The 56306-nt window shown below is 71.6% G+C and carries 50 protein-coding genes and 3 pseudogenes (2 of these 53 only partly in view); 29 read left to right on the top strand and 24 right to left on the bottom strand.

Annotation, left to right across the window (positions count from 1 at the left end):
• The 3 genes in view from ACH54P_RS46905 to ACH54P_RS46895 are tightly spaced (at most 9 nt apart) and all read right to left on the bottom strand, a layout consistent with a single transcriptional unit that may run on beyond the window.
• Window positions 1-679 carry the 5' portion of a DMT family transporter gene (locus ACH54P_RS46905; RefSeq protein ID WP_489909772.1) on the bottom strand. The gene continues 233 nt to the left of window position 1, outside the view, so the window shows 679 of its 912 coding nt (coding positions 1-679); its start codon is at window positions 677-679; the stop codon falls past the left edge of the window.
• A gap of 9 nt (window positions 680-688) precedes the next feature.
• Window positions 689-1645, bottom strand: a complete 957-nt coding sequence (locus tag ACH54P_RS46900) for an N-acetylglucosamine kinase (protein ID WP_489909771.1) — start codon at window positions 1643-1645, stop codon at window positions 689-691.
• Between the two features lies 1 nt (window position 1646).
• A complete protein-coding gene (locus ACH54P_RS46895) occupies window positions 1647-2777 on the bottom strand; it encodes an SIS domain-containing protein (RefSeq protein WP_489909770.1) in 1131 nt (376 codons plus the stop codon).
• Between the two features lie 126 nt (window positions 2778-2903).
• On the opposite strand from ACH54P_RS46895, the gene ACH54P_RS46890 reads away from it, so the two are divergent.
• The 6 genes from ACH54P_RS46890 (at window position 2904) to ACH54P_RS46865 (ending at window position 9289) form a co-directional block, all read left to right on the top strand.
• Window positions 2904-3710, top strand: coding sequence for a DeoR/GlpR family DNA-binding transcription regulator (locus ACH54P_RS46890; protein ID WP_489909769.1), 807 nt, complete (start codon window positions 2904-2906; stop codon window positions 3708-3710).
• Window positions 3711-3799: 89 nt separating this feature from the next.
• Window positions 3800-4615: an endo alpha-1,4 polygalactosaminidase gene (locus ACH54P_RS46885; RefSeq protein WP_489909768.1), complete on the top strand. Its 816-nt coding sequence runs from the start codon at window positions 3800-3802 to the stop codon at window positions 4613-4615.
• A gap of 214 nt (window positions 4616-4829) precedes the next feature.
• Window positions 4830-6095, top strand: a complete 1266-nt coding sequence (locus ACH54P_RS46880; protein WP_489909767.1) for an ABC transporter substrate-binding protein — start codon at window positions 4830-4832, stop codon at window positions 6093-6095.
• Window positions 6096-6104: 9 nt separating this feature from the next.
• Window positions 6105-7034 carry a carbohydrate ABC transporter permease gene (locus tag ACH54P_RS46875; protein WP_489909766.1) on the top strand — a complete coding sequence of 310 codons (930 nt, stop codon included), beginning with the start codon at window positions 6105-6107 and terminating at the stop codon, window positions 7032-7034.
• Window positions 7031-7903, top strand: coding sequence for a carbohydrate ABC transporter permease (locus ACH54P_RS46870; RefSeq protein ID WP_489909765.1), 873 nt, complete (start codon window positions 7031-7033; stop codon window positions 7901-7903). The genes ACH54P_RS46875 and ACH54P_RS46870 overlap by 4 nt, the downstream gene beginning before the upstream one ends.
• A gap of 27 nt (window positions 7904-7930) precedes the next feature.
• Window positions 7931-9289: an alpha-glucosidase/alpha-galactosidase gene (locus tag ACH54P_RS46865; RefSeq protein ID WP_489909764.1), complete on the top strand. Its 1359-nt coding sequence runs from the start codon at window positions 7931-7933 to the stop codon at window positions 9287-9289.
• Here ACH54P_RS46865 and ACH54P_RS46860 read toward each other — a convergent pair.
• Window positions 9240-10091: an expansin EXLX1 family cellulose-binding protein gene (locus tag ACH54P_RS46860; RefSeq protein WP_489909763.1), complete on the bottom strand. Its 852-nt coding sequence runs from the start codon at window positions 10089-10091 to the stop codon at window positions 9240-9242. The genes ACH54P_RS46865 and ACH54P_RS46860 overlap by 50 nt on opposite strands.
• A gap of 177 nt (window positions 10092-10268) precedes the next feature.
• Here ACH54P_RS46860 and ACH54P_RS46855 point away from each other — a divergent pair, with 177 nt between their 5' ends.
• The 4 genes from ACH54P_RS46855 to ACH54P_RS46840 all read left to right on the top strand — a co-directional run bounded on the left by ACH54P_RS46855 (window position 10269) and on the right by ACH54P_RS46840 (window position 16770).
• A complete protein-coding gene (locus ACH54P_RS46855) occupies window positions 10269-11528 on the top strand; it encodes an FAD-dependent monooxygenase (RefSeq protein WP_489909762.1) in 1260 nt (419 codons plus the stop codon).
• Window positions 11512-12231 (top strand): TetR/AcrR family transcriptional regulator, encoded by a 720-nt coding sequence (locus tag ACH54P_RS46850; RefSeq protein WP_489909761.1) that lies wholly within the window; start codon window positions 11512-11514, stop codon window positions 12229-12231. Before ACH54P_RS46855 ends, ACH54P_RS46850 begins: the two co-directional genes overlap by 17 nt.
• A gap of 219 nt (window positions 12232-12450) precedes the next feature.
• The gene (locus tag ACH54P_RS46845) at window positions 12451-14328 is read left to right on the top strand and encodes a glycoside hydrolase family 44 protein (RefSeq protein ID WP_489909760.1); all 1878 of its coding nucleotides are present in this window, start codon (window positions 12451-12453) and stop codon (window positions 14326-14328) included.
• A 126-nt stretch (window positions 14329-14454) separates the two neighbouring features.
• Window positions 14455-16770 carry an oxygenase MpaB family protein gene (locus ACH54P_RS46840; RefSeq protein WP_489909759.1) on the top strand — a complete coding sequence of 772 codons (2316 nt, stop codon included), beginning with the start codon at window positions 14455-14457 and terminating at the stop codon, window positions 16768-16770.
• A gap of 119 nt (window positions 16771-16889) precedes the next feature.
• On the opposite strand, the gene ACH54P_RS46835 is transcribed toward ACH54P_RS46840, so the two are convergent.
• A complete protein-coding gene (locus ACH54P_RS46835) occupies window positions 16890-17954 on the bottom strand; it encodes an acyl-CoA dehydrogenase family protein (protein WP_489909758.1) in 1065 nt (354 codons plus the stop codon).
• An 89-nt stretch (window positions 17955-18043) separates the two neighbouring features.
• Between ACH54P_RS46835 and ACH54P_RS46830 the strand changes: the two genes are divergently transcribed.
• The 4 genes from ACH54P_RS46830 to trpA all read left to right on the top strand — a co-directional run bounded on the left by ACH54P_RS46830 (window position 18044) and on the right by trpA (window position 21684).
• Complete coding sequence (locus ACH54P_RS46830) at window positions 18044-18949, top strand: AraC family transcriptional regulator (RefSeq protein ID WP_489909757.1); 906 nt, start codon at window positions 18044-18046, stop codon at window positions 18947-18949.
• A gap of 451 nt (window positions 18950-19400) precedes the next feature.
• A complete protein-coding gene (trpM, locus tag ACH54P_RS46825; RefSeq protein ID WP_489909756.1) occupies window positions 19401-19577 on the top strand; it encodes a tryptophan biosynthesis modulator TrpM in 177 nt (58 codons plus the stop codon).
• An 80-nt stretch (window positions 19578-19657) separates the two neighbouring features.
• Complete coding sequence (trpB, locus tag ACH54P_RS46820; RefSeq protein WP_489909755.1) at window positions 19658-20884, top strand: tryptophan synthase subunit beta; 1227 nt, start codon at window positions 19658-19660, stop codon at window positions 20882-20884.
• Window positions 20885-20886: 2 nt separating this feature from the next.
• The gene (trpA, locus tag ACH54P_RS46815) at window positions 20887-21684 is read left to right on the top strand and encodes a tryptophan synthase subunit alpha (protein ID WP_489917036.1); all 798 of its coding nucleotides are present in this window, start codon (window positions 20887-20889) and stop codon (window positions 21682-21684) included.
• A 41-nt stretch (window positions 21685-21725) separates the two neighbouring features.
• Here the strand turns inward: trpA and ACH54P_RS46810 are convergent, their stop codons facing one another.
• Window positions 21726-22562 (bottom strand): helix-turn-helix transcriptional regulator, encoded by an 837-nt coding sequence (locus tag ACH54P_RS46810; protein WP_489909753.1) that lies wholly within the window; start codon window positions 22560-22562, stop codon window positions 21726-21728.
• Between the two features lie 100 nt (window positions 22563-22662).
• Between ACH54P_RS46810 and ACH54P_RS46805 the strand changes: the two genes are divergently transcribed.
• Window positions 22663-23622, top strand: coding sequence for an alpha/beta hydrolase family protein (locus ACH54P_RS46805; protein ID WP_489909752.1), 960 nt, complete (start codon window positions 22663-22665; stop codon window positions 23620-23622).
• A 38-nt stretch (window positions 23623-23660) separates the two neighbouring features.
• On the opposite strand, the gene ACH54P_RS46800 is transcribed toward ACH54P_RS46805, so the two are convergent.
• Genes ACH54P_RS46800 through ACH54P_RS46790 form a run of 3 tightly spaced genes read right to left on the bottom strand, consistent with a single transcriptional unit; the run spans window position 23661 to window position 25439 of the window.
• Complete coding sequence (locus ACH54P_RS46800; RefSeq protein ID WP_489909751.1) at window positions 23661-24620, bottom strand: pyridoxal-phosphate dependent enzyme; 960 nt, start codon at window positions 24618-24620, stop codon at window positions 23661-23663.
• Complete coding sequence (locus tag ACH54P_RS46795; protein ID WP_489909750.1) at window positions 24617-25261, bottom strand: helix-turn-helix transcriptional regulator; 645 nt, start codon at window positions 25259-25261, stop codon at window positions 24617-24619. The genes ACH54P_RS46800 and ACH54P_RS46795 overlap by 4 nt, the downstream gene beginning before the upstream one ends.
• Window positions 25248-25439 carry a RidA family protein gene (locus tag ACH54P_RS46790; RefSeq protein WP_489909749.1) on the bottom strand — a complete coding sequence of 64 codons (192 nt, stop codon included), beginning with the start codon at window positions 25437-25439 and terminating at the stop codon, window positions 25248-25250. The genes ACH54P_RS46795 and ACH54P_RS46790 overlap by 14 nt, the downstream gene beginning before the upstream one ends.
• A gap of 137 nt (window positions 25440-25576) precedes the next feature.
• On the opposite strand from ACH54P_RS46790, the gene ACH54P_RS46785 reads away from it, so the two are divergent.
• Window positions 25577-25948, top strand: coding sequence for a GNAT family N-acetyltransferase (locus tag ACH54P_RS46785; RefSeq protein WP_489909748.1), 372 nt, complete (start codon window positions 25577-25579; stop codon window positions 25946-25948).
• A gap of 61 nt (window positions 25949-26009) precedes the next feature.
• Here ACH54P_RS46785 and ACH54P_RS46780 read toward each other — a convergent pair whose 3' ends face one another.
• Window positions 26010-26621: a TetR/AcrR family transcriptional regulator gene (locus ACH54P_RS46780; RefSeq protein WP_489909746.1), complete on the bottom strand. Its 612-nt coding sequence runs from the start codon at window positions 26619-26621 to the stop codon at window positions 26010-26012.
• 69 nt (window positions 26622-26690) lie between these two features.
• On the opposite strand from ACH54P_RS46780, the gene ACH54P_RS46775 reads away from it, so the two are divergent.
• Genes ACH54P_RS46775 through ACH54P_RS46765 form a run of 3 tightly spaced genes read left to right on the top strand, consistent with a single transcriptional unit; the run spans window position 26691 to window position 29807 of the window.
• Window positions 26691-27644 (top strand): ketopantoate reductase family protein, encoded by a 954-nt coding sequence (locus tag ACH54P_RS46775; protein WP_489917034.1) that lies wholly within the window; start codon window positions 26691-26693, stop codon window positions 27642-27644.
• A complete protein-coding gene (locus ACH54P_RS46770; RefSeq protein ID WP_489909745.1) occupies window positions 27589-29541 on the top strand; it encodes a peptidoglycan-binding domain-containing protein in 1953 nt (650 codons plus the stop codon). The genes ACH54P_RS46775 and ACH54P_RS46770 overlap by 56 nt, the downstream gene beginning before the upstream one ends.
• Window positions 29538-29807, top strand: coding sequence for a hypothetical protein (locus ACH54P_RS46765; protein ID WP_489909744.1), 270 nt, complete (start codon window positions 29538-29540; stop codon window positions 29805-29807). The genes ACH54P_RS46770 and ACH54P_RS46765 overlap by 4 nt, the downstream gene beginning before the upstream one ends.
• Before the next feature lie 64 nt (window positions 29808-29871).
• Here ACH54P_RS46765 and ACH54P_RS46760 read toward each other — a convergent pair whose 3' ends face one another.
• The gene (locus tag ACH54P_RS46760; RefSeq protein ID WP_489909743.1) at window positions 29872-30204 is read right to left on the bottom strand and encodes a LysR substrate-binding domain-containing protein; all 333 of its coding nucleotides are present in this window, start codon (window positions 30202-30204) and stop codon (window positions 29872-29874) included.
• A gap of 562 nt (window positions 30205-30766) precedes the next feature.
• Complete coding sequence (locus ACH54P_RS46755; RefSeq protein ID WP_489909742.1) at window positions 30767-31504, bottom strand: SDR family oxidoreductase; 738 nt, start codon at window positions 31502-31504, stop codon at window positions 30767-30769.
• A 202-nt stretch (window positions 31505-31706) separates the two neighbouring features.
• Here ACH54P_RS46755 and ACH54P_RS46750 point away from each other — a divergent pair, with 202 nt between their 5' ends.
• From ACH54P_RS46750 to ACH54P_RS46740, 3 genes and pseudogenes are all read left to right on the top strand, one after another.
• Window positions 31707-32510: an SDR family oxidoreductase gene (locus ACH54P_RS46750; RefSeq protein ID WP_489909741.1), complete on the top strand. Its 804-nt coding sequence runs from the start codon at window positions 31707-31709 to the stop codon at window positions 32508-32510.
• 46 nt (window positions 32511-32556) lie between these two features.
• Window positions 32557-32712: pseudogene (locus tag ACH54P_RS46745) on the top strand (IS701 family transposase); the annotation flags it as partial.
• A 120-nt stretch (window positions 32713-32832) separates the two neighbouring features.
• Complete coding sequence (locus ACH54P_RS46740) at window positions 32833-33723, top strand: helix-turn-helix transcriptional regulator (protein ID WP_489909739.1); 891 nt, start codon at window positions 32833-32835, stop codon at window positions 33721-33723.
• Between the two features lie 133 nt (window positions 33724-33856).
• Here ACH54P_RS46740 and ACH54P_RS46735 read toward each other — a convergent pair whose 3' ends face one another.
• On the bottom strand, window positions 33857-35113 hold the full coding sequence (locus ACH54P_RS46735) for an alpha/beta hydrolase (RefSeq protein ID WP_489909738.1): 1257 nt from the start codon (window positions 35111-35113) through the stop codon (window positions 33857-33859).
• A gap of 99 nt (window positions 35114-35212) precedes the next feature.
• Between ACH54P_RS46735 and ACH54P_RS46730 the strand changes: the two genes are divergently transcribed.
• Window positions 35213-35650, top strand: coding sequence for a MarR family winged helix-turn-helix transcriptional regulator (locus tag ACH54P_RS46730; protein WP_489909737.1), 438 nt, complete (start codon window positions 35213-35215; stop codon window positions 35648-35650).
• 287 nt (window positions 35651-35937) lie between these two features.
• Here the strand turns inward: ACH54P_RS46730 and ACH54P_RS46725 are convergent, their stop codons facing one another.
• The 7 genes and pseudogenes from ACH54P_RS46725 to ACH54P_RS46695 all read right to left on the bottom strand — a co-directional run bounded on the left by ACH54P_RS46725 (window position 35938) and on the right by ACH54P_RS46695 (window position 45828).
• The gene (locus tag ACH54P_RS46725; protein ID WP_489909736.1) at window positions 35938-36804 is read right to left on the bottom strand and encodes a GDSL-type esterase/lipase family protein; all 867 of its coding nucleotides are present in this window, start codon (window positions 36802-36804) and stop codon (window positions 35938-35940) included.
• Window positions 36805-36865: 61 nt separating this feature from the next.
• The gene (locus ACH54P_RS46720) at window positions 36866-39775 is read right to left on the bottom strand and encodes a glycosyl hydrolase 115 family protein (protein ID WP_489909735.1); all 2910 of its coding nucleotides are present in this window, start codon (window positions 39773-39775) and stop codon (window positions 36866-36868) included.
• Window positions 39776-40014: 239 nt separating this feature from the next.
• Window positions 40015-40977 carry an arabinan endo-1,5-alpha-L-arabinosidase gene (locus ACH54P_RS46715; RefSeq protein ID WP_489909734.1) on the bottom strand — a complete coding sequence of 321 codons (963 nt, stop codon included), beginning with the start codon at window positions 40975-40977 and terminating at the stop codon, window positions 40015-40017.
• Window positions 40978-41096: 119 nt separating this feature from the next.
• Window positions 41097-41750: pseudogene (locus ACH54P_RS46710) on the bottom strand (arabinofuranosidase catalytic domain-containing protein); the annotation flags it as partial.
• 53 nt (window positions 41751-41803) lie between these two features.
• Window positions 41804-43324 (bottom strand): family 43 glycosylhydrolase, encoded by a 1521-nt coding sequence (locus ACH54P_RS46705; protein WP_489909733.1) that lies wholly within the window; start codon window positions 43322-43324, stop codon window positions 41804-41806.
• Between the two features lie 36 nt (window positions 43325-43360).
• On the bottom strand, window positions 43361-44413 hold the full coding sequence (locus ACH54P_RS46700) for a rhamnogalacturonan acetylesterase (protein WP_489909732.1): 1053 nt from the start codon (window positions 44411-44413) through the stop codon (window positions 43361-43363).
• 122 nt (window positions 44414-44535) lie between these two features.
• Window positions 44536-45828, bottom strand: a complete 1293-nt coding sequence (locus ACH54P_RS46695; protein ID WP_489909731.1) for a right-handed parallel beta-helix repeat-containing protein — start codon at window positions 45826-45828, stop codon at window positions 44536-44538.
• On the opposite strand from ACH54P_RS46695, the pseudogene ACH54P_RS46690 reads away from it, so the two are divergent.
• Window positions 45824-46039, top strand: a pseudogene (locus tag ACH54P_RS46690) (methylated-DNA--[protein]-cysteine S-methyltransferase); the annotation flags it as partial. The gene ACH54P_RS46695 and the pseudogene ACH54P_RS46690 overlap by 5 nt on opposite strands.
• Window positions 46040-46043: 4 nt before the next feature.
• On the opposite strand, the gene ACH54P_RS46685 reads toward ACH54P_RS46690, so the two are convergent.
• Entirely contained in the window at window positions 46044-48275 is a 2232-nt protein-coding gene (locus ACH54P_RS46685) for an extracellular catalytic domain type 1 short-chain-length polyhydroxyalkanoate depolymerase (protein ID WP_489909730.1), read from the bottom strand.
• Window positions 48276-48430: 155 nt separating this feature from the next.
• Between ACH54P_RS46685 and ACH54P_RS46680 the strand changes: the two genes are divergently transcribed.
• Genes ACH54P_RS46680 through ACH54P_RS46670 form a run of 3 tightly spaced genes read left to right on the top strand, consistent with a single transcriptional unit; the run spans window position 48431 to window position 50914 of the window.
• Window positions 48431-49306 carry a helix-turn-helix transcriptional regulator gene (locus ACH54P_RS46680; RefSeq protein ID WP_489909729.1) on the top strand — a complete coding sequence of 292 codons (876 nt, stop codon included), beginning with the start codon at window positions 48431-48433 and terminating at the stop codon, window positions 49304-49306.
• Between the two features lie 43 nt (window positions 49307-49349).
• The gene (locus ACH54P_RS46675; RefSeq protein ID WP_489909728.1) at window positions 49350-50198 is read left to right on the top strand and encodes an oxidoreductase; all 849 of its coding nucleotides are present in this window, start codon (window positions 49350-49352) and stop codon (window positions 50196-50198) included.
• Window positions 50195-50914 carry an SDR family oxidoreductase gene (locus ACH54P_RS46670; protein ID WP_489909727.1) on the top strand — a complete coding sequence of 240 codons (720 nt, stop codon included), beginning with the start codon at window positions 50195-50197 and terminating at the stop codon, window positions 50912-50914. The genes ACH54P_RS46675 and ACH54P_RS46670 overlap by 4 nt, the downstream gene beginning before the upstream one ends.
• A 4-nt stretch (window positions 50915-50918) precedes the next feature.
• On the opposite strand, the gene ACH54P_RS46665 is transcribed toward ACH54P_RS46670, so the two are convergent.
• Together ACH54P_RS46665 and ACH54P_RS46660 are read right to left on the bottom strand one after the other, a co-directional pair.
• Window positions 50919-51761: an NAD(P)H-hydrate dehydratase gene (locus ACH54P_RS46665; RefSeq protein ID WP_489909726.1), complete on the bottom strand. Its 843-nt coding sequence runs from the start codon at window positions 51759-51761 to the stop codon at window positions 50919-50921.
• 4 nt (window positions 51762-51765) lie between these two features.
• Window positions 51766-52485: a histidine phosphatase family protein gene (locus ACH54P_RS46660; protein WP_489909725.1), complete on the bottom strand. Its 720-nt coding sequence runs from the start codon at window positions 52483-52485 to the stop codon at window positions 51766-51768.
• Window positions 52486-52567: 82 nt separating this feature from the next.
• Here ACH54P_RS46660 and ACH54P_RS46655 point away from each other — a divergent pair, with 82 nt between their 5' ends.
• Window positions 52568-53791, top strand: a complete 1224-nt coding sequence (locus ACH54P_RS46655; protein WP_489909724.1) for a PP2C family protein-serine/threonine phosphatase — start codon at window positions 52568-52570, stop codon at window positions 53789-53791.
• Between the two features lie 22 nt (window positions 53792-53813).
• On the opposite strand, the gene ACH54P_RS46650 is transcribed toward ACH54P_RS46655, so the two are convergent.
• On the bottom strand, window positions 53814-54197 hold the full coding sequence (locus tag ACH54P_RS46650; protein WP_489909723.1) for an STAS domain-containing protein: 384 nt from the start codon (window positions 54195-54197) through the stop codon (window positions 53814-53816).
• 354 nt (window positions 54198-54551) lie between these two features.
• Between ACH54P_RS46650 and ACH54P_RS46645 the strand changes: the two genes are divergently transcribed.
• Window positions 54552-56306: the beginning of a SpoIIE family protein phosphatase gene (locus ACH54P_RS46645; RefSeq protein ID WP_489909722.1), read on the top strand. Its footprint extends 2313 nt past the window's final position; the window shows 1755 of its 4068 coding nt (coding positions 1-1755); its start codon is at window positions 54552-54554; its stop codon lies off the right edge, out of view.

The raw sequence follows: 56306 nt of genomic DNA, 5'->3' as shown, positions 1-56306 counted from the left end.
CCGCGTTGAGCAGCTGGGTCCCGGCGGTGAGCGCGGGCGCCTGCCAGGGGAACCCGAGCGGGAGCCCGCCCATCATCAGCACGGCGACCGGGATCAGCAGCAGCCCGCTGATGGTCATCCAGCCGAACGTCGAAGCGTCGTCCACGCCCGCGAGCGCGGCCTTGCGCATGAAGAACGCCTGGACGCCCCACGCCACGCAGACGCCCGCGGCCAGCACCAGGTAGAGCCACCCGCTGTCACCGCCGTCGCCCGTGGAGACGGAGAACAGGACGACGGCGACGAGCGCGAGCACCACGCCGGCCCAGGACCACCCGCCGAGCCGTTCCCGCAACGCGCCGAACGCCAGCAGCACCGTGACCGCGGGCGAAAGCGCGACGATCGGGAAGATCACGTAGGCCGGACCGATCGTGAGAGCCTTGAACAGCAGCAGCTGCCCGCCCGCCCCGGTGAGCCCGATCAGCAGCCCGTACCCGGCGGCGGTCCGGCCGCGGTCGAACTTCTTGCCGCGCAGCGAAAACCACGCGGGCACGAGCATGGTCAGCGCCCAGACCACGTACACCATCGGGTCGGGGTAGGCGTAGAGCTTGGTGGGCAGGCTGGAAAAGGCCCCCCACACCCCCCAGAACACCACCAGCAGTCCCGCGTACGGGATCCAGCTGTTCGCGCGGGTGAACGACATCTCGGCTCCTCAGTGCGGCAGGGACGCGGCCGGGTGGACTTGCTCGGCCCGCAACGGGTGTCCGTGCAGGCGCGCCGCGTAGAGCGCGGCACCGATGTGCGGTTCCAGCAGGGGTTCACGGAGGTCGTACTCGAGGGACAGCGCCTCGCGGAACGACGACAGCACGTGCGCCGACCCGAACACGCCACCGGAGTACGACACCGGAACCCGTTGGGCGGCCTCGAACTCCAGAGCCACGCGGCCGACGTCCACGAGCAGCGCGAGCTCGCGCCCCGCCTCCCGCAGGACCCCGGTCGCGACCGCGTCACCGGCGTCCGCGGCCCGGACGACGACCTGGCTCAGGCTCGCGATCCGGCCCCGGTCGCCGTGCCACCGGTTCACGACGACGTCGATCGCGTCGAAGTCGGCGGCGAGGCCGAGCGCCTGGCGCAGCTCGCCGACGAGCGGGCCGGCCGGCAGCCGTCCGTCGACCATGCGGCTGAACGCGTTCAAGCCCTGGATCGCGACCCAGTAGCCGGAGCCTTCGTCACCGAACAGCTCGCTCCAGCCACCACCGCGCCACTGCCTGCCTTCGTGCTCGCCGTAGGCGATCGAGCCGGTGCCGGCGACGACGTTGATGCCGTCGATCGCCCCCAGCGACCCGGCCCAGCCACAGATCATGTCGTTGCCGCAGCGGTAGTTCCGCGTACCGAGGATCCGGGCGGGTACCGCGTCGAGCACCGGCATGTCGGCACTGATCTCCCCGTAGGCAGGCAGGCCGAAGAAGGCGTACGTGATGTCCGGGACCTGGATGCCCGCGGCGTGGCAGACTTCGCCGATCCCCTGGCGCAACCGGGGTTCCACGATCTCCAGGCCTTCGCTCAGGTAGTACACGCTCGCGGTCCTGGCCTCCGCGACAACCCGGCCGTCGAGACCGACCAGGCAGAACGCCGTCTTCGTCCCGCCACCGTCGACACCGAGGAACACGTCAGCTCACCTCCGGAGGAACGAAGTCGTGGATGACCACGCCCTGCACGACGCGGTTCACCTCCCCGTCGGGGAACGGGTTGTCCGGGGTGACGCCCAGCGCGAGGGAGCACGCGAGCGCCGTGGTCTGCGCCGCGATCACGGCGAGCAACCCGAACCCGGCCACGGGGAGGCCGGGTGGCGAGGGCACGGGCCAGACCCGGGCGCCGCCGAACTCGGTGACGTCGTCCCCGCCCACCACGACCACCCGCTCTTCGCCGAGCGACTGCACCAGTTCGCGCGCGATGTCCCCGTCGTACCGCCGCGCGTGCGGATCGGTGGAAAGGAACACCACGGCGGTGGTGCGCTCGTCGAGCACCGACTTCGGGCCGTGCCGGAAGCCCAGCGCGGAATCGGCGATGCCGACCACCTCGCCCCGGGTCAGCTCCAGGCACTTGAGCGCGGCTTCCCGGGCCAGCCCGCGCAGTGGCCCGGAGCCCAGGAACACCAGCCGGGCCGGCTTGGCGCCGGCGATCGCCGACGCGTGTTCGGCGGCACCCTCGAGCACCGCCGACCCGGCGCGCGCCAGCGCCTCGACGTCGACGTCCACGCCGAAGGCGAGCAGGGCCGCCAGCGCCATCCCGGTGAACGAGGAGGTCATCGCGAATCCGCGGTCGTTGACCTCGTCCGGGAGGGTCACCACGACAGCGTTCCCGTCGCCGGACCAGCGCCGCGCCAGCTGTCCATTCGGGTCACACGTGATGACCAGGTGCCGCAGCCCGGGCGTCAGCCGGTGCAGCAGGTCCGCCGCGGCGACGGACTCGGGGCTGTTGCCACTGCGCGCGAAGGAAACCAGCACGATCGGCCGGTCGTCCACGACCACGGCGAGCGGGTCGGCGACGATCTCCGTGGTCGCGATCGCCTCGACCGGCCGGCCGAGGTGCCGCGCGAGATCGCGGGCGACCACCTCGCCGATGAACGCCGAGGTGCCCGCACCGGTGAGCAGGATCCGCCGATCGGGGAGCCCGATCAGCTTCTCGATTTCCGGCCGGGCCCGCCGCACGGCGTCCACCACCCGGATCCAGGTGGCGGGCTGCTGCCCGATCTCCCGCGCGGTCCAGCTGTCGCCGGACCACCGCCCGCTGCTGTGCATAGGTGCTGCCTCCGATTTCCGGGACGTACTCCCGGAGACTCATCCGCGCCCCGCCCGGGGGGCAAGGTCCGCCGGCCAAGTGCGCATTCGGAGTGAGCGTTTCGCCCGCTGTCGTAAGCTCGGCCCATGTCCACGCGGAAACGGCGCACCACCCGGGCCGAACGGCTCTCGGAGCTGTTGCGGGTGCTCGCGGACACCGGCTCGCTGCAGGTGGGTGAGCTCAGCGCCCGGTTCGGTGTCTCCTCCGCCACGCTGCGGCGCGATCTGGCCAAACTGGAGGAACAGCGGCTGCTGACCCGCACCCACGGCGGCGCGCGGCCCCGGGGGCGGACGAACGAGGTGCCGCCGCCCTACCGGGAAAGCCGGTCCCGGGACGCCAAACGCGCGATCGTGCAGGCGGCGATCCGCACGCTGCCGACCGGGCCGCACGTCATCGCCCTGACCGGCGGCTCCACCACGAGCGAACTCGCCAGGGAACTGCCGGGCCGGGCGGATCTGACGGTGGTCACGAACGCGTTGAACATCGCGATGGACCTGGCCCTGCACCCCCGGCTGAAGCTGGTCGTCGTCGGTGGCGTCGCCCGGCCCCAGTCCTACGAGCTGGTCGGGCCGTGGGCCGAGCACGTGCTGGCCTCGATCAGCGTCGGCACGGCGTTCGTCGGCGTGGACGGCATCGACGCGGCGGCGGGGATCACCACGCACGACGAAGACGAGGCCAGGACCAACCGCGCCATGCTCGGCCGCGCCCAGCGGGTGGTCGTGCTGGCCGACGGCAGCAAGCTCGGGCGGAGCACCCTCGCCCGCATGGGTGACATCCAGGACGTGCACGAGGTCATCACCGACTCCTCCGCCTCGGCCGGGCCGGTCGCGGCGATCCGCCGGGCCGGGGTCCGGGTCACGGTGGTCGAGGCCGGTTCCGGCAAGGACCGCTGAAACGCTCATCGCGAATGCGCGTTTGATTGACCGCCGTGGCCGGGCTGCCTACCTTTCGCCGACAACAGCCCGACGACGATGGAGTCCGGATGACGCGTTCTCTCCCCCTCCACGGCAACCGTTTCGCTTCGTTCGCGGCGGCGGGCGCGCTGGCCGCCGGCACGCTCGCCGCGGTCGCCGCACCGGCCTCGGCCGCGGTCACCCTGCCCCCGCAGGCCGCCGGGTTCGACTACCAGATCGGGGGCGCCTACACCCCGCCGTCGGGGGTGCAGATCGTCAGCCGCGACGTCTCGGCGGCGCCGGCGAGCGGCAAGTACAACATCTGCTACCTCAACGCCTTCCAGGCGCAGGAAGGCCGGGACGGCGACTGGCCGAGCGACCTTTTGCTGCGCGATTCGAGCGGGAACAAGGTCGTCGACCCCGACTGGAACGAGACGCTGCTCGACCTGCGCACGTCGGACAAGCGCGCCCGGGTCGCGGCCCAGGTCGGCAGCTGGATCGACACGTGCGCTTCGAAGGGGTACCAGGCGATCGAGCCGGACAACTACGACAGCTACAGCCGGTCCGAGAACCTGCTCACCACCACGCACGCGCAGGAGTACATCAAGCTCCTGTCGGCCCGCGCCCACGGCAAGAACCTCGCCATCGCCCAGAAGAACACCCCGGAGCTGGCCGGCAACCGCGTCGCCAACGGCCTCGACTTCGCCGTCACCGAGGAATGCGGCGAGTACGAGGAGTGCGCCGACTACGCCGGCCCGTTCGGCAACCGGGTCGTCGACGTCGAGTACACCGCGTCGGGCATGAGCAAGGCCTGCCCGGAGTGGAAGAGCAAGATCAGCATCGTCCGGCGCGACCTGTACGTGGTGCCCCAGGGGACGAGCGGATACGTCCGCAAAACCTGCTGACACGCTCCTTGACACGTTCGAACGCGCTCGCTTTACTGCTGTCCACGTCGGAACGGCTGCACCCGACGTCAGAGGTACGCCCAGCCGGTATGTCGGCCTCCGCCGCGAGCCCGGACTGAGTCGCCAGGACCCGTTCGAGGTCCGAGGCGGGGCCGTGCCCACCATCATCCGGAGTTTCGATGATGTCCTTCCCGTACCCCGGCAAGACCCGCTGATGGACCGCCGCGGATTCCTGCGCGGCGCCGGCGGTCTGGCTCTCGGCGCCGCCCTGGCCGGCTGCGGCCCGGCGCGGTCCTCCGGAGGCCCGGTCACGGTCGAGATCTGGCACGGCCAGACCGACACCGGCAAGAAAGTGCTCGACGAGCTCGTCGCGGACTTCCACCGGACCCACCCCGGGATCCGGATCGACCTGGGCGGCGGCGTCCTCGCCGACGCGATGCTCCAGAAGATCACCGCGGCGCTCGCGTCGGGGTCGTTCCCGGACATCGCCTACGTCTTCGGTTCGGACCTCGCCAGCGTGGCGCGCAGCCCCAGCGTCGTCGACGTCACCGACCTCGTCGACGCGGGCCCCGGCTTCTGGGCACCGGCCCGGGAAGCGGTCACCGTCAACGGCCGCGTCCGCGCGGTCCCGGCGCTGCTCGACTCCCTGGCCGTGGTGTGCAACAAGGAGCTGTTCGCCGGCGCCGGGATCCCGCTGCCCGCCGCGGGCTGGACGTGGGCCGACTTCGTCGCCACGGCCGCGAAACTCACCGACCCGGGCAACGGCACCTTCGGCACCGCCTGGCCCGCCACCGGCGACGAGGACACCGTGTGGCGGCTGTGGCCGATGGTGTGGGACCTCGGCGGCGACGTCGTCGGCCCCGGCGGGCGCGGCATCGGGTTCGCCGGCCAAGGCGTCCGTGCCCTCGAAGTCGTCCGCGACCTCGCCGCGGCGCACGCGGTCTACCTCGACCCGAAGACCGGCAGCGAGCAGATGTACCAGGCGTTCCAAGCCGGTCACATCGGGATGGTCGCGACCGGCCCGTGGCAGCTGCCCGACATCACGGGAGCCGGCATCGACTACGCGGTCGTGCCGTTGCCGAGCTTCAGCCGCCGTCCGCTGACCATCTCCGGCCCGGACACCTGGACGCTGTTCGACAACGGCGAAGAACGCGTGGCGGCGGCCCGCACCTTCCTGTCCTGGCTCGCGGACCCGGCCCAGGACGTCCGCTGGGACGACGGCGCGGGCAGCCTCCCGCTGAGCCGCCGGACGCAGCAACTGCCCGCGTGGCAGGAGAAAACCGCCGAGACGCCCGGTCTGCCGGTCTTCGTCGACGCGCTGGAGAACGCCCGCGTCCGGCCCGTGCACCCGGCCTACCCCCAGGTGTCGGCGGCGCTCGGCACCGCGATCGTCGCCGTGCTGCTCGGCCGGGCGACCCCGGCCGACGCCATGCGCGACTGCGCCGCGGAAGCGAACGCCGCCCTGATCATTCCGCGATAGGGAGCCGCCATGCCCGGACTGCCGAGGCCCATCACCGTCACCCCCGTGCACTCCAACACCAAGAGCCGGCGGCGGCGCCGCGAAACCGCGGCCGCGTGGGCCTACGTCTCGCCCGCCGTGCTCATCATCCTCGGCCTCGGCGTGGTGCCCGTGGCCTGGTCGCTCGTGCTGTCCTTCCAGGCCGACGACCTGGTCACGCCCAGCCGTTGGGTGGGCCCGGACAACTACGCCGCGCTCGCCCAGGACCCGCACTTCGCCCAGGCCGTGGGGAACACCGTGCTGTACACGGTGCTCTACGTCCCGCTCAGCATCCTGTTCGGGTTCCTGCTGGCGCAGGCGCTCAACCGGCGCATCCGCCTGGTCGGGGTCTACCGGACGCTCGTGTTCGTCCCGTTCGTGCTGTCGGCGACGGCCCAGGGCGTGCTCTTCTCCTTCATCCTCGACCCGCAGTTCGGCGCGGCCAACTCCCTGTTGCACCACCTCGGGGTGTCGCCTCAGGGCTTCCTGACCGACCCGGCGCAGGCGCTGCTGGTGCTGGTCGGCATCACCCTGTGGAGCGGCACCGGCTTCTGCGTCGTGGTGTACCTGGCCGCGCTGCAGGACGTCCCGCCGTCGCTGGTCGAGGCCGCGCGGCTGGACGGCGCCGGGACGTGGCGCGTGCTGCGGCACGTGACGCTGCCCGCGGTCACCCCGGTGACGGCGTTCCTCGTGCTGTGGCAGCTGATCACGTCGCTGCAGGTGTTCGACCTGGTCTACGTCACGACCAAGGGCGGCCCGCTCGGTTCGACCACGGTCATCGTCTTTTTCGTCTGGGAGCAGGCGTTCAAGAACTTCACCGCCGGCTACGGCGCGGCGTCGGCCTACGTGCTCGCGCTGGCCCTGCTGGTCGTCGTGGTCGCCGTCCGCGTGCTGCGGCGGCCCGGGAAGGCGCTGCGATGACCGCCCGGCTCGACGTGTCCGCGACCCGTGCCGCCCTGCCCGTGCTGCGCCGGCCCCGGCTGCCCTTCAGCCCCTGGCACCTGCTGCTCGTGCCGCTGGCGCTGCTGTTCGCGGCGCCCCTGGTGTGGCTGCTGCTCAGCTCGGTGATGAGCAACGCCGAGATCAACCGGTTCCCGCCCGCGCTGTGGCCGTCCCATGTGGACTTCTCGGGGTACCGCTACGTCCTCGAGAACGCCCTGTTCCTGCGCTGGTTCACGAACTCGCTGATCGTCTCGGCGGTGACCGTGGTGTCGAACCTGCTGTTCGGCACGCTGGGCGGCTACGCGTTCGCGCGGATGCGGTTCACCGGCTCGCGGGCCCTGCTGGCGCTGATGGTCGCGACGATGGCGATCCCCTTCCAGCTCACCATGATCCCGACGTTCCTGGTGATGAAGCGGCTCGGCCTGATCGACAGCCTCGGCGCGCTCATCGTGCCGTCGCTGGTGACGCCGTTCGCGGTGTTCCTGCTGCGCCAGTTCTTCCTGTCGCTGCCCCGGGAGCTCGAAGAGGCGGCGTGGATCGACGGCTGCTCGCGGCTGCGCGTGCTGTTCACCATCGTGGTGCCGCTGTCGCGGCCCGCGCTGAGCACGGTGGCCGTGCTGACGTTCCTCAGCACGTGGAACGACCTGACCTGGCCGCTGATCGCGGTCAACCACGACACGACGTACACGCTGCAGCTGGGGCTCACGACGTTCCAGGGCCAGCACCACACGAACTGGGCCGCGGTGATGGCGGGCAACGTCATCACCGTGCTGCCCGTGCTGCTGGCCTTCCTCGGCGCGCAGAAGACGTTCATCCAGTCGGTCACCTCCAGCGGCCTCAAGGGCTGACTTCGCACCAATCGGATCGGATTTTCGATGACCCCCAAGATCACCTTCGTCGGCGCGGGCAGCGTCGTGTTCACCCAGGGCCTGCTCGCCGACCTGTTCGCCTACCCGGAGCTGGACGGCGTGCACGTCGCCCTGCACGACATCGACCCGGACCGGCTGGCCACCGCGCTGGCCGCGGCCCGGCGGATCGCCGCCGTGCGGGGCGTGAAGCCGGTGCTCACCGCGCACGCGGACCGCCGGGAGGCGTTGTCGGGCGCGGATGTCGCGGTAAACATGGTCCAGATCGGCATGGGGGCGGCGACGCGCACCGACTTCGAGGTCCCGGCGCGGTACGGCGTGCGCCAGACCATCGGCGACACGCTCGGCATCGGCGGGATCTTCCGCGCGCTGCGGACGTTCCCCTTCCTCAAGGAACTCGGGGCGGACATCGCCGACGTCTGCCCGGAGGCGTGGCTGCTGAACTACACGAACCCGATGGCGATGAACGTCCAGTACCTGAGCGAGGCCACCGGGCTGACGCGGGTCGTCGGGCTGTGCCACTCGGTGTACTGGACCGTGCACGGGCTCGCCGAGCTCGTCGGGGTGCCGTTCGACGAGGTCACCTACGTCGCGGCCGGCGTCAACCACCAGGCGTGGGTGCTGCGGTTCGAGCACGCGGGCGCCGACCTGTATCCGCGGCTGCGCGAGCTGGCCGGGTCCGACGGCGAGCTGCGGCGGCGCGTCCGGTTCGACATGCTGCGGCGGCTGGGCTACTACCCGACGGAGACCAGCGAGCACTCCGCCGAGTACGTGCCCTGGTACCTCGGGCACGACACCGAGGTCGAGCGCCTGCGCCTGCCGATCGGGGACTACCTCGGCATCGTCGCGGAGAACGAAGCCGAGTACGAACGGACCCGGCGGGCGATCGCGGCCGACGAGCCGCTGCCCGTCGAAGGGACGGGCGAATACGCGCCGCAGATCGTCCACAGTGTCCTCACCGGCACGCCGCGGACGGTCTACGGCAACGTCGTCAACCGCGGCCTGATCGAGAACCTGCCGTCCGGCGGCGTGGTCGAGGTGCCGTGCCTGGTCGACGGCACCGGCGTCCGCCCGACCCGGATCGGCGCGCTGCCGCCGCAGCTGGCCGCGCTCAACCGGACGTACCTGAGCGTCAACGACCTCGTGGTGCGCGCGGCCCTCGAGGACGACCCCCACCACATCCGCCACGCGGCGATGATCGACCCCGCCACGGCGGCCGCGCTGCCGGTCGAGCAGATCTTCGAGCTGTGCGACGACCTGGTCCGCGCCCACGGCGACCGGCTCCAGCCGGCCCTGCGCGCCGTCCTCGGCACCGGGCTCAGTGCTGGGCGAACTGCCGGTTCGTCGGCTGGACGGCCTCGGCCTTGACCGGCAGCGGGTCGATGACCAGCCGTTCGCCGTAGATGTCGGTGACCGCGATGGCTCCGCCGCACCCGGCGCCGTGCTCGGACAGGAAGTAGTTGTAGCCGGTGCGCTGCAGCTGCTTCCAGCCACCGCCCGTGCGGACCTCGAGCCGGGCGACCGGGTTGCGGTGGTCGATCACCTGGATGCCGCACCAGTAGGGGGACGATCCGGTCTTGTAGCGGACGGAGATCCGTTTCGCCGTCGGCGGGTTCACCAGTTTCCAGGTGACCGGGATCTCCCCGCGGTCGCGCGCCCCGAGGCGGTCGAACGCCCGGGGGTTGAGGTCGAGCTGCCCGACCCGGCACGGTGCCGGGCACAGGTTGGTGATCCGCACGGTGACGCTCGCGCCGCCCGCCGCCTGGACCCGGACGTAGGCCCCGCACGCCTGGGAGCCCTCGAAGTCGGCGACGTTCATCGCGGCGTTCAGCGGATCGGGGCTCGCGTCGTACCCGCACGCGCCGGTGCCGTCGGTGTCGTAGAAGCTCGCCACGCCGGAGCGGGTGACGCCCGGCTTGACCTTCCCGGCGAGCGGTGCGGCCGCGGAGGTCGGAGGCGCGGTGCTGGAGGATGCGGCGGCGGTTGTCGTGAGTGGACTCGACGACGTGCTCACGGGCGGGTTGGAGAGGGCCGCCGTGCTCGCGGGGCCGCCGTTCGACGCTTCGGCGGTGTCCGTCCCGGTCGTCCGGGTCACGGCCAAGGCGACGACGACCGTCGCGGTCACCACGAACACCGCCACCACCGACACGATCACCCCGCGTCCGGGCACCGCACCTCCCGAACGACGGCCTTGGAACACGATCCTTACCACGCAGCTCCGGGTGGTGGCCCACATTAGACAGCGGGGCCTCACGGCCTGCGGGTGGGCCGGCACCACGCCGAGACTCCGGTATGACCTGGACCACAGACTGACCATATGACCAATCTGGTCAGTACTGTTGAAGCCATGAACGACGACACCTCACGCCGGGTACTGGTCGTAGGAATGGGCGTCAGCGGGATCGCGACCGCGGCGCGGCTGCGGGCCGCGGGCTGGACGCCCGTGCTGATCGAACGCGCGCCGGGGCGTCGCTCCGGTGGCTACTTCGTCGCCCTGTTCGGGGCGGGCAAGGCGGCGGCCACCCGCCTGGGCCTCGGCGCCCACCTGCACGACCGCGGCAGCCCGCTGCCGCCGGTGAACCTCGACCGGACCGGGCGCCGCAGGCCGAGCGCCGGCTTCGGCGACCTGCCCGGCAAGCCGTGGCTGATGGTGCGCGGCGACGCCGAACAGGCCGCCTTCGAGGTCCTGCCCGACGACGTCGAGATCCGCTGCTCGACCGTGCCCACCGCGATCGAGCAGGACGACAGCGGGGTCGACGTCACCCTGCGGAACACCGAGACCGGCACCGAGGTCACCGAGCGGTTCGACCTGGTCGTCGGCGCCGACGGGCTGCGCTCGACCGTGCGGTCGCTGGTGTTCGGCCCGCACGAAAACCACCTGCGCCGGCTCGGCTACATCGTCGTGGCCTTCGAATACGACGGGACCCCGGCCGGCCTCGACCCCGGCCAGGGCGCGACGCTGCTCGAGCCGGGCCGGTCGATGTGGGTCTTCGCCTTCGCCGACCACAACCCCACGGTCATGCTGACCTACCGCACCGACGACGTCGACGCCGAATTCACCGCCCCGCCCGCGCAGCGCGTCCGCGCCGCCTTCGGCCCGCGGCCACTGGGCGGCACGCTCGGCGACGTCGTCGACCACCTGGAATCGACCGGCAACGCGCTCTTCGACTCCGTGGAGCAGGTGCGGATGCCGCAGTGGCACCGCGGGCGCGTCGTCCTGGTCGGCGACTCCGCGTGGTGCGTCACGCTCTACGCGGGCATGGGGGTTTCGTCCGGGCTGACCGGCGCCGACCTGCTCGGCACGATGCTCGAACGCCACGACGACGTCGAAACCGCCCTCACCGGGTGGGAACGCGCCCTGCGCCCGTACATCGACCACTACCAGGACGGCGCCTCCAGCGACCGCAAGATCTTCATGGTCGACAGCCATCCGGAGATCATGGTCCGCCGGGCGCTCCCGAAACTGGCCAGGACCCGGCTCGGCGGCCGCCTGCTCGAACGCGTGATGCGCGTGGACGACATCGAGAAGTTCAAGAATGCCGATATCGTCGGCGGGGTGCTCGAACCCACCCCGCCCGGAAGGACCAGCGTTGCCGGACCTGCCTGAACACAGCTCGCCCAAGGCGGCCCGCATCCTCGCCGCCGCGGGTGAGCTGCTGCTCGCCCGCGGCAGCAAAGGCGTCACCATCGCCGACGTCGCCACCCGCGCCCACATCGGCAAGGGCACCGTCTACCTCTACTGGAAGACGAAGGAAGACCTCCTGCTCGGCCTGATCTGCCGCGACTTCATCGCCCTCGCCGACGACGTCACCGAAGCGGTCACCGCCGACCCCGGCCTCGCCCGGCCGTCCCGGCTCCTGCCCGACATGCTGGCCACCGCGGCCCGGCACCCGTTCGTCGACGCCCTGCGCCGCGACGACGACGGACTCCTCGGCGCGCTCACCGAAGACCCGCGTGCGGCGAGACTGCTGGAAACCCTGAGCCCGGACGCAATGATGTACGGCGTGCTCCCGATCTGGCGCCGGCACGCCCTCGCCCGGACCGACTGGCCGCTCGCCGAGCAGGCCCTGGCCCTCCACGCCCTGCTCACCGGCTTCCGGACGGTCCTCGTCCCGAGCCGGTTCCGGCCGGAGCCGGTGGTCCCGGAGCAGGTCCTCGCCAAGGCGGTGACCGCGCTGCTCGGCCCGGAGCACGCGACACCGGCCCAGGTCCGGGCCACGGCCGCCGAAGGCATCCAGGCTCTCGCCGACGGCCGCGCGGCGGCACTCGAGCTCATTGCCGCGCCCGGCAGGCCGGTCTCCGCCGGCTGAACACGCTCTCCCGCCACCGGCGGCGGGAAATTTCACCGCGGACATCCGCTCCCCACCCCAGGTCAGCGCGCCGGGATCGGCGACGACCGCCCATCGGCCGATTGACGACCGTGCCGCGGCCGGTAGCGTATGGGAGCGCTCCCACAAGCCGGCGGCAGGAGTTTCCTCATGGGTGCTCAGCGACGACACCACCTCAGGCCCGGAACGGCGAGCGGCTGTGTGCTGGCCGCGTTGCTGACCGCACAGGCCATCGCCGCACCCCCGGCTTCCGCCGCCGGGCTCAGCCTGTCGGTCGACGTGTCCGCCGCCCGGCACCCGATCAGCCCCGACATCTACGGCCTCAACGGCGGTGATCCGGCGTTCAGCGCCGAGATCGGCCAGTCGGTGGCGCGCTGGGGCGGCAACGCGTCCAGCCGCTACAACTTCAAGAACCACACCTACAACACCGGCAGCGACTGGTACTTCGAGAACATCGTCGCCGACGAAGAACACTCCGTCGAGGGAATGGTCGGGTCCCACCTCGACCGCGGCATCAAGCCGGTCGTCACCGTGCCCCTGAGCGGGTGGGTGGCCAAGGACTCGCCCTCGTCACACCCGTTCGCCTGCGGGTTCCCGGCGACCCGGTTCCCGCAGCAGGACGGCTTCGACCAGTGGGACCCCCACTGCGGCAACGGCAAGCTGAACCAGCAGAACCTCACCGGCGTCCCCACCGACACCTCGATCCCGGCGGATGCGGCGTTCGACGGCGAGATGGTGTCGCACCTGGTGGATCGGTTCGGCACGGCGGCGCAGGGCGGCGTGCCGATCTACGAACTCGACAACGAGCCGGTGCTGTGGTCCAGCACGCACCGCGACGTGCACCCGGAGCCGGTCACCGACGACGAACTGGGCAGCAAGGGCACCGCGGCCGCCGCGGCGATCAAGGCCGCCGACGCGAGCGCGGCGGTCCTCGGCCCGTCCGGCTGGGGGTACTGCGAGTGGGTCGCCTCCGGGATCGACGGTTGCGGGCCGGGTGCCGACTCGGCCGCGCACGGCGGGCTCAACCTGTCCCAGTGGTACCTGAAGACCATGAAGGACTACAGCGACGCCCACGGCGGCAAGCGCTACCTCGACTACTTCGACCAGCACTTCTACCCGCAGATCAGCGGCGACAAAACCCCCGAAGCCAACGCGCTGCGGCTGCGGTCCGTCCGGTCGCTGTGGGACCCCAGCTACGTCGAGGAGTCCTGGATCGGCCCCAGCGGCGTCAACGCGCCGCCGCTGCAGTTCATCCGCACGATGAAGTCGTGGATCGACCGGTACAACCCCGGGACCAAGACCGCCATCACCGAGTACAACTGGGGCGCGCTGGACGACATCAACGGCGCGCTGGCCGAGGCCGACATCCTGGGCGTCTTCGGCCGCGAAGGCCTCGACCTCGCCACGATGTGGGGCGAACCCAAGCCGACCGACCCGGGCGCGTACGCGTTCCGGATGTACCGCAACTACGACGGCGCCGGCAGCCGCTTCGGTGACGTCAGCGTGTCGGCGACCGCCGCCGATCAGGGCCGGCTGGCGGTCTACGCCGCGCAGCGGTCCTCCGACCAGGCGCTGACCGTCATGGTCGTCAACAAGACCGGCGACGACTTGACCTCGCCGCTGTCGGTGGCCGGGTTCGACAACGCCGGTGCGGCACAACGGTTCACCTACAGCCCGGCCGACCTGGGCGCCATCGTGCGCGGCGGCGACCTCCCGGCGGGCAACGGCCGGATCGACGCGACCTACCCGGCGAACTCCATCACGCTGCTGGTCCTGCCGGCGGCCGGCTGCACGGCGAGCCTGCACGTCAACGGCGGCTGGGACACCGGAAACGTCGCGACGGTGACCGTCACCAACGACCGCCGCACGCCGATTCCCGGCTGGCGGGTCGGCTGGACCTGGCCCGGCGACCAGCAGGTCACCCACTCCTGGAACACCACCCTGAAGCAGAACGCCGCGAGAGTCGTCGCCACCGACGCAGGGTGGAACGGCCCGATCGCGGCGGGCGGCAGCACCACCTTCGGCTTCCAGGCCACCGGGACGGCGCCACCACCGACGCTGACCTGTACTCCTGCCTGAGACTCCCCGGCCGGCCCCGGCACCTGCCGGGGCCGATCACACCATTGTGGACAGACAAGGATGTCCCTCCTGCCGCGCTCGTGGTAAAGTCCTGTCCCGGGCCACATAGTTCTTGGGGGACTGAAAATGAGGCGCCCATATCGCTACGTCGCACTCTTCGATCGGGACCACCGGATCGGCAACCCGTTGCTGGTCCTGCGAATCGAAGGTTCCCACGAAGAGATGTACGTGCCCTCGCACGGCTGGGAGCGGGCCGATCCGCGGTGGCGCGAGTGGTTCGTGAACGTCCCGATCCCCGAAGTGCGCGCCCTCCGGCTGCTTCCCGAGCTGGCTCCGACGGGGCCGCTCGAGGACCGCGACCCGTACCCGCAGGCCCTCAGCCGAGACGCCGCCGAGGGCTTCGGAACGCAGTGGTTCTTCTACGCCGTCGAGACTCCGGAGCACCCGCTCGACGACCCGTCGACCATCGTGCGGCTGCACTACCCCAGCAAGTCCGAGTGGTCGTTCACGCCGAACCTCATGTGGGAGAAGGAGGCGGCGCCCGGCAGGCGGGTGCGGATCTCCGAGGAGGACCGCGACCGGCTGGAACAGGTTCTGATCCGCCGCAGGTTCGGGGACGAGGAGGTCCACCACTACGCGATCGTCAACCCGTTGTACCCCGACATCGAGCACCCGGCCGCGATCGCGCGAGAGGGGCCGGACGGCGCACAACGCTACGTCCAGGACGGCGAATGGGCCGCGACGGACGTCGTCGCCAAGGTCAGGTACGGGCTCCGCCACGGCACCCTGGTTCCGCTCACGAAGCAGGCGGCCACCGACCTGGCCGAGCGGTGGCGGCCGCACCCGGACAGCTCGCGGGTGCGGCACTACGCGTGGCTCGACACCGAGGGACAGCCGGCGGCGGTGATGCGCGCGTGGAACGAGGACGGCGGTGTGTACGAGCAGTCGTACGACGACGGCGTGTGGGGTCGCGGGACGAGGTGTGCCTTCACCGATCTCGCCGGACGCGTCGAGGTCGACCGCGCGACCGCCGAGCGGCTGGGGAAGATCCGCGACCGGCGGGAAAGCACGTACCAGCCCGAAGACGGGCGGTACAACTACTTCGCGATCGTCGAGAACGAGCGGGAAGACGTGTCGGCCGCGCACGGCCTCGTCCGCGCCTGGGGAGGAAGCCGGGGCACCTCGACCGAGGAGCTGTTCAACCCCCGGATCGACCGGTGGCGCTCGTGCATGACCCTGTACGAGATCCAGTCCGCCCGCGACGACTCCTACGCGATCCCGATCTCCGCCGAGGTCGCGGAGAACCTGCGGCACATCCTCCTGGACCGGATCGCGCCCGGATCCGGGGCGCCTCGCCTGCTCGGAACGTGGGCGGGCTTCGGGAAGGTGACCCTGGCGCCGGTCGACGACCGGGCGCTCGACTCGCTGCGCCGGGTCGGCGACCCGATGGCCGACGCCGCGGTCGCCGAGCTGGACGAGCTCGGCGACGTGGACCGGGTGAACGAGCTGCTGGCCGGGTTCCTGCACAACGGCGACGAGGTACCGGCAGGTCTGCCGCCGCTGCTGCACCGGTATTTCGCCGAGTCGGCCGAGCTGCCCGAGTGGGCGGATCGCGGGGTGATCGAGCGTGGGCAGGAGCTGTGGGACCGGTTCGCGCCGCACCTGGCGACGGTGCTGTGCGGCTACTCGCTTCCGGTCCGCTACGGCTCGGCTCGGCGTCTACGTCACCCGGCCCGGGGCATGGAGTCCCCGTGGCTGCTACGGGATGTCCTGACGGACGGCGGTCTGCTCGAGCCGGGCGGACGGGGCCTGCGGACGGTCCAGAAGATCCGGCTGCTGCACGCGACGACGCGGTTCGACTCGCGCTCCGGCGCGGAAGACGTGCCCGCCAACCAGGAGGACCTGGCCGCGACCGTGGGCACGTTGTCCGTTTGCCTGCCGCAGGGGCTGAGGAGGCTGTCCGTCGACCTGCCGGATCGCGACCGCGACGACTGCTTCCACATCTGGTCCGTGGTGGGCCACCTGCTGGGCATCGACCGGAGGTTGCTGCCGTCGGCTTACGACGACGCGGTCACGCTGACGGACACGATCTGGCGGCGCGGGCGTGCCGAGTCCCCGGCGGGCAAAGAACTCACGGCGGCGCTGGAACGGCGCTTCCGCGCTGCCCTGCCCAGCGAGCTGGGCGGGCTGTTCCCCGGTTTGGTCCGGACCCTCTGTGGCAACGACCTGGCGGATCTGCTCGGCGTCGAGCCCCTCGACCTCACCGCCTGGCTGGGTTTCATCGAGCCGGTCACCGCGCGAGCCGGTCTCCCCGCCGGCTCGATCACGGATGACCGCGTGTGGACGCGCACGTTGTCCGGGGTGGTCGGGGAAGCGCTGCTCAGCGCCGACCGGGAGGACGGAGTGCTGCCGATCCCTCCCCGGGGGCGGCCGCAAGGGTGAGTGGATGATCGCGATCGCGGCCGCCCTGGCGCCACGATGGGGCGATCAGCGGCTCCCTTGCGCCCGAAACGCCCAGCGGGCCCTCCTTGATCTGATCGCAGGGCGACTTCCGTCGGCGGTCACTGATCGGCCGGGACCAGCGCCGTGCCCAGGTTTTCCACCGCGAGGTACGGGTTGAGGTGCGGGTGCCTGCTGCCGACGGCGACGTCCCGCCAGAAGCGCTGCAGCACGTTCGACGTCGCGAAACCGCTCGCACCGTGCAGGTCGAGCATCCGCTCGACGGCGGCCCGGCAGTCCCGGCCGGCGTCCGCGAGCGCCATGCGCAGCCGGGGACCGTCCACGGCGGACAACTCGGTCGAGCTCGCCTCGCGGGCCACCTCGAGCATCGTCTTCCCGGCGCGGTCCACCAGGTAACCGGCCTCCGCCAGCCAATGGCGGGCCCCCGCCGACTCGCCCATGCGCGAGTACGCGGTCGTGAACGGTTTGCGGTCCGAGGCGAACATCGCGGTGACGGCGTCGAGCGCCCCCTGGGCGGCACCCACGACCGGACCGAGCACCGTGATGGCGTACAGCATCGCGTCTCCCGGGGGGAAGGGCGTCGCCGCCGCGATCCGGCCGGCCGGCACGAGGACGCCCTCCGCGACCAGGGTGTGGCTGCCGGTGCCGCGCATGCCCGCCATGTCCCAGGTCCGCTCGGCGACGAGGTCGGCCGTCGGCACCAGCGCGAAGGAGAACTCGCCGTCGACCAGCACCGCTAGCGTGGCCCAGACCGCGTCTTCACAGCCCGAGACGTTCGGCCAGCGGCCGGTGACGCGCACCCCGTCCGGCACCCGCTCCCCCCGCGCGCCGGGCACCCCCGAACCGCAGAAGAGCGCGTCCGGGTCGGCGAAGAAGTCCGGCGTCGCGGAACCGGTGAAGGTGCGGGCGGCGAGGTTCTTGGACGTGACGCAGGTCCCGGCGACCCACGCGGTGGACGGACAGGCCCGGCCGAGGCCGGTCAGCCGCCGCGCGACGGTCTCCGCGTCCGCCCATTCCCCGCCGTGCTCCCGCGGTGCCCGCCAGGCGAAGACGCCGTCCTCGCGCAGCGCGGCCAGGCCTTCGCCGGCCGGCCGCTCGTTCTGTTCCACTTTTCCGGCATGGGCGCGCAGGACGTCCGTGGTTCCGGCGTTCGCGTATTCGATCACTCCGTCGACTCAAGCACCGGGCGCGCGCGGCGTGCCATGCGCCGGCGGGACCGGTTCATACGCGGCTGTGCGCCGGTAACATCGCCGGCATGGACCTGATCAGCGAGGTGATCCGCACCGTGCGGGTCGGGAGCGCCGGCGCTCGCCTGATCAGGCAGCCACCTTCGGCGGGCCTCAGGTTCGCCGCGTTCGACGGCAGCGGGTTCCACATCATCACGCGCGGCACCTGCTGGCTGATCGGCCACGACGAGCCCGTTCCCCTGCGGCCGGGCGACATCGTGCTCACCTCGTCCGGTGCCGAGCACGGGCTCAGCCAGGCGCCCCGCGCGCTGGGTGACATCCCGCTCTTCGAGCCGGGCGCGCACCCGCGGGGCCCGGAGCCCGCGTCGTTCGAGTTCCTGTGCGGGGCCTACCGGCTCGACCACGGCCACGCACCCCAGTACCTGCGCGCGCTGCCGGACCTCATCGCGCTGTCGCCGGACTACGACCGCCACCCGGAGCTGCGGTCCCTGATCGACCTCCTCGTCGCCGACGTCTCCGCGGCCCGGCCGGGATCCGGCGCGACGCGGCGGGCGCTGCTGGACCTGATCCTCGTTCAGGTCCTCCGCCAGTGGCACGAGCGGGACACCGCGGCCGGGTGGCCGGAGGTCGCCCACCCCGGGATCGCGGCCGCGCTGCGCGAGATCCACGAAAACCCGCACCGGCCGTGGACGGTGGGCCGGCTCAGCGAGGTCGCGGGGATGCCCCGCACCGCCTTCTCCCGGCTGTTCACCACCGCGGTGGGCCGGCCGCCGATGAGCTACCTGACCGGCTGGCGGCTCGGCCGCGCCGCCCGGCTGCTCCGGGAAACCGACGCCGCGCTGGCGAGCATCGCCCCGAAGGTGGGCTACTCGACCGAGTTCGCCTTGTCGGCGGCCTTCCGCCGCGAGTACGGCGTGTCTCCGGGACGGTTCCGCAGTGCACCGCCCACCCGGACCGCCGCGGACGTTCACTGATCGTTCAGGAGCTGCTTGAGCTGCCTGCCGAACCCGTGCGGCGCGGACCGCATGCAGGTCACCGAGCAGGGTGCCGCCTCCGGTTCCGGCGTTGTCGACGATCGGGTCGACGTCGGCGACCACCCGGGCCGCGGCCACGACGGCGTCCGGATCGGCGATGTCGAGGGCGAGGACCTCGACGCCGTCGAGACCGACGGCCCCGGGACGGCGGGCGGTCGCGTGGACCCGGTTCCGCCGTGGAGCGGGGAAGTTCGTCCAGGTCCTCTACGCGGCCGGGCCGACGAGCAAAGCGGCATCGGCCGCCACCTCGCCGTCCAGCTCGGCGAGCGCGACCCGCTGCGAGTCCGGATCGACAACCTGACGAGGGCGCACGACCGGCTCGAGGAGCTGATCCGCCGGGTACCGGGATTCTCCCGCGACGTGCTCGGCGAGTGCGAGGTAAGCTGCCGACGTGCCCCTCACCGTCCGTTTCGCCCGTGGCCGCCGGCCGCGTGGCTGCCAGGCGCCCGCGCGGCGCGTGCGCGGACGCCGGGTGCGGTACGCGATCGGCTCCGAGGCGGGCCAGGTCGACGGGATGCGATGGCACCGTGCGCCGCGCGTCACGAGGGATCACCGCCAGGCCCGGTGATCCCGCGTGTTCGTGCGCTCCGGTGATCCCCGACCAGCCACGAACCACCCGGGACTCCCCCGGGTCAGGAGCACATCGCCATGCCAGACTTCTTCTTCCCGGCCGCGCCGGGAACCCTTCCCGACTCCGCGGGGTACTTCGGTGCCTTCGGCGGCCGGTTCGTCCCCCAGGCGCTCGTCGCCGCCGTCGACCAGGTCGCCGCCGAATACGAGCGCGCGAAAGACGATCCCGCCTTCGTCGCCCGGTTCGAGGACCTGCTCGCCCACTACGTCGGGCGCCCCAGCGCGCTCACCGAAGTCCCGCGCTTCGCCGGGCACGCCGGCGGCGCACGGGTCTTCCTCAAGCGCGAAGACCTCAACCACACCGGCTCCCACAAGGTCAACAACGCGCTCGGCCAGGCACTGCTGGCGCAGCGCATGGGCAAGACCCGCGTCATCGCCGAGACCGGGGCGGGCTCGCACGGCGTCGCGACCGCCACCGCGTGCGCGCTGACCGGCCTCGCCTGCACCGTCTACATGGGAGAGACGGACATGCGCCGCCAGGCGGTCAACGTGGCGCGGATGGAGCTGCTCGGCGCGACGGTCGTGCCGGTCACCTCCGGCTCCCGCACCCTCAAGGACGCCATCAACGAGACGTTCCGCGACTGGGTCGCCCACGTCGAGGACACGCACTACCTGTTCGGGACGGTCGCCGGGCCGCACCCGTTCCCCGCCATGATCCGCGACTTCCAGCGCGTCATCGGCGTCGAAGCCCGCCACCAGCTCCTCGCGCGGACCGGGCGGCTGCCGGACGCCGCAATCGCTTGCGTGGGCGGTGGTTCCAACGCGATCGGCCTGTTCCACGCGTTCCTCGACGACCCCGGCGTGCGCTTGATCGGCTGCGAAGCCGCCGGGCACGGGGTGCGCAGCGGGAAGCACGCGGCGTCGCTCTCGGCGGGCGAACCGGGTGTCCTGCACGGCTCCCGCTCGTACGTGCTGCAGGACGACGAAGGCCAGATCCTCGAGGCCTGGTCGATTTCGGCCGGGCTCGACTACCCCGGCGTCGGCCCCGAACACGCGCACCTGCACGACTCCGGCCGCGCCGAATACCGCCCGGTCACCGACGACGAGGCGATGCACGCGTTCCGGCTGCTCGCTGCGGCCGAAGGCATCGTCCCGGCGATCGAGAGCGCGCACGCGCTGGCCGGCGCCCTCGCGATCGGCGCCGAACTCGGCCCGGACGCCGTCCTGCTGGTGAACCTCTCCGGGCGCGGCGACAAGGACCTGGACACCGCCGCTGTCCACTTCGGACTGGAGGGCGCGCGATGAGCCTGCGCCTGCTCACCGAGACGCTCGGCCGGGCGAAGGCGGCCGGGAGGGCCGCCCTCGTCGCGTACCTGCCGGCCGGCTTCCCCACCGTCGACGGCGGGATCGCCGCGCTCCGGGCGACCCTCGACGCCGGCGCGGACATCGTCGAAGTCGGCCTGCCGCACAGCGATCCGGTGCTGGACGGCCCCGTCATCCAGACCGCCGACGACATCGCGCTGCGCGCCGGGGTCCGGATCGCGGACGTCCTGCGCACGGTGCGCGAGGTCCGCGCCGCCACGGGCAAGCCGGTACTGGTGATGTCCTACTGGAACCCGGTGACCCGGTACGGCGTCGAGCGGTTCGCGCGCGAGCTCGCCGCCGCCGGTGGTGCGGGCTGCGTGCTGCCGGACCTGCCGGTGGCCGAGTCGGCGTCCTGGCGGCGGCACGCCGCGGCGCACGAGCTGGCCACCGTGTTCGTGGTCGCGCCGAGCAGCACGGACGCGCAGCTGGCTGAGACTGCCGCCGCGGGCACGGGGTTCGTCTACGCGTCCGCGTTGATGGGCGTCACCGGGACGCGCGAGTCGGTGGACGAGGCCGCGGCCGTGTTGGTCCGTCGGCTCCGCGCGGTCACCGAGCTGCCGGTGTGCGTCGGTATGGGGATCGCGGACGCGCGCCAGGCCGCCGAGGTGGCCGGGTTCGCCGACGGCGTGATCGTCGGGTCGGCCTTGGTCGAGACGCTCCTCGGCGCACGCGATCAGGCCGAGGGCACGGCCGAGCTCGCAAGTCTCACCGCCCGGCTCGCGGCCGGCGTGCGCGCCTGAACCGGGTGGCCGGGCTCGCCGCGGCGGGCCCGGCCACCGGGTCACTCGGCCTCGAGGAACTGCTGGGTGCCGATCACGCGGAGCAGTTCGAGCTTCTCCGCGGCGTCCGTGCCCTCCAGCGGCAGGAGGATCCGGATCCTCAGCCCCGCCTCGGGCAGCACGAGCAGCCGGCACCGCAACCGGATCACCCCCACCGCGGGGTGGTGGACGTCCTTGAGGTCGGCGTGCCGGACGGCGACGTCGTGCCGCTCCCACAACGTGCGGAACTCCTCGCTGTGCGCGGCGAGGTCTTCGACCAGCCTCGTGATCTCGCCGTCCTCGCCGCGGCGGGAGTACGTGGCGCGAAGGTCGCTGACGTGAGCCGCCGACAGGCGCGCCCGATCGGCCTCCGGAACGTGGGCACGGGACTCTTCGCGGGTGAACCAGCGCCGGTAGACGTTGCCCGGGCGATGCTCGGTGCGGCACGCCACAGCGTCGTCGAGCGCATTGGTGTGGAGCACGTCTCCGACGTCGTTGTAGACGCACGTCGGCAGGCCGTCGAGGTGCGCGACGAGCTGACGAAGACCGGGGTCGAGGTGGCGTCCGACCTGACGCGGCGGGGTGGGCACGCCGGCGAGGCGGAACAGGTGGTCCTTCTCGTCGGGGGTGCACCGCAGCGCGCGAGCGAGGGCGGCCACCACCTGCTCCGAGGGGTTGGAGCCGCGAGCCTGCTCCAACCGGGCGTAGAAGTCGCTCGACAACCCCGCCAGCACCGCGACCTCCTCGCGCCGCAGGCCGGGTGTCCGGCGACGCACCGTTTCCGGCAGGCCCGCGTCCGACGGCGAGAGCCCTTCCCGCCGCCGGCGCAGGAATTCGGCGAGCCCGGTCCGGTCGATCACGGCTCCAGCATGCTCGCGTGGCCAGGCCGCGTCCAGGACCGGGTCGGTCCTGGATGGACCGGCCCTGCCTGCGCACGGTTTCCGGCCACAAGCTGGCCCCATGGACAACACCTACGTCCGGCTCGCCCGGCGCATCCCGGTTCCCGACGCGGTCCCGACCGTCTCGGTCAACCCCGTCACCCTGCCGGCACCCGGCCGTGGCCTCCCGCTGGAGCTGCGGGTCACGGCACCCCTGCGGGGTGACGCCCTGCCGATCGTGCTCCTGTCCCACGGCGGCGGCAGCTCGCACTACCTGAAGTCGAAGGACGGCTACGCGCCGCTCACCGACTTCTACGCGAGCCACGGGTTCGCCGTGCTCCAGCCGACCCACCTGAGCTCGCCCAGCGGCGGGCTCGGCCTCGACGAAACGGCGTCGGGCCACCCGCTGTTCTGGCGCTCGCGGATCGACGACTTCGTGCTGATCCTCGACCACCTGGCCGCCATCGAGGCCCAAGCGCCGGTCGTAGCCGGACGTCTCGACCCGGCGCGCGTCACCGCCGTCGGGCACTCCGCCGGCGGCAACACCGTCAGCGCGCTGCTCGGCGCGCGGGGCGGGGAAAACGCCCTCGACCTGCGTGACGCGCGCATCAAGGCCGGCGTGCTGCTCGCCTCGACCGGCAGCGCCGAGGGCATGACCGAAACCCTGCGCGCGCGGTACCCCGAACTCGAAACCGACTTCTCCCACCTGACCACGCGGACCTTGGTCGTCCACGGCGACGAAGACGGAAACCCCGTCGCCACCACCCGGGGCGCCGGCTGGCACGCCGAGCCCTACCACCTCAGCCCCGGCGCGGACGCGCTGCTGGTCCTGCCGGGTGCGAAGCACTACCTGGGCGGCATCATGGGCTACAGCCTCGCCGAGACCGACGACGAGGACCCCGAACGGCTGGCGGTCACCCAGCGCATGACGTGGGCCTACCTGTGGTCCGCGGTGCACGGCGGCGACCCGGCGTGGCAGCGGGCCACCGAAGCGATCCGGGCCACGCCTTCGCTCGGCCGGGTGCGGACCAAGCACCCGTGACGCCGCCCGAGTGCCTCCGCCGGGGCGGGCAGAGTGGGCTACGCGGCGATCAGTTCCGCGAAGCGCTCCGGACTGACGTTGCCGCCGCTGATGATCACCCCGACCCGCCCGGACCCGCGCACCTGCCCGCTGATCAGCGCGGCCAGGCCGGTCGCACCGCTGGGCTCGAGGACGAGCTTGAGGCGTTCGAAGGCGAACCGCATCGCCTCGCGCACGGCGTCGTCGGAGACCAGTGCGATGTCGTCGACGAGGTGCCGGTTGATCGAGAAGGTCAGCTCCCCCGGGATCGAGGCGGCTTGGCCGTCGGCGATGGTCCGCGGAACGGGGATCGACACGCGTTCGCCCGCCGCGAGCGAACGCTTGGTGTCGTCGCCGTCGGCCGGCTCGACGCCGACGACGCGGATGCCCGGCTCCAGGGTCTTCGCGGCGGTCGAGCTGCCGGCGATGAGACCGCCGCCGCCGACCGGCACGACCAGTGCGTCCAGCGAACCCGACTCTTCGAGCAGTTCCAGTGCCGCGGTGCCCTGGCCGGCGATCACGTGCGGGTGCTCGTACGGCGGGATCAGCGCCAGTCCCCGCTCGGCGGCCAGTGCCTCGCCGAGCGCGACCCGGTCGCCGGTGTAGCGGTCGTAGGTGACGATCTCGGCGCCGTACCCCCTGGTCGCGTCCACTTTGGACCGCGGGGTGTCTTCGGGGACCAGGATGACCGCACTGCTCCCGAGTTCCCGCGCGGCGAGCGCGACGGCTTGGGCGTGGTTGCCCGACGAGTACGCGGCGATGCCCTTGGCCAGCTGCTCCGGCGAGAGCCGGGAGGCGGCGTTGTACGCGCCGCGGAACTTGAAGGCCCCGATGCGCTGGAGGTTCTCGCACTTCAGGAACACTTCGGCGCCGACGAGCTCGTCGAGGGTCCGGGAGCGCACGACCGGCGTCCGGTGGGCGATCCCGGCCAGGCGGGCGGCGGCGTCGCGGATGTCGTCGAGGGTCACGGGCGGCGTCATGGTGCTCCTTGCTCACGGATTTCGGCGAGGTAGTTGTAGGCCGAAGCGCGGGAAATGCCGATCCGGGCGGCGACCTGGGGCACCGCCCGCCGGACGGCGAAGACGCCTCGCCGGTGCAGGCTGCGGAACAGGTCGAGGCGCTCGTCGCGGCTGAGCGCGGCCCAGGGCTTGTTCAGCCGCAGCTGGTGTTCGTCGACGATCGCGTCCACCACGGCGTCGACGTCGTCGCCGAACGTCGTGGTCGGCGTCTCCGCGGTGCTCCCGACATCGGCGAGTTCGCCGACCAGGGTCCGCAGCTGCCCCAGCGCCGTCACGTCGAGGTTCACGCACAGCGCGCCGAACACCGAGCCGCTGCTGTCGCGCAGCAGCATGGTCGAGGACTTCACGAGTTTCCCGGACGCCGTGCGGGTGACGTAGTTCAGCTGGTCCTCGGCGTCGTCCCCCCGCGCGAGCAGGCCCATGCCGATTTCGCTCATCGACCCGCCGACGCTGCGTTCGGTGACCGATCCGGCGATCGCCACCACCGACGTCTCCGGGCGGCGGAAGTCGTGGACGACGACTTCGCAGAACGAGCCCAGGGTCGCCGCGATGCCGTCGGCGACCGGGGCGAGCGCCGCGAGGATCGCGTCACGCTCGGACATCGCGCACCCGGGCGAGGGCTTCGACTTCGACGACACCGCCGTAGGGCAGCGACGCCACCCCGACACAGCTGCGAGCCGGCCGGAGCTCGGCGAAGAACTCTTCGTAGACGCGGTTGAGGCCGTCGCGGTCGGCGATGTCGGTCAGGTAGGCGACGGGATACGGGTGTTCGGTGCTCACCGGACTGACTGTACAAGTGATGGACAAAGAGTCCAGATGGTCTCCGTCACGGCCTGCCGGTCCAGCGTCCCGGCGGATCCGGACCGCGTCGGCCGAACCCGCCCGGCTCCTCGACGTGGGGCCGGCGCGGCCCGACAATGCCAGGCGGCCGGGCACAGGGGTGGTGCCAATACGGCAGTCCCGAGGAACTGCCGGCCATCAAGCACAAGCGCGAGTACGACAAAGACGCACCTCCACGCCCGGATTGGCGGATCACCTGTTTCTACGTCGATCCGAAGCATCGCGGCCGGGGCGTCGCACGGACGGCGCTGGAGGGCGCACTTGGCCGGATCTCCCGGGCCGGGGGCGGTCTCGTCGAGGCCATCTCCGAGGTGACCGCCGGCCGCCAGGCGCCGGGCCGGTTCCTGTTCAGCGCGACCGTTGAACTGTTCGGCGAGTTCGGCTTCACCCGCCTGCGGCAGGTGGGCAAGCGCGCCTGGATCGTCAGCCGGGTGATCGATCCGGCATGAGGAGGCGTGACACCCTCCCCTCCCGGTCGGAGTGCGGGAGCCGCCGGCGGAAGCGGGGACTTCACCGACGTGCTCGTGCGGGCTCGGCGCCCGGCGAAGACCGGCGCAGCCCGTCGAGCACGAGGGTGATCACGTCGTCGGCCTCGGCTCGCCAGTCCGGGCGGTCGTGCGCCGCGCCGATGCCGTGCAGGGCCATCATCACGGCACCGGCACCCACGTCGTCGCGGATGGTGCCGTCCTGCACTGCGGCGGCCACCAGGTCGGTGACCACCTGCTCCAGCGCCCGGCTGCCTTCGGCGAGGGCACCCGACCCGGTGGCCATGAGCGTCGCCAGCGTCCGGGCGAGGCCCTGGTACGTGGCGATGTAGCCGACCATGCCACGCAGGAAGCTCGCCAAGGCCTCGGCCGCGGGCAGGGCGGCCTGCAGCTCCCGAGCACGGTCGCAGAGCGTCGCGACTTCCTCGTGGTAGACGGCCTCGGCCAGCGCTTCCCGGGTCGGGAAGTGGCGGTACAGCGTGCCGGTTCCCACGCCGGCCAGGCGGGCGAAATCGTCGAAGCGCAGGTCGTAGAAATCCCCGGCGTCGAAGATCTCCCGAGCTTTGGCCAGCACCGCCTCGCGGTTGCGCCGGGCGTCGGCGCGCAGCGGCTTGCCCGCACTGTCTCGCGTTGACAACCGGGGCCCGCCTCCCTACGTTGAAAAATGGAGATGACCTCCAGTTTCATCATAGCCTACGGGGTGCGCGTGAAGATCCTCATGTTCGGCCGGGGCGTCATCGCCACGGTCTACGGCTGGGCACTGGAACAGGCCGGGCACGACGTCGAGTTCTACGTCCGGCCGGGCCGCGCGGCGGCCCACGGCGACGCGATCGAACTCGACCTGCTCGACGCGCGGAGGCGGATCCGGGGGCAGCGCGTGGTCCGGACGTGGCCGGTGCGCTACCGCGAGGAGCTGGCGCCGGACCACGATTTCGACCTGATCGTGCTGAGCGTGCCGCACCACCGCCTCACCGAGGCCGCGGCTTTTCTCGCACCGCGCGTCGGCAACGCCACGGTGCTGGTGTTCGGCAACATCTGGGCCGAGCCGCTGGCCGCGATCGGCGCACTGCCCGTCGACCGGGTCGCGTGGGGCTTCCCCCAAGCCGGCGGCGGCTTCGGCGCGGACGGCGTACTCCGCGGGGCTCTGCTGCCCCAGGTCGTCTTCGGCACTCTCGACCGGCCACCGGACGAGCGTGCGCTGGCCGTGCGCCGGGCTTTTCGCGCGGCCGGGTTCCGGGTGCGGGAGCGGCCGGATTTCCGTAGCTGGCTGTGGATCCACTTCGTGGCGAACGCGGGTCTGCACTCCCAGGGCGTGCGGCTGGGCTCGCTGGCCGACCTCGCCGGCGCCACGGGAAACCTGCGCGAGGCGCTGCTGACCAGTCGCGAGCTGCTGCCACTGCTCGAGGCACGCGGGGTCGACCTGCGACGTCACCGTCGCGGGGTGCTGGGATTCCGTGCGCCGACCTGGCTGACGGCTCCCGCGCTCGCCTGGCTGACCGCTCATGTCGCGCTGGTGCGCGTGAATTTCGCGGCACACTCCGATCCCGACGCCGAGGAACCGCGCGAGATCTGCCGGGACACCCTCGCGGAAGCACGGCGGTGGGGTGTCGCGGTGCCGCGACTGGAAGCGGCGGAACCGAGCTTCGCCAGAAAGAAGTGACGCTGCAGCGCCACTCGTCCCTTCGGGCGGAAAAGACTGCCCCGGTGGCCCGCTGCCCGGGTTCTACACTCGAAATATGCGCGAATTCCGGGAGCGGCTTGTTTCCGGGGCCCGCGCGGGTCCCTCGCCCGTCCGCAGGCCGGAGGTCGCCGGGTTTCTGTCGGCAGGAAACCAGGCAGTGGCCAGGCTTCTGGCGGCTGACCCCCGTGCCCTGCGCAGAGGCAGCCGCGGCGACGACGTCGCCCGCGTCCAGGACCGGCTCAACGCTCACGGAGCCGCGCCGCCCCTGGCCGCGGACAAGGTTTTCGGACCCTTGACCGACGTTGCCGCCCGGCATTACCAGCGCGGGCACGCGTTGACCGCCGACGGTGTGGTCGGGCCGCGCACGCTGGCGTCGTTGACCGGTCCGGTGACCGTCGGGACGGCCGGCGGTCAGGTGCCCGGCGGCGCGCTGCCACCGCCGCAGGGGCAAGCCCTGCGGTATGACGACGCCGGGTACACCATCACGCCACCTCCACCCCTGCCGGCGCTGGCCCCGGCGGATCGAGCCAAGGAAATCGAGCGCCGGATCGCGTTCCTGTTCACGCAGATCCAGGCCAAGCAGACGCGGAAGCCACCCGAACTGGGCCCTACGGTGTCGGTCGCCGGTGTCGCCCGGCGCTCGGCGCAGGAACTGTTCCTGTGGAACATCCTGTTCCAGCTGGGTCAGCGGTCCCGGTGGGCGACGGAGGCCGACCTCGTCACAGCCATCGACTTCGCCCCGGGCGCGGTCGGGCGCGTCACCGTGCGGATCGACGCGTCGGGCAACGCGACCGTCACGCTCGTCGCGGCCGGTCCGGTGCCGGCGGCTCCCGGTTTTCCGGACCGGGCGGCGGCCGAGGTGGCGTTGAAGGGCGCGTTCGGATTCTCCTCGGTGCAGGACGGGTCGGCGCCGTGGACGCTCGCCGAGCTGGCCAAGGTCCACAGCGCGCTGCAGCGAACGCCGGCGGCGGACCGGTCCGCACTGGACGGCGTCGATCTGGTCCGGGAGCACACCATCATCGTCAACGGCAGCCCCGCTGCAGGGCGATTCGAGCACAAGACGAGTCTCGCGTCCGGCGCGACAACGGCGACACGCTCGGCGACGCTCGCGATCGCCGACTCCGCGTTCGCACAGGACACCCTGTCGTTCATCGGCGATGGCGGAGCCGGCGCGCCCGCGAGCGCCATGACGATCCTGCACGAGGCCGGGCACGCCGTGGAGACGAAAAAGGTGCGCGACGCGACGTTCGCCAGGATGCAGGAGGAGGGCCGCTTCAACGCGGCGACCGACGTCTTGAACACGGCGATCACCACCACCAACACGGCGGGCACCGCGGCGGTGGCTAAGATGGACACCTATCCGCCGGCCCAGCAACAGCAGGCGAAGGCGTTCCTCCGGGCGGTCAACCGTTATTCGACGGCACTGGACCACATCGGACGCAACCACGATCCCGCCGACAACCCCGGTCTGGAGACCGCCGCCCTCGCCGCCCGTGCGGCCAGGGACCGGGCGCACGCGGCATTGCCCGCACGGCACCCGGCGCGCGCCGACTTCGCGTCCACGATCGCCGGCCAGAACAGCTGGCACGCGGCCGCTCGCGCACGCGCGCAGATCAACGCCGAGGTCCACCGGCGCAAGGCCGACGAGGCGGCGGCGCAGGGCACCGGCCGGTCAAGACGACTGGACGGCTTCGTCGCGGTGGTGAACGCCAACAACATTCCTCCGCTGACCGCCTACGCGGCCCGGAACTGGCCAGGCCACCCGGAGGAGTTCTTCGCCGAGGCCCACTCACTGTGGCTCAACGACCGCGCCTACCTGCAAACCAACGCCCCGGCCCTGGTGACGTGGTTCGACGGAGGAGGACACCGGACATGACCCACGCCCTCTACCGGCTCGTCGCGCCGGTCTGCTCGACCGGCCTGCCCGCCGGTTTCGCCGAAGCCTCGGCGACGTTCGACGAGGCGGTGGCGGCACACGGCCAGGGCGACGACCACACCGCAGCCACAGCCTTCCTCCAGGCGGCTTCGCTCCTGGCGGCCGACGAACCCGGATTCGCGGCCGGCCGCACCGTCGCCTACCGCAACGCGATGCTGACGTTGCACCGGCTGGTCGACGCCTCCGTCCGGCCGCTCGACCGGTGAACCTCTTCATCTTGCGGGAGACGGCGAAAGCCCTCGGATAACCGGGCTCGAAGGGAAACGGGACCTATCGTTCCGCCCGCTTGCGTTCGGCGGTGCGGCGCAGCGCGGCGAGGGCCGTCTGCTGCAGGGGCGAGAAGTACTTGGCGCTGCGGTGGTAGAGGCCGATTCCTTCGACCAGCGTGGCGTCGCGGATCGCCACGGTGCGCAGGCGCCCCGCCGCCACGTCGTCCTCCACGCAGTACAGGGGTGCCAAGCCGACCCAGGCGTTGACCGCGACCGCGCGCTTGATCGCTTCGGCGTGGCCGAGCCGGATGACGGCCGGGAGCTCGGGCATCCCGTGCTCCCGGAGCTGGTCGACCAGCATCCGGTGGAACGCGACGTTCTTCGGGACCCCCACCAGGGGAGCGCCATGACTTCGGCCAGGTCCACCACGTCGGCGTCCGGCGGACCCGCCGGGGCGGCGACGAGCACGAGGGGCACTTCCCAGAGCTTCTCCGCCTGCAGGGTGTCCGGGACCGGATCGCCGAGCCAGGTGATCACCGCGAAGCCGGCCGCGAGCTCGTCGACGTCCCGCTGCACCTGGACGCTGCCCGCCGGCACCTCCTTGGCCCCCAGGTAGAACCGCTCGCCGGCTTCGGTGAGCGCGCGTGACGCCGCCCTCGTCGACCACGAGGCAGAACACCTCGAGACGGCGCAGCGGCACGCGGGAGTCCACGAGCCGGACGCTGGTCCCCGCCGCGCACGTCACGCTGCACCGGGACGCGACCGCCACCGAGGAGGAGATCATCGCCCACGTGCAGGCCCGGCTCGCCCGCTTCAAGCCCCGAAGCCGGTCACCTTCGGCGAGCTCCCGAAAACCTCGACCGGGAAGATCCGGAAGTACCTGCTTCGCGAGGAGGCGTGGGCCGGAACCGAGCGGCGGATCGGTTGAGAAGCCGCCCTCGGAGCTCCGCTCGCTTTCAGCCTTGCCGGGTGGGCCGGATGGTCAGGTCGCCGATCTCGACGTCGTCCGGCTGCTCGATGGCGAACGCGACGGCGCGCGCGACGGCGTCGGGGCTGATGCCGAGCGTCGCCATCGCCTGCTGGGCCTGCTCGCGCTGCGCGGGGTCCTCGACGTAGTCGACGAGTTCGGTGCGCACGAACCCCGGCGAGATGGACGTCGTGCGCAGGACACCGTCGGTCGACTCCTGCCGCAGCGCCTCCAGCAGCGTGCGCACGGCGTTCTTGGTCCCCGCGTAGACGGCTTGCGTCGGGACGATCTTCAGTCCCGACGTCGAGACAGTCGTGACGAAGTGACCGCGGCCCTGCGCGCGGAACACCGGGAGCGCGGCGGCGATGCCGTGCAGCACGCCGCGGAGGTTGACGTCGATCATCGCGTCCCAGGCGTCGACGTCCAGGTCGGCCACCGGCGCGATCCGGGCGACGCCGGCGTTGCCGACCAGGACGTCGAGACGGCCGAAGCGGTCGACGGCGAGCGCCACGAGCCGCTCGAGGTCGGCGCGCCGCGTCACGTCGACGTCCAGCACTTCCGCGCGGCCGCCGTCCTCGCGGATCTTGTGCGCGAGCGCTTCCAGCCGGTCGGTGCGCCGGGCGCCGAGCACGACCGCAGCGCCGCGGGAGGCCAGCTCCACAGCGGTCGCTTCGCCGATCCCGCTGCTCGCGCCGGTGATCGCGACGACCTTGTCCAGTCCGTTCAACGTGCTGCCTCCACCAAGCCGACAAGTGTCCGGGTGGCTCCGATCGTACCGGACACTTGTCCGCTTATCCGAGGAGGGTGCAGCGGCGCTGGGGTACGCAGCAGGCAAGGGAGCTCTCCCAGTACCTGGATCACCAGGGTCTCCCGGACGTCCGGGACGCCTGTCAACCTGGTCGAGCACTATGGACAAACGATGGAGACCCATGGCGGACAACCAATTCACCACTCACGCGGACCTTTTCGACCTGAGCGGGAAGCACGCACTTGTCACTGGCGGCACCAGGGGCATCGGAATGATGATGGCGCGCGGCCTTCTGCAGGCGGGCGCCCGCGTCATCATCAGCTCACGCAAGGCAGACGCGTGCGCGGAGGCACAGCGTCTGTTGTCCGAATTCGGCGACGTTCAAGCCTTTCCCGCCGACCTGTCCAGGCACGACGAGTGTCTGCGCCTCGCCGATCTTGTCGAGGGCGGCTCGGACCGCCTGGACATCCTCGTCAACAACGCGGGAGCGATGTGGCGCGAGCCGCTGGAGACGTTCCCGGACGAGGCCTGGGACGCAGTGATCGACCTCAACCTCAAGTCGCCGTTCTGGCTGGTGCAGGCGCTGCTGCCCGCACTTCGCCGGGCGGGCACCGCCGATGATCCCGCGCGGGTCGTCAACATCGGCAGTATCGCCGCCATCCACGTCGCCGAGTCGCCCAACTATTCGTACGCCGGCAGCAAAGCGGCACTCCACCAACTCACCAGAGTGCTCGCCCGGGAACTGGGCCCGCAGCACGTCACGGTGAACGCGGTGGCCCCCGGACCGTTCCCGTCGCAGATGATGGCGTCCACGCTCGAGGCCATCGGCGACACGATCGCGGCGAAGGCCCCTCTGCGCCGGCTCGGCCGCGACGACGACATGGCAGGTATCGCCGTGTTCCTCGCCAGCCGGGCCGGAGCCTACCTCACGGGCACCATCATCCCGATCGACGGCGGCATCGCCACGACCGCAACAGGTACCTAGGCGTCGTCGCGAGCCTTCGCCGGCCGATGGTGCGTGATCTCCGGATGTGGTGGCCTCGGAGGGGGAGGCCTTGGCGGGCCGGTGCGGGCGGGCTGAGCCGCGGCGCCGGGTGCGGGAGCACGTCTCCGGGCCGGCGGGGTTGCCGCGGTCGAGCGGAAGAACCCTGGCCGAACAGGCCGGGGAGCTCTCCCCGGACGGGATGCCGACACCCGCGCCGCGGTCGCCCGCAGACGACTGCCGCGTGTGAGGGCGTGCACAAGTCCCGGGGGGGGGGGACCAGCAGAACCTCCCTTCGCCCGCGGACAGGATCTATCGTGAAGGGGTGACCATGATCGATCTGCGCACCGAGATCAAGGAATTCCTGAGCTCGCGTCGCGCGCGGATCACGCCCGAGCGGGCCGGGCTGCCCGCCTACGGCGGCAACCGCCGGGTCAAAGGTCTGCGTCGCGAAGAGGTGGCTCTCCTGGCAGGGGTATCGGTCGACTACTACGTGCGCATGGAGCGCGGCAGCCTCACCGGCGCCTCCGACGGGGTGCTCGACGCGCTGGCCTCCGCCTTGCACCTTGACGAGGCCGAGCGCGATCACCTGTTCCACCTCGCGCGGCAGTCCAGGGCGCCCGGCGGTCCACGCCGCCGGCGACCCGCCGTGACGGTGCGTCCGGCGCTTCAGCAGGTGCTCGACGCCCTCACCGATGCGCCGGCTTGGATTTGCAACGGCCGTTATGACGTCCTGGCCGTGAATCACCTCGCCCGCGCGCTGTATTCACCGGTGCTGGCCGACACGCGACGCCCGGCGAACACCGCGCGGTTCGTGTACCTGGATCCCGAAGCGGCAAAGGCGTTCTTCGTCGACTATGACCGGATCGTCGGCGATGTGGCCGCGAAGCTACGCATGGAAGCCGGCCGCAATCCGCACGACGAGGAGCTGATCGCCCTGGTCGGCGAATTGTCGACACGCAGTGAACTGTTCCGGCAGCGGTGGGCGTCTCAGGACGTCCGGCACCACCGGTCCGGACGCAAGCGTTTGCACCACCCGGTGGTGGGCCGGCTCGACCTGGACGTCGAGTCGATGGAGCTGCCCGCCGAACCCGGCCTGCTCCTGAACGTCTACACCGCGCCCGCCGGCACGCCGGCCGCGGACGGTCTGGCCCTGTTGGCGTCGTGGGCGGCCGGCCAGGAGAGGCCAGCGCCCGAGATTCGAGCACTCAGCTGACATTCCGACCGTTCCCGTCCGTCCGGGTCGGCGCTGAACGATCGGCGATCCCAGCCGCTGCCTGCGGGCGGGGAATCCGGCCCCGTGGCCGGCAGCCCCGGGTCCGGCCTGTCCGCCGTCGGCCGCCGGAGGTTCAGCTTCGGGCGGCCGCCAGTGCGACCGGACTGGCACCGAGCCACCAGCGGGGGTCGGCCGTTCCTTCGGTCGTGCGGCCGTCGCGGTGGACGAAGAACCGCTCGTCCCGCCCGGGCGCGCCGAACTCCCCGTCCAGTGCCCGCGTCAGCCACTCCGCACCGAACGCGAACACCTCGGCCGCCGTTCCGCCCAGCGGGTGGAACTCGTCCTCGTAAACGCGCATCTCTTTGGGAGCACGGATCTTTTCGTAGGTCTCGAGGGCGCTCTCCACCGGTGTCAGCTCGTCGAACTCGCCGATGCCGAGCAACACCGGAGTCCGGATGCCGGTGACGAGCCGCCCCAGCGGCATCCGTTCCTTGAGGTCGCGGTCGAACGCCGCTTCGTCGGTGTAACCCGCCATGTACATGTAATTGCTCTTGAAACCCGGCTGCGCCCGCTCGAAAATCGTCTCGAAATCACCGGACACCGCTTCGAAAGCCGCGACCGCGCTCAGCCGCGTGTCCGGCGCGGCGGCGGCACGCAGCGACCAGTAGCCGCTCATGCTGATGCCGAACACGCCGATCCGGTTTTCGTCCACTTCGGGCAGACCGGCGAGGTAGCCGGCGTAGGTCTCCAGGGCCCGTTCGTAGTTGTCCAGGGTCACCGTCAACCCGCGCGCCCGGGTCTCCCCCTGGCCCGGCCCTTCGATCGACAGCGCCACCACCCCGCGCGAGGTGTAATAGCGCTCCGCGGCATGGATGTAATCCTCCTTGATCATGTCCATGCCGGGACCGAGGATCACCGCCGGCGCACCGGCGACCGGGTGCGCCGGCAGGTGGAGCAGCGCGAAGATCTTCTCCCCTTCGAAGTCCAGCTCGACCCGGCGCACCGTGTCACCGCGCAGCTCACCCAGCCGGGCCACGCAGTGGTCGCAGCGCTCGCGGAACTTCGCCTTGCGCCCGTCGCCGGAGTCGAAGATCGAGTACTGCGCCCGCCCGTACATCACGGCGGCCCGCAGGTACAGGTCCGACGCCGTCCGGCGGTAGCCCAGGCGCTCGTGGTGCGCGGCCCGCTCTTCGGCCTGGCCGGCGACGGTGGCCCAGGCCTTCGGCAGCATCGCGCCGGCGCGCACCATGGCGAACACCTTGTCGAAGTCGGTGTGGTCGTGCCCGAGTTGCTCGAGCGTGCCCTTGCCCTCGGGGTGCAGCGCGTCGAAGCCGCCCTGCGCCAGCGCGATGTCGAGGGCCCAGCGCTGCCCGGTCGAACGTGTCGTCATGATCGCCTCCTCAATTCACTAAGTACTTAGCTAATATGGCACGGCTACACTTCGCCCGGCAAGCGATGAGGCCGGGACCACACCGACGAGGGCGGAGAGATGAGCGACGAGGCGATCGCCGGGCTGGCGCGAGCCGCCTACCGGCTCAGCGCCGCCGATTCCCGGCTACGCGGCCGGGCCACCCGCGACGCCGAAGCCCTCTCGCTCGCCCACGCCCGCGCCCTGAAGAGCCTGGCCGAGCACGGCCCGATGACGGTCAACCAGCTCGCCGACCACGTGGAGACCACGGGGGCGGCGGTCACCCAGCTGGTCACCGGCTTGGTCACCGCCGGCTACGTCAGCCGCGAACGCGCCGCCTCCGGCGACCGCCGCACGTCGATCGTCGCCCTGACCGGCAAAGGCCTTCGCCGCCACGAGGAACGAGAGCAGATCCTCACCGCCGGCCTCCGCGAGCTGACCCGCGACTTGGACCGGCAAACGATCGAGGCCGCCGGCACCGTCCTGACCCGGCTGGCCTCGCTCTACGACCGCCTCTGACGTCCTGAGCAGGGCGCCCGGAGAAGTCGACGCGTTCCGCCGGACTGCCAGGCCTGCACCGCGGTCTGTTCCCGCTCGCCCCTGCTGGGATTGCGCCTGTTGGACGACCGTGCCGCGCGCGAAGCAAGCCAGCGGCGTGCTCAACCGGATCAAGAACATCATCACCACCGGCTGACCACACCCGCCGTCCCGCATGCGGTTCCCAGGGCCGGATTCCCCGTGAGCGCCACCACGGGGAATCCGGCGGTGGTCCGCCGTGCGGGTCCGGATCGCCGCCGGGCTCCCTGTTACCTGAGGTAGCTCGCCAGGGGAATCTTCTGGTCCCGCAGCGCCTTCGCCACGACCCCGGCGATCTTGTCCGCGCCGGCAGCCTCGAAGTGCGTGTGGTCGTTGCAGAAGAACGCACCCACCGCGCCCTTGGTGTAGTCGCCGTTGTTCGGGCACAGTCTGAGCGTGTTGTAGAGCGTGTAGCTGAGCTTGTGCAGGTCGATGACCGGCGTGCCGGTCGCGGCGCCCGCCGCCGCGGTTTCGGTGAGGAATCCCCGGTTGCCGACGGCCGTGCTGCCGCTGCACGTGATCGCCGCCACCGGCGTCAGCAGGATCGGGTGGGCGCCCCGGTCCTCGGCCGCCCGGGCCATCGCGGTGAGCAGGCTCTGGTAACGAGCCCGGCCCACGTGCCGCGGGCAGTTCGCGTCGCCGTCGTTGATGCCGAACTGGATGACCAGGTAGTCGCCGGCGTGCATCCCGTTCACCGGATCGAGCATGTCCAGCCACCGCTGGGCGTAGGTCTTCGGGCTCACCACGCACTCGCCGGCGGAATCCTTGCTGCCCGTGACATTGGACTCGTACAGCCACGTCTGGACGCTTCGGCCCGACACCGCCTTGTTGACGACCGTGACATCGTCGGTGAACAGCCGGTCGAACCTGCTCCCCCACCCCACCGGGCAGGTCGACTTCGGTTCCGCCATGGTCGAGTCGCCCGCCATCCACACCTTCACCTTGGCCGCCGCCAGGTCCGCACCGCCGGTGCCGGCCGCACAACTCGCGCCGCTCCCACCGGGCGAAGCACCGGCCGTCCCGGCACCCGCCACCATCGGTGCGGCCAGCACCATCGCGATGGCCACGATCCCGTTGCGTACTCCGACACTCACCATGAGCTCTCCTCCACATAGGATTGATCCGCGCCGGGCACGGGTGGTGCGCACGAACCAGCCTTCACGGCCCGGGGTGGGGATTGAAGACGGGGTGAAAGCTCTCCGGCGGCGCGAGGTAGGTGGCCGGCAGCCCGCCGGTGTCGATGACGATCTGGTCGACGGCGTTCGCCGGGTCGACCACCCAGAGCTTGAGGACGTGGTCGCCCGGCCGGTCCACGGTGATGCTCGTGGTCAGTTTCTCGATGCCCTCGACCACGTTGCGCGACCACGCTGCGGTGGCGGAGGTGACCCCCGTCCCCTTGAGCAGGATCGGGGTGCCGGAATCGAGGCCGATGGCGAGCCTGCGGGTGCCGCGTTCGTCCAGGGAGGGCAGCCGGTACACGGTGACCGGGAAGGTGCCGGTCGTGGTGAAGCGGACGTTGTACTGCAGTTCGGGCGCCACGGTGCGGCTGTCCCCGTCGAGGCGTGCCGCCGTGAACGGAGCACCGGTGACGGCGGCGCCGGACCGGCCGAGGCCGGGAACCGTCTGCCAGGTCGCCCCGGACCGCGGTACCAGCCGGTCGTAGTGCTCGGCCTCGATCGACACGTAGCCGTGTGCCTCGACGAAACCGGTCGCCGCCGCCCGGCCCCGCTCGCCGTCGTTGGCGACCTGCAGCGGCACGGTCACCGTGGCGCCCGCGCCGGTGATGCGCACCTGGGGGCTGCCGACGCCTGCCGGGGCCGCGGCCCAGTCGACGCTGACCCAGATCCGCGCCTGATCCGGGGTGGTCCCTGCCCTGGTGCTGACCTGCACCCAGGGGTGGCTGGGGGCCGCCTGCCAGGACAGCGGGGCGAAACCGGTGTTGAAGATGTCGATGAACCGCCGGTTCCGGGTGTACGAAGAGAACGTCAGGGGCCGGGTGACGCCGGTTTCGTTGCCCTCGGCAGCCACCCCGAGGCCTACGGCGCTCGTCCGGGTCCGCCTGGTCACGGCGGGCACCCGCGGGGCCTTGGGGACGTTGGCCGGGTACGGGTTGATGATCTCCTTCCACTTGCCCCCGGCGATCGCGGTGTTGTAGCGGCGGGTCAGCGCGTCCTCGTCGGCCTGGGCCCGCTCGGCGAGGTCGGCGAAGACGTTCACCCCGGCCCCGCGGCCCTGCTTGACGGCGAGCGCGTTGCGGTCGGCGCACACGAACTTCAGGTTCATCAGGTACGCGCCCGTCAGCGGATACTGCAGTAACTCGAAGAAAGCGTCCTGGTAGGACGACGGCAGCTGCCGGGCCACCGCCTCGGCGCGGCCGATCAGGCTCCGGTACGCCGCCATCCGCCGTTCCGCCTCGTCGCCGTGGTGGACGAGCGAGAAGACCCCGCTCTGGATGAACTCGGGGCGGCGGGCCGCGGCCAGCTCGTAGTAGCCCTGCCGGATCTCGGCGATCTCGTGGGCGTGCGCGGCGCCGAACTGCCGGCCGGCCCACTCGGCCAGCCGGGGTTGCCCGTCCTCCGCGCGCCACCGGTCGATGTCCCAGGCGAGCGCCATCGCGAACGACAGCCCGGTCTCCTGCGACTTCAGGTCGCCCACGTTGACGATCCAGGTGTGGCGGACCCCGTTGTCGTACGCCCGGCGCAGCTCCTGCCAGATCTTGGCCGGCGCCGTGGTGTCCAGCCACAGGTAGCTCTTCGGCGATCCCCAGTAGGAAATGTGGTAGTACAGGCCGTTGCCGCCGGCCCGCTGCCGCTCGGCCGCCGTGGGCAGCTGCCGCATGTTCCCGTGGTTGTCGTCCGGCCAGATCAGCGTCACGTCGTCGGGCACCCGCACCCCGGCGTTGTAGAGCTCGAGCACCTCCTTGTACGGGATGAAGATCTGCGGCACGGCACCGACCTCTTCCGCCAGGATCCGGCGCTGCCGGGTGATGATGTCGTTCATCACCGCGACCCGCTCGGCCGTGGTCTTGGCGTTCTTGGTGACCAGGCCCGAATCGTGGACGCCGCGCATGCCGACGGTCCAGACGCTTTCGTACCGGGCGTTGGCTTTCGCCCGGGCGCGCCAGTAGTCGAGGATCGTCTCCGGGTTGACCGTGTAGTCGTACTCCGGGAGGCTGCCGTCCGGGTTGCGGTGTGCCTCCGCCCACGGCTGCCACTCGTGGACGTTGTTGCGCAGCAACGCCTCCGGGTGGCTGGAGCCGACGACGACGCCGTACTCGTCGGCCAGGCGTGCGTTGTCGGGGTACTTGTTGAAGTGGTCGGATTCGGGGTGCATGGCCGGCCACAGGTAGTTCGCCTTGAGCCGCAGCATCAGCTCGAAGACCCGGATGTAGGTGGCCGGCCCGATGTGCTTGCCGGGCTCTTCCGTCCGGTACGCCCACTGCGACAGGTTGTCCTCGTCGTTGAGGAAGATGCCGCGGTACCGGACCGCAGGCTCACGCCGCTTCTCCGTGGCCGGGGACAGGGTCACCGTGTCGCGGCGCGGCACCGGAACGTCGGCCCACCAGTACCACGGCGAGACGCCGATGCGCTCGGACAGGTCGTAGACGCCGTAGACGGTGCCGCGACGGTCGCTGCCGGCGATGACCAGTGCGCGGTCGACCCCGGCGATCGGCGCCTCGACGACCTGGGTCACCGACGCCTCCCAGCGCCCGGCGACCTCGGAGACGTCCAGGCGGCCGGACGCGACGAGCTCGTCGACGACCGGGCTGTGGCCGATCGTGCCGATCAGCACCGCCGTGCGCGACAGCCCGTCGGTGCGGTTCGTCAGGATCGGCAGCACACCACTGACCCGCTCGACGTCCGCCTGCAGGTCGCCCGCCACGCGGCGGACGGCCACGTCGTCGGCCGAGTCCACGAACACGTCGGCGGCGACGCCTCCGGTGACCAGGGAAAAGCCGGCGCCCGCGGCGGCGGCCGGCCCGGCGGCGAGCAAGGTCGCGGCGGCCGGCGTCAGCGGGAGCACTCCCGCCGCGGCCAGCCCCCGCAGGAACGACCGGCGGGATGACACGGATGCGTCGTCCTTCGGATGGCCCGACGGCGTTGCGCTCACTGGAGTTTCCCTTCGACATGGCTGCTTGGCGGCGCTGTGGTGCGGAGATGCCGATCACCTGCCGGTGTCGACGCCTTCGCCGGATTCGACGGCGGATCACCCCGCGCAAGGGTGCCCGGCCCGGAATCTTGTCCGGGTCCGGACTTGGCACAGGGCCGGGAGTTCGTCACCCCCGGCAAACCAGTCCCTGCGGCCCCTCAGGTGACGCTCGGCCAGCCGGCGGAGTCGTACGTCAGGTGGTTGATACCCAGGAAGGACGCGCCGTTGTCGGCGTAGTAGTGGTAGACGAGCAGGTCGCCGTCGGTGTCGGCGAGCACCGCCTGGTGGCCCGGGCCGTGGATGCTGCCGTGCCCGGCCAGGATCTGGGTGCCCCCGCCGGAGGTCATCGATACGCCGTTGCGGTCGGTGTAGGGGCCGGTGACGCTGGTGGACCGGCCGGCCATCACCCGGTACGTGCTCGCCGCGCCGCGGCAGCACAGGTCGAACGACACGTACTGGTAGTAGTACTGGCCGCGCTTGACGATGAAGGGCGCCTCGATCGCGCCGCCGCCGCGCCCGGCAACGGCGGTCATGCCGGTGCCCAGGCGCAGTCCCGTCGCGGGGTTCAGCTGGATCAGCTTGATACCCGACCAGAACGAGCCGAAGTCCAGCCACCACCGGCCCTGGTCGTCGACGACCAGGTTCGGGTCGATGGCGTTGAAGTTGTCACTGCTGCGCGACTCGACGACCAGGCCACGGTCGGTCCAGGTCCCGGAGTTGCCCGAGGGGCTGGTGGCCAGGAAGATCGCCGAGTGGTTGGAGCCGAACGTCGAGGCCGCGTAGTACAGGTAGTACTGGCCGTTGTGGTAGGAGATGTCCGGCGCCCACAGGTTCCGGCTGCCGCCGGTGTAGGAGTTCGCCCACGGCGCACCGCCCGGGAACGCCGAGCCGGCGTTGCGGAACGCGACGCGGTCGGCGGAGGTTTTCAGCGCGATGCCGTTCCCGGTGGCGGCGACCAGGTAGCTGCCGTCCGGGCGTTTGACCACGCTCGGGTCGTGCACGCCGGTATCCCCGGTGACGCGCCCGGGATTCGGGTAGGTCGCCGCGGCGGCGGCCGGCGCGGTCAGCAGCGCCGCCACGAACAGGAAGACTGCGATGAACCGTGATCGAGCGGCCGACATGGTGCCTCCATCGACAACCTGACGAAGTGGACGTCCGGGAACGCCATGACCGGGAACACTCCCAGCCATGGCGGCCAAGAAACTTGGAACCGGCAAAGCGGGTCGGATCACCCCGGCGAAGAGCCGGTGGCGTAACCGGCGGCGGTGATGTCGGCCTGCACCGCGTTCTCGGTGGCGTCCGACACGCCACCGGACTGGGCGTTGCCGCCCCGGATCGCCCACCGGTTCGGGCCGCCCTTGACGATGGCGGTCAGGAAGCGGTGGCTGATGCTCGGGTCGTTGGCGTTGCAGTGCTGGTTGACCCCGGAGAACAGCCCGTTTTCGAGGTCGGCCATGATCCACAGGCCACTTCCGCTGCCGTAGCCCCAGACCTTGATGTTGCCGAAGTAGACGGCCTCCATCGTGCCGTTGCCGTTGTCCCGGCTGTTGCGCTCGGCGTTGCCGTAGATGACCGTGATCAGGCAGGTGGTGCCCGCGCAGAAGGAGTCCTGCGCCGCGGAGTTCGCCACCCCGCCCGCGCTCAGCGGGCCGATGTCCCGCGTCGCCTTGTCCGACGAACGCCGGACCTGGTACAGCGGGCCGGTGTAGTTGCCGTACAACGCCCTCGTGGTGCTGTGCGCGGCCACGCACGGCGTCCCACCGGCCGCGTAGATGTCGCACGGGCCCTGGGTGGCGGCCTGTGACGTGCCGCCGCCGGCCAGCAGGCTCGTGACGAGCACGCCGGTGGTGGTGATGGCGGCCTGAGCGTGCGAAAATCCCGACTTCCGTGCCATCGTCGCTCTCTCCCGTCGTGTCCGGGTGCCACTGCCTCACGTCTCACGCGGAACTAGCCGGTTTGCACGAGGCTGAAGTCGTCGACGTTCACCCAGTTGCCCGCGTTCGCGTCGGAGAACACGCCCACCTGGATCGACCCGTTGGTCACCGTGATGCCGGAGATCGTCACCTTCGTCCAGCTGCCGATCGACCGGTTGATCGCCGAACTCACCTCGCTCCCGCCGAAGTTCTTGGCGAAGATCGTCGCGTTCTTCTGGCCGCCGCTGCTCTTGACCCAGGCCGACAGGGTGTACGTCCCGTTCGGCAGCGCGATGTTCTGATACCGCGAGGCGTTGTACGCCGACGATGCACTCTGCGCGATCGACCAGCGCCCCGTGTGCCCGCCCTGCTTGTTGCTGTTCACGTTCCCACCGGTGATGGTCCACCCGGCCAGGGCGTTCTGCGCGACCCGGTCGGCCTCGGCGCCCGGGTTCAGGACGTAGTTGTTCCCGCTGCCGACCGACCACGTCCCCGCGGCGGCGTCGACGTTCCACTGGCTCAGCGAGTGGAACACCGGCTTCGTCCCGTCGAAGGTGACCGGCACCCACTGGTTGTAGCCGATGCCGTTGCCGGCGAAGTCGCTCCAGCGGTCGCCGCCGAACATCACGAACGACCCGGAAGAACCGGTCACCGTGAACGCCAGCCCGGTCTGGGTGACGTGCGAGAAGTCGGCGTCCGTGCCCTGCATCACGAACTCCGGGCCGTACCCGCTCGAGACCTTCGTCGAAGTGTTGCAGTACGTGTGGGACGCGTTCCAGCCGTGCAAATCGGACGAACAGACGTAGTAGGTTCCCTTGTACTTGAACATGACGTTGCCTTCACGGCCGCCCGCGGAGCTGTTGTAGATGTTCGCGGCGGGTTCGACGTGCAGGTAGTCCGACGGCCGCAGCGCCGCGACGTACAGATGCGACCGGCCGCTCTTGTTGCTGAAAGCCAGATAGGCCTTTCCGTCGTCGTCGACGAAGACCGACTGGTCACCGGACATGCCGGTGGAGACGTTGGCGATGTTCGACTGCGTGGCCGCCCGGGTGAAGCGGCCGTTCGGCGTGCTGCTCGTCCCGAACACCAGCTCGCTGTTGAGCTGGGAAATCAGCACGTACTTGCCCGTGGTGGGGTTGCGCGCGACACCGATCCGGCCGACCCAGCCCGCTCCCCCGAGGTCCGCGGCGGTCATCGCGTTGCCTTCGAACTTCCAGTTCGCCAGATCGGTGGACGAATAGATCGTGATCGCGCTCAAGGAAGTGTTGCCGTTCTTCCCGGCGGCGGGGTTGTCGTAGTAGGTGACCGCTCCGTTGTACTTGGCCCCGTACCAGTAGTAGGTGTTGCCGACCTTCAGCACACCCCCGCCCTGGGAGTAGATCGGGTTCCCGGCGGTGTCCTTCCAGAACACGTCGTTCTGGATCGTGGCGCTCGCGGCCACCTGCGGTGCCGGAGCGGCCTCGGCGGCACTCGCGGGGCCCCCGACCGGCGTCAGCGCGACCACGAGGGGAAGCAGCAGCGAGGCGATCGTTCGCCTGGAAGTTTTACCCACCATTTCACATCCTTCCGTTTCGGACGGCCTTCGGGCGGTTCAGCGCAGGTAGCCGACGAGCGAGAGGTTCTGCTCGCGGATGCCCTGCACCACCAGGTTCGCCATCTGTGTCGCGCCGTAGGCCGAGAAGTGCGTGTTGTCGCTGACGCCGTCGGTGGCCTTGGTGAGGTAGATCTTCTGCGACCCCGACGGGCCGAGGGACTCCACCAGGGCCTTGCTCTTGGCCGTCAGGTCGATCACCGGCACGCTCGCGCTCTTGCCCAGCGCCCGGATCACCGCGGGCAGGTCCACGCCCACGCCGTTGACGTGCAACGCGGTCGAAGTCAGCTTGGTGCCGCTGAATTGCCGCCGCACCGGCGGAGTCACCAGCACCGGGACACCACCGCGCTCCCGCACTCCATTGACCAGCTTCGTGAGGTTGTCGCGAAACGCCGTCGCCGACGTCTGCTTGTCGTTGTGCCCGAACTGGATGAACACCAGGTCCTTGCTCTTGATCAGCGGCTTCATCCGCGGGAACAGCGCACTGTTGGACAGGAAGCTGCCCGAGCTCTCCCCGGAATCCGCATAGTTCGCCACCACCGCACCGCCCCGCACGCTCGCCGGCAACTCCTGACCCCACCCGGTGTACGGCGCGATCAGCTGGTCGCAGACCGTCGAGTCCCCCGCCAAGTACACCGCCAACGGCGCCGCGGCCGCCGTCACCGTCAACGAGCTGATCGCCGGCGCGCTGCCGGAGAACGTGATGTCCAAGCCCGCCGTCCCCGTGCCGCCCTGACCGGTCGGCTGCCCCTCCGGGTTGCGCACGTTGACCGTCACGGTGGTGGGGACGACCTGGCCCGCGCTCGTCGAGACCGCGTTCAGGACCTGCCGGCGCGCCTCCACCGACATCGATGTGTTCGCCGCCTTCGAAGCGCTGCCGAGCCCCACCGTGACATCGTAATTGCCCGGCGAGACGGCGAAATGACACTTGATCGGCGCCGTCCCCGAACACTGCGCGGGCAGGGCGAGCGGGGCGGCGACCGCGGGAACGGGGGCGAGCGCGGCCGCCGCGGCCAAGCCGGCCACGAGGATCGCGTACTGCTTGAGGGACATGTGAACTCCTGTCGCGTCTGTCCGATGCGGATGAGAGGGCTGGAAAGCGCTTTCTGCAGGGAGTTGTGAACGTGCACGCCGAAAGGGGTGACCTCCGCGTCCGGAAGTCGCGCCTTTCCTCGTCAGGACTCGAAAGCCCCGAGGTCCGGCGCCTTCCCGTTGTAGGGCAGCCCGACGTTGGTGCCCTTGTCGATCAGCGTGCTGTTCGAGGCGAGGCGGAGGTGGGGCAGCACGGGCAGGCTGCCGTCGGCTTGGCGCCGCGCGTCCCAGCCGGACGTCGACACGCTCTGGAACTGCGAGTCCGACAGCGTGACGCTCAGGTTCCAGGAGTTGTACGAGGCGCTCGTGCCCGGCATGTTCGACGTCAGGGTGCCCTGGTAGGCGATGTTGTTGCGCAGGTTGCCCAGCCCCGTCGCCCCGCCGCTCGAGGTGATCCCGAGCATGTTGTAGTCCGGGTGGTTGTTGTAGCTGGTGTTGTTGAAGTAGTCGTTGGCCAGCGTGTGGTGGTTGGCGTAGACGCCCGCGGCCTTGTTGTCGAACGCCGCCGAGCCACGAAGGAAGTGCTTGACGCCGTTGCTGACGTACTTGCCGCCGTAGCCGCCCATCTTGAAGCCGTTGCCGTTGCCGGACGGCGTGGTGGTCTGCGGCAGGTAGCCGTTGCGCCACGCCCACGAATTCTCGATGGTCACCGAGGAGAACGCGTTGATCAGGTCGAACCCGTCGTCGGAGTTCCACCACGCGCGGCAGCCGCGGAAGACGTTGCCCGGGTGGTTCGCGGAGATGTGCGCCCCGAACCCGTCGGCGCTTTCCCCCGCCCCGTTCGACGTCCGGGGGTCGTAGTTGTCGTGCGAATCGGAATTGAGGACGAGGTTGCCGCCGCCGTCCTGGACGAACAGGCCCGGTCCCATGTTGTTGTGCAGGTTCAGCAGCTCGAAGGTGTTGTTGCTGCCGGAGATCCAGATGCCCCAGGACTCGTGGTTGAGGTTGTTGTTCTGGGGCACGCCCTTGACTTCCAGTCCCTTGAGGTGGATGTAGCTGCCGGTGACGTCGAAGCCCTTGATCCGGCAGTTGTCGCTCACCCGCGAGAAGTCGAAGACCGGGATCTCCCCCGGAGCGGCCCAGTAGCGGATCGGGTTGCCCGAACTGCCGCTCTTGTTCAGGGTGATCGCGTCCACCCGGTCCGTCCCGCTCGCGCAGCTCCTGTTCGCGCGGGAATAGCTGTAGGTGCCGCCCCGGAAGTAGACCGTGTCACCCGGCTGGGCGACAGCCTGGGCGTGGGCGATCGAAGCCCAGGGAGCGGTTTGCGTCCCGGCGGCGCTGTCACTGCCCGCCGGGGCGACGTAGTAGGTCTTTCCGGCCGCCGGGCTGCTCGCTGCCACCGGGGCGACGGCGAGGGCGGCCGCCGCAGCCCGCACCTACGGGCAGCTGGCCGCGGAGCTGGGCGACCCCGGCGCCGCGCAGGCGGTCGGCAACGCCAACGGCTGGAACCCGATCAGCGTCATCGTGCCCTGCCACCGGGTGGTCGGCACCGGCGGCCTGACCGGGTACGCCGGCGGCCTCGCCCGCAAGCGGTTCCTCCTCGGCTTGGAGGAACCACCCGCGGACGAGGCCGGCCGGTTGTTCTGACGCCCTAGCCCACCGCGCAGCTCACGGTCGGCGCGGTCAGGTTCCCGCCGTGCTCGACGGTGAAGCCGATGACGTTGCCGCTCCCGTTGGGCCGGGCCGTCAGCACGTACCCGGTGCTGTCCCAGGTGCCGGTGTAGTTCCAGCTGCCGATGACCTTCTGCGGCGCGTGGAAGGTCACCGTGACCACCCAGTTGTTCGCGCCCGACACCGTCACCTGGCCGTTGAAGCCGACGTTCCACTCAGCCGTCTTCGCGTAGGCCGCGGTGCAGCCGCCCGGCGGCGGGGTCGTGGTCGTGGTGACCGGCGGCGGGGTGGTGGTCGTCGTCGGGCCGCCACCCGGCGGCGCACCGTTGTTCAGCGCGTCGAGCACGGCGGTGTAGGCCGCCTTCTTCTGCCCGTTGCCGTCGAACAGCAGCGGGGTCGCGGACGCGCGCCAGGAGTCCGTGTCCCGGATCCCCCAGACGGTGATGCCGGTGCACCGGGCCACGGCGAGGCAGGCCTGCGTGACCGTGCGGTAGTTGTTCGCCTGGGCGGTACCCGACCCTTCGACGTCCAGCTCGGTGATCTGCACGTCCACGCCGAGGTCGGCGAAGTTCTGCAGGGTCGTCTGGTAGTTCGACGGCACCGGGCTGTTGCTGTTGAAGTGCGACTGGAAGCCGACGCAGTCGATCGGCACGCCGCGGGCCTTGAAGTCCTGCACCATCCGGTAGACGGCCTGGGTCTTCGCGTGGCTCCAGTCGTCGGTGTTGTAGTCGTTGTAGCAGAGCTTGGCGTCCGGGTCGGCCGATCGCGCCGCGCGGAACGCCACCTCGATCCAGTCGTCGCCCGTGCGCTGCAGGTTCGAGTCGCGCCGGGCGCCGGAGCTGCCGTCGGCGAAGGCCTCGTTCACGACGTCCCAGGCGTAGATCTTGCCGCGGTAGTGGGACGCGACCTGGGTGACGTGGTTGAGCATCGCCTGCCGCAGCGAAGACCCCTCCATGCTCTGCATCCAGCCGGGTTGCTGCGAGTACCACGCCAGCGTGTGCCCGCGCATCCGCGCGCCCTGGCTCGTCGCCTGGTTCACGATGCGGTCGGCGTTGCCGTAGCTGAACTGGTTCTGGTTCGGCTCGGTGGCGTCGATCTTCATCTCGTTCTCGGGCGTGATCATGCTGAATTCACGGCTCAGGATGCCGGTGTAGGTGCTGTCCGACAGCTTGTTCGCCGCGACCGCCGTGCCGAAGTAGCGGCCGGTCCGGTTCGCCGCGCTGCCCAGCGTGGTGCCGGACGGCGGCGCGGACGTCGTCGTGGTGGGCGTGGTGGTGGTCGAGCCGCCGCTGTTCAGGCCGAGGAACGCGATCGCGTACGGCACCATCCCGTTCTGCGGCAGCGAATGCCCGGCGCCCTGGACGCCGATGCCCTCGACCGGCGCCTGCGCGCCCGTGCCGCCGTAGCGGGTGCGGGTCCAGCCGGACTGCGGGGCATCACTCGACGACGGCGTCTGGCTCAGCCCCTGCAGGTTGGTCCACTGCTTGATCTCTTCCCCGAAGTTCGGGTAGCGCAGGGTGTCGTCGGCGGTGCCGTGCCACAGCTGCATCCGCGGGTACGGGCCGCTGCGGCCGCCGCTCATCTGCCGGGCCTGGTCGCCCCACTGCTGCGCCGTCTTGATCAGCTGGCCGCCCGAGCACTGGCTGTTCCAGCTGGACCCGTCGGTGGTGGCGAAGCAGCCGGCCGGCACGCCCATGAACGCCGAGCCGGCGGCGAACACGTCCGGGTACTCCGCCGCGAGCACGTTCGTCATCATCGCGCCGGAGGAGAACCCGGTGACGAACACGCGGGCGGGGTCGACGTTGTACCGCTGCTTCGCGTAGTTGACCATCGAGAGGATGCCGACCGGGTCACTGCCGCCGCCGCGGGTGAGCGCCTGCGGTGAGGAGACGTCGAAGCACTGCCCGCTGCGCGTGGCTTCCGGGAACACGATGACGTACCCGTACTGGTCGGCCGCGGTGACGTAGTCGCGGGCGTAGCCGTTGAACACCGCCGAAGCCGAGCCGGTGCAGTAGTGGACGGCCACCAGCAGCGCCGGGCGCGAGGCGACCCGGTCCGGCACGTACGTGTACATGTTGAGGTTGCTGGGATTGCTGCCGAAGTCGGTCACCCGGGTCAGCGTGGCCGCGGACGCCGGCTGGGCGGCGACCAGCACGACCGCGGCGACCACCGGCACGACGGCGGCCAACAGGGCGGTGAGGAGTCTTCGCACGCGGGAAATCCTTTCCGGGGGGCAGGAGAGGAACTGCGACGATGGTTCGTCCCCGCCGACCGGCCGGTCAACGATTATCGAAATGTTTCGACGGCTTTCGAGGGTGGGTGCGGCGCGGCCACCCTCCGCGGTCCGATCGGGGTTAGCCTCGGATCATGGCCGAGAAAACGCCGCGGGGCGAAGCTCCTCCGTCGAGGGCGGTGACGAGGGTGACGGCGGGCAACGCGCTCGGGGAGTTCCTCCGCGCCCGCCGCGAGCAGGTGGGGCCGGAGGAGCTCGGCCTGCCCGCGGGCGGGGCACGCCGGGTCGCCGGCCTGCGCCGCGAGGAGGTCGCGCTGCTGGCCGGCGTCAGCACGGACTACTACATCCGGCTCGAGCAGGGCCGGGAGCGGCACCCGTCCGCGCAGGTCCTCGACGCGCTGGCCCACGGGCTGGCGCTGGACGACGACGCCACCGCGCACCTGCACCGGCTGGCCACGCCGGCGCCGGGACGTCGCCGTCGCACGCGGCGGCGGGAGCAGGTCAGCCCGAACCTCGTGCGGCTGATGGAAGGCTGGCCGGACACGCCCGCGCTCGTGCTCGGCCGCTGTCTCGAGGTGCTCGCGCACAACGCGCTGGGCGAAGCGTTGTTCGGCGGTCACACCCACAGCGGTGACCTGGTCCGGCTCGTGTTCCTCGACCCGGACGCGCGCGAGTTCTACCCGGACTGGGAGCGCGTCGCGGTGAACACGGTCGGCGGGCTGCGCGCGGCCGCGGGGATCGACCCGGACGACCCCCGGCTCATCGAGACGGTCGGCGAGCTGTCGGTCAAGAGCGCGGACTTCCGCCGGCTGTGGGCCCGCCACGACATCCGGCAGAAGACGCACGAGACCAAGCGGTTCCACCACCCGCAGGTCGGCGAACTGGTCCTCAGCTACGAAGCGCTGACCGTGAACAGCGCACCCGGCCAGCAGCTGGTCGTCTACCAGGCCGAGCCGGGCAGCCCGTCGGAAGCCGGGCTCGCCCTCCTCGGCAGTCTCGCCGCCGGCTGAAACACCCCTTTCCCCCTTTCCACAATGGACGGAGTACTTCGTCGTGCCCGAAAACGCTGTCTGGTTCATCACCGGCTGCTCCAGCGGCCTCGGCCGCGCACTGGCCGAAGCCGTGCTCGACCGCGGTCTGCGCGCCGTCGTCACGGCCCGCGATCCGGCTCAGGTCGCCGACCTCGCCGAGCGGCACGGCGACCGTGCGCTGGCCCTGCCGCTCGACGTCACCGACCACGCCCAGGTTGTCGACGCGGTGAAGCGCGCCGAAACCGCGTTCGGCCGGATCGACGTCCTCGTCAACAACGCCGGCTACGGCTACCTCGCCGCGGTCGAGGAAGGCGAGGACGAGGAGGTCCGGAAGCTGTTCGACACCAACGTGTTCGGCCTCGCCGACGTCACCAGGGCGGTGTTGCCGGGCATGCGGGCGCGCCGCAGCGGGCACGTCGTCACCGTGTCCTCGCTCGGCGGTCTCGCCGCCTTCGGCGCCACCGGCTACTACCACGCGACGAAGTTCGCCGTGGAAGGCCTTTCCGAGTCGCTGGCCGCGGAGGTGGCCCCGCTGGGCATCAAGGTGACCATCGTCGAGCCGGCCGCGTTCCGCACCCGCTGGTCCGGTCCCTCGATGCGGCAGTCGGCGACCCGCATCGACGACTACGCCGAGACGGCCGGCGCGCGCCGGGCCGCGACCACCGCGACCTACGGCCACCAGCCCGGCGACCCGGCCCGCGCGGCCGAGGCGATCCTCACCGCCGTCGACGCCGCCGAACCGCCGCTGCGGCTGCTGCTCGGCAAGGCCGCCTACACCATCGCCACCACCCGGCTCGACACCCTGCGGGCCGGTTTCGACACCTGGCGCGAGGTCACCCTCGGCGCCGACTTCCCGGAAGGAACCCCGTGAAGACCGTCCTCATCACCGGCGCCAGCAGCGGCATCGGGCACGCCACCGCGCTGCGGCTGGCCCGCGAAGGCCACCACGTCGTCCTCGGCGCCCGGCGCGAAGACCGGCTGACCGCGCTGGCGAAGGAGATCCACGACGCCGGCGGCACGGCCGACGTCCACCGGCTCGACGTCACCGACCGCGCGGACGTCGCCGCGTTCGCCGACGCCGCGGTCCGGGCCCACGGCCGGCTCGACGTGTTCGTCGCCAACGCCGGCGTGATGCCGTTGTCGCGGCTGGACTCCCTGCACGTCGACGAGTGGGACCGGATGATCGACGTGAACCTCCGCGGGCTGCTGCACGGGATCGCGGCCGCCCTGCCGCACTTCCGGCGGCAGGGGTCCGGGCACTTCGTGACGATCGCCTCCACCGGCGCGCACGAGGTCGTCCCGACGGCCGCGGTCTACTGCGGCACCAAGTACGCGGCCCGGGCGATCACCGAGGGCCTGCGCCTGGAGGCCGAACCCGGCATCCGCGTCACGACGGTGTCGCCGGGCGTCGTCGAGTCCGAACTGGCCGACAGCATCACCGAACCCGGTGCGCGGGAGGCGATGCGCACCTACCGCGCGGTGACGCTGCCGCCGGACGCGATCGCCGGGGCGATCTCCTACGCGATCGGGCAGCCGGCCGGCGTCGACGTCAACGAGCTCGTCGTGCGGCCGACCGCCCAGCGGTAGCCGCTCAGCGCTCCAGTTCGGCGATCACCCGCGGGATCTCGGCCACCAGCTCCCGCGCCAGCAGGCCGGTGCTGCCCGTGTGCGGGATCAACCGCTGGCCCGCGACGGCGTGGACGTGCGTCGCCCAGCAGGCCGCCTGCTCGACGGCGGCGCCGCGGGCGAGGAAACCGCCGGTCAGCCCGGCGAGCACGTCCCCGCTGCCGGAGGTCGCGAGCCCGACGTGCCCGCTCCCGTCGCGCCAGGTGCGCCCGCCCGGCTCGGCGACCACGCCCATGAGCAGCACCACACCCCGGTAGCGCTCGGCGATCCGCACCGCGGTCTCGAGGTTGTCGACGTCCTTTTCCTCGCAGCCGTCGAGGAAAGCGGCTTCGACCCGGTTCGGGGTGAGCAGCAGCCGGCCCGCCAGGGGCTCGGCGAGTTCGGGCGCGCGGCTCAGCGCGCCGAGCGCGAACGCGTCGAGCACCACCCGCGCGTCGGGGGCGATCGCGGGCACCAGCCGCCGCAGGAGGGCTTCGGTCTCCTCGGCGCCGGTGAGGCCGGGACCGGCCACGACGGTGCCGGCGCCGGGCAGCACGTCGGCCAGCCGGTCCACGGCGTCGCCGTCGATCGCGCCGGACTCCGTCTCGGGCAGGCCGAAGACCGACGACTCGGGCACCGAGACGCCGATGGCCGTCGCGTGCCGCTCGGCGACCGCCAGCTGGAGCGTGCCGGCCCCGGCCCGCAGGGCGGCGGCCCCGGACAGCGCCGGCGCCCCCGGCACGGTCCGGGCGCCGCCGACGACGAGCACGGTGCCGCGGTCCTCGGTGCCGATCAGCCGGTCCCGCAACAGGGCCGGGCTGATCGGCACCGGGTCAGGAGAGCTGCTCGGCGGCATCGTCGTCCGCCGTCCGCGGGGTGTCGGTGGCGTGCAGGTGGCCGACCTCCTGGGCCAGCACCATCGTGAACCCGCCGTCGCGGTCGCGTTCCCAGGCCGTCACCGAGGCGTTCGGGACCTCGGTGGCGCCGGCGGTGCGCAGCAGGTCGGGTTCCGGGATCCCTTCGAGGAGGTAGCGCAGGGCGAAGATCGTCATCTCGTGCGCGGACAGCAGCACGCGCGCGCCGGGCCGCTGCGCGCTCAGCTCGGCCAGCAGCGACCGCACCCGCAGCACGACGTCGGCCCAGGACTCCCCGCCCGGGGGCCGGTAGTAGAACTTGCCCAGCCGCTGCTTGCGGCGCAGCTCGTCGGGCCACCGCTCGCGGACGCCGTGCGACGTCAGCAGGTCCAGCACGCCGAGCTCGCGGTCGCGCAGCCGTTCGTCGGGGACGATCTCCACGCCGTCCGGCGCGGCCAGCCGGGCGGTGTCCCAGGCCCGGCGGTAGGTCGAGGTGACCACGAGGTCCAGCGGGCAGTCCGTCAGGAACTCGCCCGCCGCCTTCGCCTGTTCCCGCCCCAGCTCCGTCAGCGGCACGTCGGCGTCGCGTTCGGCGACGTCGATCACATCCGCGCCCGCCGACTCCGCCTCTTCCCGTGCCACGTTCCCGGTGCTCTGGCCGTGCCGCAGCACACCCACCCAGTCCAAGTCGACGCTCACGCCGGCCTGGTTACCCCGGGAGACCCGCCGTCGAAACCCGGGATGGTTAGGCCGGCAAAGGGGTTGCAGCTAGGGTCGTTCCATGTCGCGAAGTCTCGACGCCCAGGACCGGCTGCAGCAGCTGGAGACGATCATCGGAGCCCCGGCCGCCCACCTCGGCCTGCCCGAGCTGGTCACCGAAACCTTGCGGCGCCTGCGCGACGTCATGGAGGTCGACACCGCGACCGTCCTGCGCTACCAGGCCAACGGCCGCCAGCTGGTGGCGTTCGCCGCGGCCGGCATCGAGGAGGAAGTCCACCAGGGCGTGCGGGTGCCGGTGGGCCAGGGGTTCGCCGGCCGGGTCGCGCTCGATCGGGCCCCGGTCGTCCTCGACCACGTCGACGACACCACCGTCGTGAACTCCCTGCTCTGGGAACGGGGGCTGCACTCCATGCTGGGTGTGCCCATGCTCGCCGGGGACGAGCTCGTGGGGGTGCTGCACGTCGGTTCCGTCGAGCCCCGGCAGTTCGGCGAGGACGAGATCGGCACCATGCAGCTGCTCGCCGACCGCCTCGCCATGGCGGTCCAGGTGGAGGCGCTCGAGGAGAACCGCACCGCCACGATGGCGCTGCAGCGCAGCCTGCTGCCGAGCAGCCTGCCCGACGTGCCCGGCCTGGCCTTCGGCGCCCGGTACGTGCCCGGCGCGGAGACCGGCCTCGGCGGCGACTGGTACGACCTGTTCTTCCTGCCGGGCGACCGGCTCGGCGTCGTGATGGGCGACGTTTCCGGCCACGGCCTCGAAGCGGCCGTGATCATGGGACGGCTGCGCAGCGCCCTGCGTGCCTACGCCCTCGACTGCGAGAGCCCGGCCGACGTGCTCGCCAAGCTCGACCGCAAGGCCAACCACTTCGAGCACGGCGCGATGGCCACCGTCGCCTACGGGACCATCGACCCGGGCCGCGAGGTGCTGAACCTCTCCCTCGCCGGGCACCTGCCCCCGGTGCTGGCCGAGCCCGGCGGCGCCGGGCGGCTGGTGGACGCGCCCGCCGATCCCCCGATCGGGCTCACGATCGGCCGGCCCGAACGGCGCACGACCGTGATCGGCCTGCCGCCGGGCGGGGTTCTCGCGCTCTACACCGACGGGCTGGTCGAACGCCGGGACCGGCCGGTCGACGTCGGGATGCGGCAGCTGGCGGAGGCCGTGCACGCCGGGGAACCCGAACGGGTCTGCGCGCGGGTGATGGCCACGATGATCGGCAACCGGCCCGCCCAGGACGACGTCGCCCTGCTCGCCATCCAGCGGCGGGCCGTCCCGGCCGGCGCCTGAGGCGGGCCGGGACGGACGCGGGTCAGGACGCGGTCAGCGCCGCTTCCCGGGTCGGGAACAGCGAGAGGCTCTCCTCGAGCCCGGTGAGCTGGATCGGGCGCAGCGTCGCCCGGCCGGTGGCCACGATCCGCACCGCGGTGCCGGAGCCGGCGTTGCGGTGGATCGTCAGCAGCGCGGTCAGACCGGGGGACGCGAGGAACTCGACCCGGCTCAGGTCGAGCACCAGCACCGGCGGCGCCGCCGCGAGTGCCTCGTCCCCGGCCTGCACGAGCGCCGGCGCGGTGGTCGTGTCCACGTCTCCGGCGACCTCGACCACGATCGCGCCGTCCTGCTCCGAACGGTCGATCCGGAATTCGCCGAACGGCACAGCGGTGGCCGAGCTTTCGAGGTGGGTGTGCTCGGTCATGGGTGTTTTCTCCTCGCCTTCGGCAGCAGCCACCGGAACGTCCGGGGCGCGCGGGGTCACGAAGGCTGTTTGCTCAACCACGGTCAATCATGCCTGTCCCGGCGCCGCGCCGCCGCGTCAGCACACACTCCGCCGTCCGCGAGGCCCGCGAGCAGGCACGATGGGCACCCCGGCCGGAACGGGCGCGCCCGGCCTCGCGGGCCCGGGTGGCACCGGAGACGGCGGTCCGGTCCACACCACCGGCGACGCGCGGGGGAGCCGCGCCGCTCCCCCGGGTAAGCGCCGTCCCGCACGAACGGCGGGTCCGGGCCGGCTCGATTAGGCTCTTCGGGGGGCGTGTCGACCGGGAGTGTGATGAGCGTCGGGGACGGAACCGGCCATCGCGCCGTGTTTCCCGGGACCAGCCGGATGGCCGGCCGGATGCGGGACTTCGACTGGGCGTCGTCCCCGCTGGGCGAGCCGTCGGAGTGGCCCGCGAGCCTGACGACCGCGGTGCGGATCTGCCTGACCTCCCGCTTCCCCATGATCGTCTGGTGGGGCCCGGAGCTGCGGTTCCTCTACAACGACGCGTACCTGCCGCTGCTCGGCACCAAGCACCCCGCCCTGGACAAACCCGGCGCGGAGGTCTGGGCGGAGATCTGGCACATCATCGGCCCGATGCTCGAGAGCGTGATGGCCACCGGCGAAGCGACCTGGTCGGAGGACCTGCTGCTGCCGATGAACCGGCACGGCTACTGGGAAGAGACCTACTGGACCTACTCCTACAGCCCGGTGCACGACGACCGGGGCACCGTCCGGGCGGTGTTCACGGCGGTCACGGACACCACCGAGCGCGTGATCGGCGAACGGCGGCTGGCGACGCTGCGTGAGCTCGGCGCCCGGGCCGGGGTCGCCCGCACCGTCGGCGAGGCCTGTGCACTGGTCACCGACGTCCTGGGGCGGGCCGGCGCCGACGTCCCGTACGCCGCGATCCACCTGCGCGACGACGACGGCGGGCTCGCGCTCGCGGCCGTCACGCCCGGCGGCGCCGGCGCGGGGGACTGGCCGCTGGCGGAAGTGCTCGCCGACGGCGCGCCCCGGACCGTCTCGGACGGCACGTTCGGCGAGCTGCCCGCGGGCGGCTGGGCCACGCCACCCACCGAGGCGATGGTGCTGCCGCTGCCCGGCGACGCCGGCGGCGCGGCCACCGGCGTGATCGTGCTGGCGGCGAGCGCCGGGCGCGCGCTCGACGAGTCCTACCGGACGTTCCTCGGGCTGGTCGCCCAGCAGACGACGGCGCTGGTCAACGGCGCGATCGCCTACCGGGCCCAGCAGCAGCGCGCCGAGGAGCTGGCCGAGCTCGACGCGGCGAAGACGACGTTCTTCGCCAACATCAGCCACGAGTTCCGGACCCCGCTCACCCTGATCCTGGGCCCGGTGGCCGAGCTGCGGGAGGCGCTGGGCGACGCCGGCGAGCGCGTGCGCGAAGAGGTCGACGTCATCCACCGCAATGCGCTGCGGCTCGGACGGCTGGTGAACACCCTGCTCGACTTCTCCCGGATCGAGGCCGGCCGGATGCAGGCCCGCTTCGAGCCGGTGGACCTGGCGGCGTTCACCGCCGAGCTGGCGAGCGTCTTCCGCGCCGCCGTCGAGCGGGCCGGGCTGGCGTTCGAGGTCGACTGCCCGCCGCTGCCCGAGCCGGTGCACGTCGACCGCGGGATGTGGGAGAAGGTCGTCTTCAACCTGCTCTCCAACGCGCTCAAGTTCACCTTCACCGGGTCGATCCGGGTCACCACCGGCCTGGACGGCGGCCACGCCGTGGTCGCCGTGTCCGACACCGGCACCGGGATCGAGGCCGCCGAGCTGCCGCACCTGTTCGAGCGGTTCCACCGGATCCCGTCGGCGCGGGCGCGCTCGGACGAGGGCAGCGGGATCGGCCTGGCGCTGGTGCGCGAGCTCGCCGGCATGCACGGCGGCGACGTCACCGTGGAGAGCACGCCCGGTGCCGGGACGACGTTCCGGATCCGGCTGCCGCTCGGCACGCGGCACCTGCCCGCCGAGCACGTCGTCGCCGGGCCTTCGGCCGGCGGGACCGCCGCGGAGACCGCGGAGCCGTACCTGCAGGAAGCC

The organism is Amycolatopsis sp. N2S4-7, from assembly GCF_058119595.1.
Note: the sequence above shows the minus strand (reverse complement) of the source record. Positions and strands in the feature narration are given on the sequence as shown.

What these genes read in the sequence shown, in the direction of transcription:
- ACH54P_RS46765 (WP_489909744.1), top strand. Translation starts at nt 29,538, where the DNA reads ATGACCCACGCCCTCTACCGGCTCGTCGCGCCGGTCTGCTCGACCGGC.
- ACH54P_RS46805 (WP_489909752.1), top strand. Translation starts at nt 22,663, where the DNA reads ATGGACAACACCTACGTCCGGCTCGCCCGGCGCATCCCGGTTCCCGAC.
- ACH54P_RS46700 (WP_489909732.1), bottom strand. Translation starts at nt 44,413, where the DNA reads ATGTCCCTCAAGCAGTACGCGATCCTCGTGGCCGGCTTGGCCGCGGCG.
- ACH54P_RS46870 (WP_489909765.1), top strand. Translation starts at nt 7,031, where the DNA reads ATGACCGCCCGGCTCGACGTGTCCGCGACCCGTGCCGCCCTGCCCGTG.
- ACH54P_RS46795 (WP_489909750.1), bottom strand. Translation starts at nt 25,261, where the DNA reads ATGTCCGAGCGTGACGCGATCCTCGCGGCGCTCGCCCCGGTCGCCGAC.
- ACH54P_RS46650 (WP_489909723.1), bottom strand. Translation starts at nt 54,197, where the DNA reads ATGACCGAGCACACCCACCTCGAAAGCTCGGCCACCGCTGTGCCGTTC.
- ACH54P_RS46730 (WP_489909737.1), top strand. Translation starts at nt 35,213, where the DNA reads ATGAGCGACGAGGCGATCGCCGGGCTGGCGCGAGCCGCCTACCGGCTC.
- ACH54P_RS46735 (WP_489909738.1), bottom strand. Translation starts at nt 35,113, where the DNA reads ATGACGACACGTTCGACCGGGCAGCGCTGGGCCCTCGACATCGCGCTG.
- ACH54P_RS46785 (WP_489909748.1), top strand. Translation starts at nt 25,577, where the DNA reads ATGCCAGGCGGCCGGGCACAGGGGTGGTGCCAATACGGCAGTCCCGAG.
- ACH54P_RS46680 (WP_489909729.1), top strand. Translation starts at nt 48,431, where the DNA reads ATGGCCGAGAAAACGCCGCGGGGCGAAGCTCCTCCGTCGAGGGCGGTG.
- ACH54P_RS46895 (WP_489909770.1), bottom strand. Translation starts at nt 2,777, where the DNA reads ATGCACAGCAGCGGGCGGTGGTCCGGCGACAGCTGGACCGCGCGGGAG.
- ACH54P_RS46855 (WP_489909762.1), top strand. Translation starts at nt 10,269, where the DNA reads ATGAACGACGACACCTCACGCCGGGTACTGGTCGTAGGAATGGGCGTC.
- ACH54P_RS46865 (WP_489909764.1), top strand. Translation starts at nt 7,931, where the DNA reads ATGACCCCCAAGATCACCTTCGTCGGCGCGGGCAGCGTCGTGTTCACC.
- ACH54P_RS46880 (WP_489909767.1), top strand. Translation starts at nt 4,830, where the DNA reads ATGGACCGCCGCGGATTCCTGCGCGGCGCCGGCGGTCTGGCTCTCGGC.
- ACH54P_RS46750 (WP_489909741.1), top strand. Translation starts at nt 31,707, where the DNA reads ATGGCGGACAACCAATTCACCACTCACGCGGACCTTTTCGACCTGAGC.
- ACH54P_RS46875 (WP_489909766.1), top strand. Translation starts at nt 6,105, where the DNA reads ATGCCCGGACTGCCGAGGCCCATCACCGTCACCCCCGTGCACTCCAAC.
- ACH54P_RS46885 (WP_489909768.1), top strand. Translation starts at nt 3,800, where the DNA reads ATGACGCGTTCTCTCCCCCTCCACGGCAACCGTTTCGCTTCGTTCGCG.
- ACH54P_RS46655 (WP_489909724.1), top strand. Translation starts at nt 52,568, where the DNA reads ATGTCGCGAAGTCTCGACGCCCAGGACCGGCTGCAGCAGCTGGAGACG.
- ACH54P_RS46725 (WP_489909736.1), bottom strand. Translation starts at nt 36,804, where the DNA reads ATGGTGAGTGTCGGAGTACGCAACGGGATCGTGGCCATCGCGATGGTG.
- ACH54P_RS46830 (WP_489909757.1), top strand. Translation starts at nt 18,044, where the DNA reads ATGGACCTGATCAGCGAGGTGATCCGCACCGTGCGGGTCGGGAGCGCC.
- ACH54P_RS46890 (WP_489909769.1), top strand. Translation starts at nt 2,904, where the DNA reads ATGTCCACGCGGAAACGGCGCACCACCCGGGCCGAACGGCTCTCGGAG.
- ACH54P_RS46800 (WP_489909751.1), bottom strand. Translation starts at nt 24,620, where the DNA reads ATGACGCCGCCCGTGACCCTCGACGACATCCGCGACGCCGCCGCCCGC.
- ACH54P_RS46705 (WP_489909733.1), bottom strand. Translation starts at nt 43,324, where the DNA reads ATGGTGGGTAAAACTTCCAGGCGAACGATCGCCTCGCTGCTGCTTCCC.
- ACH54P_RS46715 (WP_489909734.1), bottom strand. Translation starts at nt 40,977, where the DNA reads ATGTCGGCCGCTCGATCACGGTTCATCGCAGTCTTCCTGTTCGTGGCG.
- trpB (WP_489909755.1), top strand. Translation starts at nt 19,658, where the DNA reads ATGCCAGACTTCTTCTTCCCGGCCGCGCCGGGAACCCTTCCCGACTCC.
- ACH54P_RS46840 (WP_489909759.1), top strand. Translation starts at nt 14,455, where the DNA reads ATGAGGCGCCCATATCGCTACGTCGCACTCTTCGATCGGGACCACCGG.